Origin of the sequence: Brevibacterium sp. ZH18 (genome assembly GCF_022748595.1) — a bacterium.
Lineage (GTDB): Bacteria > Actinomycetota > Actinomycetes > Actinomycetales > Brevibacteriaceae > Brevibacterium.
The window spans coordinates 1-40,808 of the sequence record NZ_JALDSX010000031.1 but is presented as its reverse complement, the minus strand read 5'-3'; the positions used below and the strand labels follow the sequence as shown (position 1 = coordinate 40,808).

The following is a 40,808-nucleotide window of genomic DNA, read 5'->3' as shown; positions in this document are numbered from 1 at the left end:
GAGATACGACAAGCTCGCCATCACCTATCGAGCGGCCGTCGTGATCAGCGCGATCCTGACATGGCTCCGCCAATAAAGGAGACATGCCCTAGTTCCCGCGGCCTATTGTTCGTCAAAAGTGGAGCCAAATTATTCTAAAGACCTCGTCAGCCGGCGATGGCTAGGTCGGATCGGTCTTGGACAAATTCTCGAACTGATTATGGAAATCCCTGGATGAAGCCACGCCGCGGTTACTTGCGTTGGCTCGTGGCAATAGGCTCTGTCGCGCCTTATCGCGAGTAGGACCTCGCATCGCCGACTGTCGCGTGCAGTCATAGCTGGTTGTGCTTTTGTGCTCGGCACAATTGCGAGTGTAATAGCTCCTCGAAAAAAGGGTCAGTCAGCACTGCGAATGACGATAGGGATTCAGATCGGTGGTTCTCTACCCCTCACGATTGACAGGGATTCCGGCCGGCCATGAGATCGGGCAGGCTCGGGAATAAGGGCGACTACCTCGGCGGGTGAGCATCTACATAACGTGGCGACTGATCTTTCCCGCAGTTCCAGAGCCTCCCACGCAAATGTCGCGACCCAATGTGAGGCCTTGTACTCATCGGAGGCTGCCGCCTCGAGATCGGGAGCCATGGGCTCATCGACCCTGGTGAAGAGCCCCCTGGCCCGGTCCGCGAGGTCAAGATTGCCCGAACGGTCGGCGATCTGCATCTGACAAGGCGTTCGCGCTCTTGCCCATCGAGTGCTCACCGGCGTCGAAGTAGTTCTGCCAGAAGCGCACGGGGCTCGGGTCATCGCAAGGCACGACCATCTCGGCCACGGAGGCGCGATAGACGATGAGCCGCTGCTGACCCTTATCATCGAAGCCAATCTGGTGGCGATGGAGGACGCCTACGGCCTGCACTTCATGGGCGGAACGCTGCTCACTGCCGAGGGCATCTACCGGATGATCGCGGTTAATGCCGAGGTGATGGCGGGCGCCGGCTGGATGACTAGCGGCAATGTTGGTTGTGTGAATAGAGTGGGATGATCACCACTGCCGACACGGATATCGAGTTGGGAAGGGCCATGATGACTGAGCCGTCGGATGCAACGACGATCCAAAACTACATCGCGATTGACCCGAAGCCGAGCGGGCTGCTGAGACTCCTGTTTCTTCGGCACGCTTGGGCTCTGTCTGTGAGGCCAGACGTTCCGGCGCCTTCCCAAAGCTCCTGAGGTCGGCGAGACTGTTCGCCCGGAAAACGTGACTAAGTCGGAGCTGGGCAACGAGTGGTCTCTGCTGTGGGATGCGCGCATTGAGTGGTACTCACAGTACGGAGCAGAACAGCCACGTTCGCATGCTCCGATGCCTCAATGGGGACACATGACGCCGAGCGACGAAGGCATCGACCTGGCTGCATTCGATCAGTGGTCATGGCCACTGATCGAACACAGCGCGTCGGGCCGTCCAGAAAACGCGGTCACGGAATTGCTGTCGGAAGCGTATGCGAGTGGACTGAGAAGCATTACGGTTCTGCCAGTTGCAGGCGTTTATGTTCAGTGGCCAACGACTTCTGGGCTGATTGTCTTCGAATCTGTTCGCGCAGATCAGTCTCGATATGCGGCCGTATTGCGGACCCCAAGTGGGCGGTCGTGAATAACGTAGGGCTCAAAAGGGACGCACGCCGGGGGTGCGATGACTGGGCTGACAGTATCCATTCGGATGTCGTTTGCGAGAAGGCTTACTCAGGGAAGTTCCGCCTTCTCGGCTTCGAGCTCTGCGCAGGACTTACCCAATCATCGGCTATGCCCCGGCGGCGAAGTTGGCGAAGGAGGCTCTGGCCACCGGCGAGAAGGTCGCCGACCTCGTGATGAAGCAGGGACTGCTCGGCGCGGATGAGCTCGACGAGGTCCTCAAGCCCTCACGGTTGACCGGATTCCGGCCGATGCTGAGATCGGGCAGGTGCGGGAGTAGAGCCTCGGCGGGAGAGCATCTACGTAGTGTGGCGGATCAGCCTTCCCGTAACACCAAGGCCTCCCACGCAAACGTCGCGACCCAATGCGAGGCCATGTATTCGTCGGAGACCGCGGCTTCGAGACCCGGGGTCATGAGGTGGTCGACCGTTGTGAGGAATCCTCTCGCGTGGTCGGCCGCTTCGTGATTGCCTGAGTGCTCGACGGCTGTGAGCAACTTGGGCACCAGACGCATCAGCGACGCCGCGACCGACAACCCCAGACCGTAGAGGTGGCTCTGATATCCGTCCGTGGGATCGAGGACCTCGACAGGTTTGAGCGCGGGCGATTCCGGAGTCAGTTCTGACAGGAAGTTCGGCAGCCACACGGCGAGCTCATCCTCGGTCAGTACCTCTGCCATCAGATCGGCTTCGCAAAGCCCGGGAGAGAGGAAGTCCTGGCCGCTGCGCTCCTGATGGAAGTTCCACGCACGATCATCGGCGAAGCGGCACCTCGCAGAGGCGGCGATGGCCTCGACGACATCGTGGCGTCGCAGGTCACGGGCTCCAAGCAGAATCCGGCGCAGACCGAACGCCGTATTCGAGTGCAGCCCGTGGCGAACGGGTGCTGCCATCTTCGGCAGCCATGCCACGGTCAGGTCGAAGACCGTGTCAGCAAGCACCTCGGCGCCCGGAGCCAGATCCCGCAACCGCGGTTCGGAACTGGCATGCAGTGCCCGGACGAGCTCGACGGCCCATGCCCAACCATAGGGACGCTCCCACGTCGGATTCTCGCGCAGGAAAGCCGCCTCGGTGGTGAGCTTCGCCTGGCTGAGATGAGCAACCAGCGTATCGAGAGCCGCGTCGCGCCACGGTGCGGTCTGGGCGGTCTCGGTGCTCAGCAATGACACGAGAAGGAAGTGCATGTGGACGCTGGAATGCCAGTCGAAGGAGTTGGCAAACGCTGGGTTCTTCTCCCGCGGTTCGACGATGTCGGCGGACGACTGCGCGACGTGGTGGGCGGCGTACGGATAGTCACGAGTGATGTTGGCCAGGGCTACCTGGGCGAAGGGGCGGACGAACTCTTCGGGGGATGCCAAATCGGTTCCTTCGATGACGGGCCTGCGGTGGGTGTGCCGACAGGGCACCCGGCGGTGGGTGCGTAGAGTCGATTCTGTCACCTCGACAGGGATGAGTGCGGGGTCTGGGCCGGCGCAGGATCGATTTCCGTGCCAGGTCGTGTCAGTGGCGGGTGCCATCATCGGGTCATGTACGAGTATTCCCACGGAATTCGCTGGGCTCACCCTTTTCCGACCCGGTTGGAGGCGCCGGGCACCGAGTTCAGCCTTGTCGATGTGGCTCGTGGTCTGCCCGGTACCTCCCTGGGCATCTGGTGTGACGGGTCCGAGCGTCGCAGATATGCCACTGCGAGCGATGGGTCGTGGATCGAACTGCCCAGAACGAGCCTTCGGCAGGAAACCGTCATCATGCAGGACGAGAACTCCGTGCTTGCCCAGTGGGACCTCTACATCGATCTTCCGGCCGCGGAATATCGCGCATTTCCGAACGGAAACCTGCTGATCTACTCGGGGCCATCGAAGTTCGACGTTGACCATACGGATGATCGCGAAGCGGGTAGAACTGATGATGTGGCCGTGCTTCGCAGCGACGGCTCTGTGGTCTGTGCAGGCACATTCGACGGAGCCATCATCGATATCCAGATCACAGCCGAGAACAACATCTGGGTGGTCAGTGAAAAGGAGGACGTGCCTGGAGAGCACCCGTATTCACAACTCACAAAATACTCGCCGGCCTTAGACCTGCTGTGGCAGTCGAAGGAGCGCGACACCGAATTCTGGGACGTCAATGCGATCGGCGAATCCGCTCTCATCTTCGATCATGCATCGGGGGCTGCTCGCTTCTTCCCCGGACGGGCCATGTGTGTTCCCGTCTGTTGCCGCGCCCTTCGGCGTCATGCACGATCCTGAAACCAAACAGTGGGGTTTTGCTGAGATTCTGGTGGACGGGTGGCTTCGGCTGACTCTAGGGTGGACCGACTACCGCGGCGAGTGGAAACCCCACGCAAACGGGAGCGTCCTGCTCCCGCCGAGGTCGCGATTCGAGTTGACGATCATCGAATGCGGTGCCAGGGAGATGAACGTATGGACAGGCAACCGCTGGTACGTCGTCACTCTCGACGACCTCTTCGAATCCGTCTTTCGACAAATGCCACCGAGGCTGCCCGACCTTCAGCGTTTTGGCATCGCTTAGCCGTCGCCTAGACGCACCCTGCGAACCGCTCCGCAGTCGTAAGCTGGTGGCAGAAGGTCTACTGACCACTCGAACGAGAGGTACTGCCATGCTGACCATCCTCACCTGGAACCGCGCATGAGCGGGCAGGCGAACGACGACTCGGACGACTCGGGCGAGAAGAAGGACAGCGGCAGCGACAGCCTGCTCACCGTCATCATCGCCTTTTTCGCCAACCTCGCCGTGGCTATCGCTAAGACGGTCGCAGCCGTCATGACAGGCTCGGCATCCCTGGTCGCCGAGTCGGCTCACTCCTGGGCTGACACCGGTAACCAGGTCTTCCTGATCATCGCAGAACGCAAAGGGAAGAAGCCGCCGGATTCCAGCCATCCGACCGGATACGGACGCGACGCCTACGTGTGGTCCATGTTTGCCGCATTCGGACTCTTCTCGGTTGGCTCAGCGGTATCGATCTGGCACGGCATTTCATCACTCTTCGCCCCGGCGGAGGAAAGCAGCTACCTTGTCGGCTACATCGTGCTCGGGCTTTCGTTCCTCTTCGAAGGAACCTCATTCATCCAGTCGGTGCGCCAGGGCCGTGCCCGCGCTGCCAAACTCGACCGAAACACGGTCGAATACGTGATGAACGGTCCGAACCCCACCCTGCGCGCCGTCTTCGCAGAGGACGCCTCGGCTCTCATCGGCATCACCATCGCCGTCGTCGCCATGCTCGCCCACCAGCTCACCGGGATTGCTGCCTTCGACGCGATCGGTTCGATCCTCGTGGGCATCCTCCTCGGCATCGTCGCGATCATCCTCATCGACCGCAATCGCCGCTTCCTCGTGGGCGAGACCGTCACCCAGGCAATTCGCGATGACTTCCTCGAATCGATGCTCAAGGTCCCGGCCATCGACAGCGTCAGCTACCTCCACATCGAATATATCGGCCCAGGCAGCGTCTACCTGGTCGCGGCCGTCGACCTCACCGGAGATGATCCCGAGAGCCAATTGGCCGAACGCCTGCGCAGGACAGAGGTGGAGATCGAGAAGCTCGAGGCTGTGCAGGAAGTCATCCTCACTCCTTCCGCCCAGGGACAGGAGAAGCTGGAAATCGGGAAGGCTTGAACCCCGTGGCCACCTGCCCCGTGGTCATGTCCGGACAACGGGCAAACGAGCACTACCCCTCGAGCAGCCCCCGAATATCATCGGCCGTGACTGTCTGGCTAAACGCCTGCCCGCTGGGGCCGCGGCCCTCGAAGGCTCCGCCGTCGAGGCGGGCGCGAAGAACCTTCAGCGTTTTCGGTTGCTCGATTCGATGAGTTCGGCATAAGCCAAATGCTGATCAGCGGTATAACAGATGATCTTGCCCTTGTGATTCTTGGTGCGTTTGAGGATCCCCGCCTCGGTGAGTTCGACGAGGCCACGCTGCGCAGCAGCCGGAGTCACCCGGTGCGTCTCGGCGACTGAATCGATCGTGAGCACAGGCTGCTGAGCCAGGTTGTCGAGTATTTTGAGAATGACTGAATTGGCACGCGGGCGCGCGGGAGATTTACCCAGATTGCTGCGATGTCGGATGAGGTCATCGAATACCGTCTGGTCTAAAGCAGTGATGTCCTCGGCGAGAAGGACCGCGTTGTTGGCCGCATGTTCAATGGCGGCAGCGAATGCCAATACCCAATGATCCAGATCAGCAGGATCTCTACGAAACGATGTCAGGCCACCGATGTAGGCATTTGTGTCAGAAGCGAACACTGTGCTGATCGGCACCAGAACATTGCGAATGGCGTCGGATCGTTTGAGCACCGTGTGGACCAGGGCCCGCCCCGTTCTTCCGTTTCCGTCCGTGAATGGATGGATCGTTTCAAACTGTGCGTGCGCCAACGCAGCACGAGCAACGGGGTTGCCCGACGTTTCAGTGATGAAATCGGCGAGATTGGCCACCAGGCGAGGCACCTCGGACTCCGGGGGCGGTATGAATTCCGCGCGCAATGGGCTGTTGCCAGGGCCTCCGACCCAGTTCTGCTCCTGACGCAGTCCAAATTCGAGTCGAGGCTCAATGGAATGCTGTAGTTCTTCAATCTGGGCAGTGGTGATAGTTCGCTGTGGATTGGCGAGATCGTCGATTGCGGCTTCTGTCGCTCGAACATTGGCAATGACGTCGAGCGCCACCCGATCGCCCTGGTGGAGCAACTCGGCGATCGCGAGCTTCTTAGGGCTGAGTCGGTTCCCTTCTATCCAGGACGAGGAAATGCTCTCGGATCGAATGAGCAGGTGATTGAGATACCGGCCGCCGGTCTCGCCGATTCGCTCATCGAGTCGCGCGAGCACGACAACTGCGTCTTCGGCGGCCTGCTGAGCCTCACTGCTCAGCGGAGGAAGACCAGCAGCCAATTCGTCAGGTATGTGCGCGAAGTAGGTTCCGGACGCGCGATCCTTTCTGCTCAAGCCAGCAGGATTGGGTGGTGACCAATAGCGCTCAACTGTCTTCGGCATGGGATCGGTCTTTCCTGCGGGGTTGAGGAGTTCTAAGCTCTTGAGCAGTCTATCAATATTTACTTTAAACAATCTAAAGTAAATATTCTAGATCGGAAGGTGACTTTAGCTCTGTTCGTCACCGGAGCGACAGAGAGAGCCGCCCTTCTACCCCTCCAGCAGCCCCCGAATATCATCAGCCGTGACTGTCTGGCTAAACGCCTGCCCGCTGGGGCCGCGGCCCTCGAAGGCTCCGCCGTCGGTCATCAGCGAATCGAAGAGCTCGGCCTTCTTCCTCTGCAGGGCCAGAACCTTCTCTTCGATCGTGCCCTCGGCGACATAGCGGTAGACCATGACGCTCTTCGTCTGCCCGATCCGGTGGGCACGGTCGATTGCCTGATTCTCCGTCGCCGGATTCCACCACGGGTCCATGAGGAAAACGTAGTCCGCTTCGGTGAGGTTGAGGCCGAACCCGCCGGCCTTGAGGCTGATGAGGAACACCGGAGCCGCACCGGAGCGGAACTCCTCGACGACCTGGCCACGATTCCTCGTGGAACCGTCGAGGACGACGAAGGGGACACCTCGGTGGGTGAGCTCTTCGGCCACCTTGTCGAGGAACGACGTGAACTGACTGAACACGATCGACCGGTGCCCCTCGGCAACGACATCCTCGAGCCGCTCCATCAGCGCAGCCAGCTTGCTCGAGCGCACGCCCTCATGCTCGACATCGACGATGCGCGGATCGAGTGTGAGCATCCGCAGCAGCGTCAGCGACCGGAAGACGATGAACCGCTGCTTGTCGTACTCGCTGTCGATGAACCCGAGGATCTTCTTCCGCTCCTTCTGCAGCACCCGGTCATAGAGTTTCCGGTGCTCGGAATTGAGCTCGACGTTGATGACCTGCTCCTGCTTCTCCGGCAGATCGGCCGCAACAAGATCCTTCGACCGACGCAGCATGAACGGCCTGATCCGCTTCTGCAGACGCTGCATCCGCCCCGGGTTCTCACCCGACTCGATCGGTCGCACATATTCCTGATCGAAACGATGCGGACTGGGAAAGAGTCCCGGTGAGGTGATCGCGAACAGCGACCACACATCCCGCAGCGAATTCTCCAACGGTGTGCCCGTCAGCGCCAGGCGGAAGGGTGCTGTCACGGACTTTGCCGCAAGGTGGACCTGCGAGGTGCTGTTCTTGACGAACTGCGCCTCGTCGAGGATGAACCCGGCCCAGCTCAGACGCGAGATCGGCTCTTCGTCGAGGCGAAGCATCGCGTACGACATGATGACGACATCGGCGCCGTCGACCACCTCGGCGAGGTGCTTCTTCCGCTTCTTCGTCGACTCCGCGACGACGCGAACGTCGAGGTCAGGAGTGAACTTCGCGGCTTCCTTCGCCCAGTTGTCCACCACCGAGGTGGGGGCGACGACGAGGAACGGATCCTCGGCTTTCGCATGGGCGATGAGCGCCAAGGTCTGCAGGGTCTTGCCGAGGCCCATATCGTCGGCGAGAATCCCGCCGAGGTGGCACCGGTAGAGCAAAGCCAGCCACCGGAATCCCTGGACTTGGTACGGGCGCATGGTCGCGCCGCCCAGTGGGGGCACGTCGACGGCGGGCAGCTGATCGAGGTCCTGCAGGGCCTGCGCGGATTCGCGCCACGACTGGGCGGGCAGCGCCTCGTCGGCGAGGTCCTCGAACTCGGTCCACAGTCCCATGTGGAGACGGCTGATCTTCGGCGACTCCGGTTCCCATTCGGGGATCAGGTCCGCCTCGGCGAGGAGGGCCTTGATCTTGTCGAAGACAGGTTTCGACAGGGACAGGAACGTGTCGTCGGGGAGTTTGAGCTTCTTCTTGCCCTGGGCCAGGGCTGTGAAGAGCTTGACGAAGGGGACCGCTTTCCCGCCGACAGTGATCTGGAAGCCAAGGTCGAACCAGTCGTTCTTCTCCGACTCCACCGAGGTGATCTTGACGTTTGGCTCGCCCCCGAGCTCCCGGTACGGCTGCTTCTTCCCGCGGGTGATGACCTTGACGTGCTCGATCTCCTCGAGCCCGGGCAGGACGTTGACGACGAAGTCCGCGGTGTCAGCGTCGGTGAGTTCCATGTCGCGGATGCCGCTGGGGAATGAGGCGTCGACCAAATGCGATTCGACGTCGCGGATGACGCCGGCCTCATGCTCGAGGTCGCGGTTGTCGCGGTTAGAGGAATCAGGCACCGAGGTTGTGCTGCGCTTCGTCGCCTGCTGCACGGGCAGGGTCCGGCGGGGTCCCGAATACTCCCAGTACCATTCGAGGCTCGCCTGGTCACCAGCCCCGAACTTGAGGAAGAGCACGAGCCGCGGTTCGCTGAATTGGGGGAACTTCACGGATTCGTCGGTGCTGACGACCTCGGCGGTGGTGTGCAGGAGAGGGTAGACCTCTTCGAAGAATTCCTCGGCTTCGTCGTCGGGGATCGTGATCGGCCCGGGTGTCTCAAAGACAGGCAGCGTCGCTTGGCTGGTCGGCTCCGCGGCCGGGGCCAGGGTGACAGTGAAGCCTGAGTGCAGGTCGACGCCGAAGAAGCCGTGCGTCCAGATCGGTTTGATGAACCCGGGGGCGTACTCGCGTTCGTCGATCGTCGCTCGCGGCTGGACCTGCAGGTTGCCCGGGGCGCGTTTGACGTCGATGACGGCCTTCGACGTGCGGCCGATGCGGATGGTCATGCCCGGGTTGACGCCGACGAAGGCGATGCCGAGGTTATTGCCCTGTGCGAGAACCTCCCACAGCAGAGGAGTGTGGAAATCGCCGAGGTTGAACGGTGCGCCATCGGGTGTGAAGTCTGTGCGTTCCCGGGTTCGCAGGCCTGCGAACTGGGAGAACCATTCCTGCTGCTTCGGATCGATTCTGAACTGCGAGGCCATGCGGTCGATGTTGCGCCACGTCAGTGACTTCTTGACCCAGTTGCCGGACTCGCTGAGCAGGAGCGGACGTACGGCCAAGCTGGGGTTCGCGCCGGGGGAGACTTCCTGGGGTTTGAGCAGCACCGTGTGCTTGGGCTCGAACCAGGTGCGAGCGACGACCTCGACGAGTTCGAATCCCAGGGCCACGGGCGTGTACTCCTTGGGAGCCGCCTCGGTGAGCGAGGCGAAGGCATCCCGCCACCCGGCTGAGGAGGGCGCGCCGGACGCAGCTGAGGCCGGTCGGGGCGACGGGGATGTGGGTGAGCTGCCCTGAGGAGTCGGGGGAGTGGTCGGTCGGTTCTCGGGCACTGTGCCATCTTCTCATTGACCACAGACGTGGGTGGACTTCGGCGCCACCGGCTTCGGGAGCGGCTGCCTCTTCGTCGGCTGAAGCGTGAGCTGTTTCCACCTGCGAGACTAGGCCGCGTCAAGGACTGCAGTCGACGGACTTAGCCCGGCTCAGACCGTCTCATGCCGTCTCAGACTGTTGAGAATGCGAAGGCGATGACGGCGGCTGCTGCCACCACGATGGCGAGGCAGATGCCCAGCGAGATGATGCCGCGCAGCCACCAGTTGATTCGGAGGGACCGATTGATGAGCACCGTGGTGATCACCCCGACCACCCACCAGCCGAGGCTCAGCGGCAGGCCGTAGAACAGTCCCAGCAGGACGATCGTGTCCTTCGGCGATGGTGTGCAGCCGAAGCCGATCCCTGTGCAAGTGCCGTTCGCGTGATCATCCGGGGAGACTGACCACAAGATGATGACAGCGATCACGGCCAGCACCCACGCCCCGACGATGAAGAGGAAGGGTCCCCACCTCTCGCGTTTCGACCGGGACTCCGGCATCGCTGTCATATGGTGACTGTAGCAAGCTTGGGGCCTCTGCCTCGGCGGGATCTCGGGTCAGTCGGTGTCGCCGTTCACCGTTCACCGCTCGCCGCTAGCCGCTCGCCGCTCGCCGCGCGTCGCGCGTCGATCGCCAATACACTGGTGACTGTCCAGCAGTGACGCAAGGGCGGCGAGGGGAATGACCCGTGGGGTGGAGCACGAGCGAGTTGGCGCAGCTGACCGAGACAACGGTCAACACGATTCGGCATTATCACAAGCTCGATCTGCTGGCTCAGCCCGAGCGGATGAGCAATGGGTACAAACAGTACGGCCCCTCACATGTGCTCAGGCTCCTGCAGATCCGACGGCTGCGCGAACTCGGAGTGCCTCTGGCCGACATCAGCTCCGTCGAGGACGATCATGAGGCCCAGCAGCTCACACTCAAACGACTGGATGTCGAACTCGGGGAGACGATCGCCGAACTGGAGAAGGCTCGTGAGCAGATCGCCCAGCTGCTGCATCACGGCGCCCCGATCGACACCGCCTCCGAGTTCATCGACATCGCGGCCACGATGTCCGGTCCCGATCGCAGCCTGATGTCCCTCTACTCGCGTCTCTACGATGAGGCGACGATGGTGGAGATGAAGACGATCATGACCAAGTCGACGCCCTTTGATCGAGAGGTCGATGACCTCGCCGAGGATGCCGATGAAGCCACCCGGGCAAGGCTGGCCGAAGCGATTGCGCCGAGCATGAAGCAGCATCTCGAGGACAACCCCTGGCTGCTCGCTCCCAACGAAGGGATGCGCGGCGACGTCACTATGGGTCAGTCGGCAATCATCGGGTCGATCACCGAGCTCTACAACGAAGCCCAGATCGACGTCATCCAACGAGCCTTCATCCAGGTGTACCCGAACTTAGACGTGGCGGAAGAGCACCGTGAGCGTTTCATGACCTTCATCAAAGCCCGCATCGCCGAGGAATCCGGCTGAGCATTTCCTGGATTCGACGGTCAGGCCTTGACCCTGTTCCGAGAACACAGTCTGTACTGAACGAAGTCAGCGTCAGATCCGACTCGCCATGAGCCGGCATCTGCCGAACTTCGTGCAAAGGACGTCATGAACACCATCGTCGAATTCTTCCAGGGCCTGGCCTCACATGTGCCCGACCTCCTCCAGCCCTTCATCATCGCGGCGGCCGGTGCGATTCCCTTCATCGAGGGAGAGGTGTCCTCGGTCGTCGGAGTCTGGGCCGGTATGAACCCGGTCGTCGCCGGCATCGCGGGCGCCATCGGCAACTTCGTCTGCGTGACCGTGATCGTCCTCCTCGGGGCCAGGGCACGACGGGCCGTCGTGGCCAGGCGGGGTCAGAAGCGCGAGTCTGCGCGGACGGTCGTCACTCCAGCTGGCGCGGAAATCACCGAGGAGACGCCAAACGATACTCGAGGCCTCGACCCCCGCCTCGGCGATGCAGGTTCTGTGGGCAGCGTCCTTTACGACGCTCCTCCGGCGAGCAGCAAGAAGCCCGAATCAAAGGGGCGCATCAAGTTCAAGCGCTTCCTCACCCGCTTCGGGGTCCCGGGAGCGAGCCTGCTCGGCCCCCTGGCCATCCCCACCCAGATCACCTCCACGATCCTCGTCGGTGCGGGAGTGAAGACCTCCTGGATCCTGCTGTGGCAGGGAATCGCCATCGCAGCCTGGACGACCCTGACCACACTCATCGCCACCGGAGCACTCGGCCTGTTCACCGGCTGAGCAGGGAGGGAAGAACCATGACCACCACCGCATACCGGCACAGGAAAGCCCTCACCTATTCGGCACTGATCCTCGTGGCCGCCGGACTCCCATTCATCATGCCGTTCTCTGCCACGCTGCTCGGCTGGGCGCTTGAAGTGCCGATGCGCCTGGCCTTCTCCGAGTCGCTACTGGCCACCTTCGGCGTCTTCGTCGCCTGGTTCGTCATCTCCCGACTCATCGACGTCATCCTCGATGGCAGCGACATCGGCGGCACGCTGACGGGGCGCCTCGTCTCGGCCTGTGCCTCGATGGTGCTCCTGGGCAGCGGCTACTTCCTCATCGTCGACTCCGCGATCGTGTCACTGCTCATGGCCACCACCGTGTGCGCACTGCTGTTCGCGGTGAGTTTCGCCATCGACCGTGGCACCGGAGCATCCCACGTAAGATGAAGTCGATGAATGATTCCGCCACCGACAGATCCCACACGGCCGCCCCCGCGCTCATCGGGGCGCTGCTCCACCTCGCCGCCACGGAGGCAGGCATGCGCTCGACGTCTCCGTCCGCGCTCGGTCCCAAGGACCGCGAGATCCTCGCCGAGGTTGAGGTGGCCCTCCGCAATCAGATGTCCGACGAGGCCGGTGTGAAGAAGGCCCTCGCCGAGGTGTCCGACTCCATTTCACGCGTGCGGAGTCATGCCGACCCGGTGTCGCTGACCGCGGCGAAATACGAGAAGCAGCGCACTGCGGTTCTCGCTCACCTGGGCGTGGCCTCAATCAAGGGCGCGAGCGTGTGGCCACCGACCAGCCAGACCGCAGTCCAGCGCTTCGGTTCCTGGAACGACGCGCTCAAGGCCGCGGGCCTGGCAACCAGCTCGGGTGGCAGAGCGCGCGGTCAGCTGCGCTTCGACGAGGCCGCCTACGACAAAGCCATCGCCACATTAGTCGCTGACTGCGAGGACCGCGGAGTCGGTGCCACGTACAAGGCCTACGGCGAATACGCTGCCGAGCACAAGGGCGAGGTGCCCTCGGCCGCGGCGGTGCGGAAGTTCTACGGAAGCTGGAACGCGGCGCTCGCCTCGGCGGGGTGAGCCGGAGCTCAGACTCCCTGAGTGACCGCCTCGGCGATCGGGGTGTCACCGTCGTGGAAATTGAGCGTCTTTCCGAAGCTCGCCGGCTCGCCGAGGGCAGCGGCGATGACATGGGCGACGTTCTCCCGAGAGGTTGAGGGCACGTCCAGGTCGCGGGTCTCCCCTGAGCTGTCCACGGTGATCGTCTGTGTCGCGGGTTCCAGGGTCAGGACCGAAGGGCCGAGGACCGTCCAGTCGAGATCGGTCTTCGTGCGCAGATGCTCGTCTGCCTGCGACTTCGCGTTGTAGTAGGCATACATTCCATCGCCCTTCCCAACGCCGGGAACTTCACCGTCGACGAGGCGGGAATTGAAGTAGGACACCATCACGAAGCGGCGGATGCCCGATTTCTGGGCAGCGTCCATCACGCGCATGGCAGCGTCGCGGTCCATCGCCCAGGTGCGGTCCTCACCGCTTCCACCAGCGCCCGCGGACCAGACGACTGCGTCACTGCCAGCCAGCACCTCGGCGATGGCGTCAGTGTCGAGCTGTTCGACATCGGCGACGATCGGCGTCGCGTTCGCGGCTTCGATATCGGAGGACTGCTCCTCCTTGCGGATGACCGAACGAACCGTGTGGCCGGCCTGGCTGAGCAGCGGTGCCGCAAGGAGCGCTATTTTTCCGTGGCCGCCGATGATGGTGATTGTCGACATATCTGCCTCTCGAATGTTTGGGTGCGTTTATTGGACTCACTGGCATCAAGGCAGATGAGCGTCGGTGTATTCCACAGAGGCCTTGTGTTCACCTAGTCGCAGCGAACTTCTCCAGCCGGTCGCACGCCTCATTGATGGTCTCCGGAGACACGGAGAACGTCAGCCGCAGGTAACCCTCGCCTTGGGCGCCGAAGGCTGAGCCGGGAATGGTCGCCAGCCCGTGGTTCTCCAGCAGAGCGGTGGCCGCCTCCCACGAGGTCAGTCCCCAGTCTTTGATGTTGGCGAAGGCATAGAACGTGGCTTCGGGGCGCAGCATGCTGATCCCGTCGATGGCCGCAATGCGCTCGGTGATGAGGTCGCGGCGCTGCGCATACGACTGCACCATCATGTCGACGTCGGTCTGCGGACCTTCGATCGCTGCGAGTGCCGCTTCCTGCACGAATCCCGGCAGGCTTGAAGTGATTCCCTCCTGGAGGAAGGCCATCGGCGCGATGAGATCAGCGGAACCGATGACAAAACCGCACCGCCATCCCGTCATCGCATAGGTCTTCGAGAAGCTGTTGACGACGAGGAACCGATCGAAGCCCGGCCGCACCTCGGCGATGGAGGTGAACTGCGCATCGTCGAAGGTGATCTGGTCATAGACCTCGTCAGAGATGACCGTGAAGCCGAACTCCTCGGCCAGATCGGCGATCTTCTCCAACTCGGCCCGGTCCATGACCGAACCCAATGGATTGGACGGGCTGTTGATGATGATCGCCGCGGTCTTGTCGCTGACAGCCGATCGGACATCCTCGGCACGGAACTTGAAGTCGTTGTCTTCCTTGACCGGCACCGGAACCGCAACTCCGCCGAGGCGGTGGATCTGTCCCACGTAGTTCGGGAAGCTGGGATCGGGGATGATCACCTCCTCACCGGGGGAGACAGTGACGTCGAGGGCGAAGGTCAGGGCCTCCATCGCACCGAAGGAGACCATGACATTGTCCGAACTCAGTTCTCGACCCCAGCGACCTGAATACTTGCCGGCGATGGCGCTGCGTAGCGGTGGGATCCCGGCGTTGGCGACATAGCGTGTCTGGTTGTTCTCGATCCCGCGGATGCCGGCGGCCTTGATGTGTTCGGGGGTGTTGAAATCGGGCTCGCCGACCGTGAGCTTCACGGCGTCCGGGTAGTTGAGTGCCAGGTTGAACATCTTGCGGATGTTCGAAGCCGGGTAGTTCTGGGCCATCGGGGCGATGCGGCGGTATTCGTGTGTCATTGATTCCTCGTGCTTCTGTCCGTGATCTGCGGGGCTATTCGTGCGGGCTCTGATTCGTGCAGGCCAGCTCTATTCGTGCGGGCCAGCTCTATTCGTGCAGGCCGGCCAGGCGTGAGCCGAATTGGGCGAGCAGGCTCGTCTTCTTTGCGCCCGTGATGCGTTCCCAGTCGTCGGCGATATTGAAGATCTTGTACATCGAGCGGATACCCAACCAGCGGATCGGTTCGGGCTCCCACTGGCCGGAGAAGTGGTCGTTCCAGGGCAGTTTTGTCAGTGGAGTCGGGGCTCCTGACGCCCGGTCGAGCATTGTCTTCGCCGCCAGGTGCGTCGCCGTGACCCCGTGTCCGGCATAGCCGCGGGCGACGCCGATGCGCTGCTCCTCATCGAAGAAGATCCCCGCGCACCAGTCGCGGGTGACTCCCAGGGCACCACGCCAGGCATGGGCGACCTCGAGCTCGAGGTTGGGGAAGAGCGAGGACAGTCGCGTACTCAGCAGATCGACCACCTCGGCGGGGACCCGGCCGTCGCCCGGCAGTCCGGAACCGAACTCATAGGGTGCGCCGCGACCGCCCAGAGCGATCCGATCGTCGTCGGTGCGCTGGGCGTAGATGAAGGTGTGCGCAGTGTCGCCGAGGCATTCGCGGCCGTCCCAGCCGATGTCCTCCCACGCTTCAGCCGGCAGCGGTTCGGTCGCGATCATCGACGAGAACACGGGGATGACCTGGCGTCCTTCCAGCCCGGGGAGATCACCGGTGACGGTATCCGAGTAACCCTCGAGGCAGACGAAGATCGTGTTACCGGTGACCGGGCCGCGAGTCGTCGCGACGACGCCCTTGCTGATGTGAGCCGCCGAGGTGTCCTCACAGATCGTGACTCCCTGCTTCCTGAGGACGGCGGCCAACCCACGCGTCAGCAGGGCCGGATCGATGCGCGCCGTGCCGGGGAAGAAGACGCTACCCTGGGCGTTGTCGACGTTGATGTGAGACCGGGTTTCCTCGGCATCGAGAAACTGCATGTCCTCGGACCCGTACCCGTACTGTTCGTCACCGTCGAAGAGTTCGCGCAGTCGGGCCATTCCGGCCTCGGACTGGGCGATATCGATATGGCCGCCGCGGACCTGATGGGCATCGATGCCCTCCCGGTCGAGCACCTCGAGGACCTCATCGATGGAGTCGAAGAGCGCGGACTGGAATGACCGCACGGACTCCACTCCGGTCAGTCCCGCCGAGCCGACGGGGCCGGTGGGGTCGGTGGTGCGGGCACGGTCGACCGCCTCGGCGTACTTGGATCTGTTGCCCGGCAGCAATGTTGAGAGCCAGCCGCCGTTGCGGCCCGAGGCCCCATAGCCGATGTGCTTGGCTTCGAGAATCGTGATCTGCCAGTCGGGGTGGGCCTGCCTGGCGTAATAGGCCGACCACAGGCCGGTCATGCCACCGCCGACGATGACGAGATCCTGCTTCTCGGTGGGAAGTGGGGAAGGGGAGATGGTCGTGGGAGGGGACTGGGTCAGCCAATGGGAGGCCTCACCGTTGAGGTAGGACATGAAATCAGTTCTATCCCACGCCAAGAGCTAAGTAAATGGTTGCGGGGTTGCGTATTGCCATATGAAATCAGTGACGACCGGCTCTGATTCCATGGGTGCCATCGCCTGGAGGAGTGGGGTTCTGGATACACTCATTTCATGAGCGCAATGGAGCCAATTCGCACCCACGATTTCCCTCTCGACCACGAACCCATCGAGGACTGGCAGCGGGTCGGTGCCACGGCCTCGGCGACGGATGGCGCGGCTGCCGAGCCAGGTTCAGGCGCCTCGCCCGCCGACGCAACCACAGCCTTCGCGGACGCAACCACAGCCTTCACTGAACTCGGCTCGATCGCCGGAGCCGACTACGGACTGTGGGAGATGAGCGCCGGCGCCATGCGCGACGTCGAGGGCGACGAGGTATTCCTCGTCATCAGCGGCACCGGCCGCATCGAATTCGACGAACCGGATCTGCCGCCGATTGAGCTCTCGCCGGGCGCACTGGTCCGCCTCGAGGACGGAATGAAGACTCGCTGGTACGTCGACGAAGGGCCACTGAGGAAGCTGTTCATCGCTCCTGGTGAGGAGTGATCGCCTCCGGCGACAGTTGAACACGTCTGCCCAACGTTGACCACGTCCTCTATCGTGTGAAGTACGGTCGCTGATTCCGTCGCTGCTTCGCTTCGGATCAGGACGTCGATGCCGTCTCGGATGAGGACGTCGGACCGCAGACATCCCACCTGTTTGAAGGAGCCGACAATGAAGACTGCTCGCCGCTTGGATCACCTGGGCACCGAGACCTCGTTCCGGGTCGCCCAGGACGCCGCCGAATGGAAAGCCCCCGGCAACGAGGTCTATCCCTTCCACCTCGGCGATCTCAATTTCCCCATGGCGCCCCACATCGTCGAAGCGATGGACAAAGCGATCCGGGATGGCAAGACCGGCTACTGCCCGGGCCCCGGAATTCCGGAGCTGCGCGCGGCCCTGGCGGACGATGTCGGGAAACGACGTGGCATGTCGATCGACCCCGCCGAGGTGGTCGTCACGACCGGCGGCAAGCCGGTCATCACGAAATTCCTCCAAGCCGTCATGGACCCCGGCGCGGGCGTGCTCTACCCCAGCCCCGGGTTCCCGATCTACGAATCCCAGATCGAATACCTCGGCGGGACGGCCCTGCCGTACCGGTATGTGCCCACCGACGATGGGTTTGCCATCGACCTCGACCACCTGCGGGCGTCGATCGATGACAAGACCGTGGCCATCATCTACAACGACCTGCAGAACCCGATCTCGGCGGAATCGACCGAGGCCGAACGCGAAGCAATCGCGGCGATCGCACAGGAGTTCGACCTCTGGGTCCTCTCCGACGAAGCCTATTTTGAGATGCGCTACAAGGGACGTTCGAAGTCCATCGCCGCGCTGGACGGCATGCGCGAGCGCACCGTCATCCTCTACACGTTCAGCAAGAAATTCGCGATGACCGGGTCACGGTTGGGTTGTGCGGTGGCCCCGCGTGAGATCGCCGAGGTGATTTCGACGCTGAATACCAACGACGAATCGTGCACCACCCACTACGTCCAATGGGCTGGCATCGCCGCTCTGCAAGGACCGCAGGACGAAGTTGGTCGGATGCTCGAAGTGCTGCGCAAGCGTCGTGACGCCACGTGTTCGATCATCAACTCGATCCCAGGCATGAGCGTGGCGACTCCAGGGTCGACGTTCTACGTCTTCCCCGACGTCACCGAGGCGATGGCGACCAAGGGGATCGCGACGCTGTCCGAATTTTCCACCGAGGCGCTGCACAACACGGGAGTCTCCTTCTGCACGCGCGAGCACTTCGGCCGCAAACAGGAGTGGGAGGACCGCAGCTATATTCGGTTGGCCTATTCGGGCATCGGCGAGGACGACATCACCGAGGGGCTGGGTAAGCTGCGCGACTGGATCGGGTGAGGGGTCGAACGCGTGTCTACTATGACGAACGCGCGTCCACTATGACGGGGGTCTGCAGCCCGCAGCGATGGGGGAGTGGCCCGTCGTCGGCTGGGGTCTGCCGCCCGCAGTGATAGGTGAGAGGCCCGTCGTTGGCTGGGGTCTGCGAGATTTGCTCGGTCTGCGAGATTTGCTCGGTCAGCGAGCTCAGTCAGCAAGCTCCGGCTTGGGTTCACGGCCTGTGAGGAACGGCGATTCCTCAGGTCCGGGGTGCCGCAGCCTCTGAATGAGGATGATGAGCAGGCCCAGGGTCACGGCTCCGATCGCTGCCCACACGTTGGTGCGCAGACCGAGGACGACGAAGCTCGGGTCGAGGCGGATGGACTCCCACACGATGCGGCCGGCGCCGTACCAGACGAGGTACATGCCGAAGAGGCGTCCCCACTGGAAGAACAGGTGGCGACCCAGCCAGAGCAGGACCAGGCAGCCGAGGCTGTTCCAGATGACCTCATAGAGGAACGTCGGATGGAATAGTGTGTCAGCGGGCAGGCCCGCCGGGAAGTTCGGATTGCTCGGATCGATTTCCAATCCCCAGGGAAGCGTCGTCGGCATGCCGAAGAGCTCCTGGTTGAACCAGTTGCCGAACCGTCCGCAAGCCTGGGCGAGGATGACACCGGGCGCCAGTGCATCAAGGAGAGCCGTGAGTCTGATGCCGAACCTGCGGCACATGATCCACGCGCCCAGAACACCGCCGAGCAGTGCTCCGAAGATCGCGATTCCGCCCTCCCAGATCGCCCACACGGATCCGGGTTCGAAGATGTTCCACGGGTTGCGGCCGGGGCCGAAGTAGTCGGTGTAGTGCGTGATGACGTGATAGATCCGCGCGCAGACGATGGCCAGCGGCACTGCCAGTGTCGCGATGTCGAGAACCTGCCACTCGGGCACGCCGCGCCTGGTCAGCCGATGGTTTGTGAGCACGATGGCGATGACGATTCCGGCGAGGATGCACAGCGCGTAGAAGTGGATCGTCAGCGGCCCCAGATGGAAGCTGGAGACACTCGGACTGGGGATTGCCGCCGAGATGTCGTGGGGCATTGAGGCTGCATCGAAGGTCACAAGTGCTACTGGCATGGCTTCAGTCTATTTCGCACCCATGTGAATCGGTTATTCGGCAGCGTGCGGGTCGAGTTCATGGCGCACTCATACGGGCTGAGGTGCACTCATCCGAGCTGAGGCGTACTCATCCGGGCTGAGGCGTTCTCATCCTGTGCTGATGTTGATGCTGATGCTGATGCTGATGCTGATGCTGGCGCGACTATTCGTCGAAGAGAGTTTCGATGATGTCCTGGGCCAGGAATCTGGAATGCAGGATGGGCCTCCGCGCAGGATCGATGCTGGCAGGCGGCACCCATGCCGGACGACCGTCGACGAGCATCCTCATCTCCCAGCCAGAGCGATCCAAGAGGTGGTGGTGGGCCGAGCATGCCAGACTCATGTTGTTGATATCTGTCTTTCCGCCCTGACTGTGCGGGACCACATGGTTCACATCGCACCATCCGGGCGGAGAGTCACAGCCTGGAAAGGTACACCCTCGATCCCGTGCCGTGATGATGGCGACCTGCTTCTTGTTGGCGAAACGATTCTCAGTCTTCACGTCCACCGTTCTCGCCTTTTTGTCCATCAAGTGGAAGAACACTCTGCCGTTGAGGCCGCGATTCGTCAGTTCCTCGATCGGAATGCGATCACCGGCTCCGGTGGTACCTTCTCCGGTGTTGTTGGCGAGATCCTCGGCCTTAGCAGTGATGACCAGAGCATAGGGTGAGCCCTTTTCCGCTTCCTTCATGCTGATGCGAGAGATCAGGGTCGCGAAGCGCTCGTAGATCCAATTGCGAGCGGTGGGCTGTTCGCTGATGAGGTTCACTGTACTGCCGTCTTCTCGGATGCCGTGACCGGCGGCGATCTGCGTGTCGGTGATGGGGATCTTCGTTGCGTCGACGACTGCCCAGGACGGTGCGTCGAGGCGATCGCCGGTGAGCACGGAGTCGAAGATCTCGAACTGCTCCTGCCCAGGGGCATGTATCGGACCTGAGTTGGGGGTGAATGCAGCGTCTTTGTCATTTCTGCTGATCCCGGAGACTCCCGCGGTCAGTTCGTCGGCTGATTCAATTCGTGAGGTCAGCAGTCCGTGGAGTTCTGATCCTGCAGCAGGGTCGAGCAGACCTTCGATCTTCCAGTCGCCGTTCTGCTTGGGGCGAGCATTAACGAAGTACATTGTCCGGTCATTTGGGTCCTTGGGTGCAGCGCCATCGGGGTCGATGTGGGCAAGCGCACGGCGGAAGATGTCGCGCAGGTCATTGACCGCCACCGTCGGCGCGTAGCCGACAAGGTCAGATTCCACCTTGGTACGAACGTCGGGGTCGACCCACTCGGGCAGTTTGCTGAGGCACTCTTCGATGACAGCGACCTGGCCGGAGGACAGCGACCCGTCGTGAAGCTTGTCCGCCACAACAGGGCACAGCGGCGGGAGCGCCTGGCCCTCGGTAGTCACTCGTCCGCCGAGGTTCTTCGCCAGCGAGGCTCTCCGTTTCGCTTCGCGTCTGGTCAGGTTGAGCCGGCTCTGGATCAGTGACTGAGTGTCTTTGGCGCCGCTGTCGGTCGGGGTGCCGACTCGTTCGTAGACAGATAGCGCCAGCGTGGACAGTGCTTCACTGACTCGAGTGACGGCTTCGGCTCCGTCGATGAGATGCAGGGCTTGGGTCGGTCCCATGGGGCGATCAAAGGTGCGCAGCTCTTCGTCGAGTGACAAGAGAGCAGTGATGCTGTCGGTGACCTCGGGTGCGAACTTGGCGAGATCGTTCCAGATCTCATTGGTCAGCAGAGGGTGGGGTGAGGATCGATGGTCCGCAGCCTCGCTGTCTGCCTCGGGGCTGTCGGTGTCAGCGGGAGCGCCGTCGGAAGACGCCGTTGGCGCAGCTTCGAGCGCGGGCGGCGTCATACTGCTGTCGTTGTCGTTGTCGTTGTCGCTGCCGGTCGCTATATCGCTGCCGTGTGCAGTGTCGGTCGCGTTGTCGTCGTCGGTTTCGGGCACAGCACCGCTGGCGGGCACAGCACCAGAGGCGGCCTCAGTGCAATCAGCAGCCGGGGCATCATCGGCATCGTCTGTGTCGACCATCGGCACTGGGTCCAGGGCATTGAAGACCTCAGCCAGTTTGTGGCCGGTAAGGTCCAGCCCGGCCGACTTGAGCTGTTCGCTGAGGGTAGAGGGAATAGCGCCCGTGCTCACGCCGGTATCCGCGGGCGAGGCAGGATTCGCGCCGCTGGCGTGTGGTCCTGCCTTCTGCCGCTTGCGGTTCGGGGTGACAGTCATAGCTGTGAGTTCCGATCATCGTTGATGGATCCTTGTTCTAATTATACGTCTCTATTCGACTGTAATGCAATAGGAAAACCTATAAGTTTCGATTGCTGGCCGAATATTCGGTAATATTCGATTCGTTCAGGTGGGAGAGCTCGGTCAAGGGTCCTGACGCGGATCAGGGTGCGGGCACCCGTTGCCTTGGGGCGAATGAGATCGCCGCTCGCTGCTGTGCGGGTGCGGAAATGGCGCCCACCATGGAGTGAGATGATGGCACCTATGGCCCTCGATTTCACTCTCGTCCAGCTGCGGTACTTCCAAGAGGTCGCTCGCCGCGAGAGCATGACCGAAGCGTCCAAACGCCTCAACGTCACGCAGTCGGCGATCTCCACGGCGATGGCCCAGCTCGAGCGGACTCTGGGCATCGACCTGTTCATCCGGCAGAAGAACCGCTCCGTTGTGCTCTCGCCTGCCGGTCGACGCTTCCTCTCCGAGGTCGGTCCGTTCCTCGAATCTTCCGACGCTCTGGGCGAAACCGCCCATGGACTGGCGAGCTCGCTCAGCGGTGAACTCACCGTCGGGGTGTTCTCCCCGATCGCGCCGACCCGCCTGCCGCTCATCCATGCCGAATTCGAGAAGCGCTACCCCGGGGTGCGGGTCAACTATCTCGAAGCCGACCTCTTCGACCTGCAACGAGCCGTGATCGCCGGCGAATGCGACATCGCCCTGACCTACACGCTGGGACTGACCGATCGCTTCGATTCGTTTCTCATCGACGTCGTGGAACCGCACGTTCTCGTCTCTCTTGACCACCGCCTCGGCGGGGGTGGAGCGAAACCGCAGCCGATCCATCTGCGTGAACTCGCCGAGGAGAACTACATTCAGCTCGACCTGCCCTTCTCTTGGCAGTATTACGATGAGCTCTTCCGCATCGCGGGCATCGTGCCGAAGGTGCGGCACCGCTTCTCCGGCTACGAAACTGTGCGGTCGTTCGTGGCGATGGGGCATGGATACTCGCTGCTGAGCCAGAGCGTGTCGTCGGGAACGTACATCGGATCGATGACGGTCGACGTGCCGTTGCTCGATGAGTTCCCGACCATCGACCTGTCCATGGTCTGGCCCAAGGAGCTGCGTCTGAGCCGACGAGCCCGAGCGTTCAGCGAACTGGCCAGGGAGATTCTGCGCTCCGTCGACTAACTGCCGGTGCGGTGTCCGCGCCGACTGCGCCGACTGCGCCGACTGCAGTGTCTGCAGCGTCTGCGGTGTCGCCGCCTCATAGATTAAATGAATGCCGGGACTAAAGATTATCTGTTGGACTGATGTGACGCAGGACGCAACAATGGTTCCCACACGATGACGCAGCGAGGGAGCATTGATGTCAGCGACACAGATGAAGCAGACCGGCAAAACCACGAGCATGCAGAAGAAAGTGCTGGTCGGCGGCAGCATCGGCCAATTCGTCGAGTTCTACGACTTCACGCTCTACGGGCTCTCGGCGGTCATCCTCTCCGAGTACTTCTTCCCCGACGGCGACAAAGTCACCGGACTGCTCATCATCTTCGCCACCTTCGGCGTCGCCTTCGTCATGCGGCCCCTGGGCGGACTGTTCTTCGGCGCCCTCGGCGACAAGGTCGGCAGGCGCAAGACCCTGACGATCACGATCTTCCTCGTCGGCTGCTGCACGGCGCTCATCGGCATTCTGCCTGGCTTCGACCAGATCGGCTGGTTCGCACCCATCCTGCTCATCATCGCCCGACTGGGCCAGGGTTTCTCCGCAGGCGGCGAATCGGTCGGCGGGCCCTCCTTCGTCTACGAACATGCTCCGGTGGAGAAGCGCGGCCTGTGGATCAACATCACCCTCGCGGCAACTGCACTGCCCTCGGTCTTCGCTGGCGGCCTTATCCTTCTGCTTTCGACCGTGATGAGCGATGCGTCCTTCGACTCCTGGGGTTGGCGCCTTCCCTTCCTCCTCGCCCTGCCGCTCTCAGCTGTGGGTCTGTGGATCAGGTCGCGGACCGATGAGTCCGAGCTGTTCAAGAAGACCGCCGCGGAACGCCCGAAGGAATTCAGCCCCATCCGCGAATCGTTCCGCGAGAACTGGGCGGGCATGCTCCAGGTCTTCTTCGTTCTGGGGCTGACCGCGCTGGGCTTCTACATGCTCTCCGCGTACTTCGTCACCTACATTCAGACCGCCGGCGACCTCAGCCGCGAGCAGTCGCTGCTGACCAACGCGATCGCCATGGCCAGCTACACGATCTTCCTGCCCATCGCCGGAGCTATCAGCGACAGGGTCGGGCGTAAGCCGATGCTCGTCGCCGGCTCCATCCTCCTGGCCGTCACCTCTATTCCCGCGTTCGGGTTGGTGACCAGCGGGAACATGGGTCTGGCATTCCTCGGGCAGACGATCTTCGTCATCTCCCTGTGCTGCTACGGCGGTGGCTGCTACACCTTCTTCTGTGAACGCTTCTCCACGAAGACCCGCTTCACCTCGGCGGCGATCAGCTACAACATCTCCTACGCGCTCCTGGGTGGAACTGCACCGTTCGTCGGCACCTGGCTCGTCGACGTCACCGGCGTCAACACCGCACCCGGTTACTACATGACCATCTGCGCCGTGATCGTTCTCGTCCTCATCTTCATCACCCGCCTGCCCGAGACCTGGGGCCGACTGGGCTGAGACTCGGCGCCTGAGCTGAGCCCGTGCTCCTGAAGCCCGCATCCCTGACCACCAGCAACAGAAAGAGACGCCCCATGACCGCACCATCCGCAGCCTCCTCGACCTCGGCCCCCTCGACCTCGGCCACTTCGAACCCAGCCCCCTCGACCTCAGCCACTTCGAACCCAGCCCCCTCGAGTGACGCCGCCTTCCTCACCGACTTCCATCACGTGGCCACGATCGGGGCCACCGACAACGATGGTGTCGACCGACAGGCACTGACCCCTGAGGACAAGCAGACCCGTGATTGGATGCGCGCCTGGGCCGAAGACAAGGGCTTCGAGGTCCGCGTCGATGCGATCGGGAACATGTTCGCCTGCCTCGAATTCGTCCCTGATGCTCCCTTCGTCCTCATCGGCTCCCACCTCGACTCCCAGCCTCTGGGCGGTCGTTTCGACGGTGCTTACGGCGTCATCTCCGCGTTGTTCGCGGCTCTGCGCGTCAAGGAGAGCATCGCCGAATCCGGACAGGTCCCGCGCTTCAACCTCGCCGTCGTCAACTGGTTCAACGAAGAGGGCGGCCGTTTCGCCCCCTCGATCATGGGCAGCTCCGTCTACGCCGGACTCTTCGGCCTGAGAGAGATGCTCGCGGTGGAAGACCTCGAAGGAACCTCCGTCGCCGAGGCGCTGAACGCCATCGGCTACAACGGCACCGACACCCCACCCGAGGCGATCTCCTACGCCGAAATCCACATCGAACAGGGCCGCATCCTCGAACGCGAGGCCACGAACATCGGCGTCGTCGAATCCAGCTGGTACACGCAGAAGCTCGACATCGACGTCCTCGGCGAACAGTCCCACACCGGCGCCACTGCCATGGCCGACCGCCACGACGCCCTCGTCGCCGGATCCAAAGTGGTCCTTGCCGTCGCCGACGTCGTCAAAGAATTCGAGGACGAAGCACTGGTGTCCTCCGTGGGCCAGCACGTCGTCGAACCCAATTCGCCGATCGTCGTGCCCCGCCGCGTGCACATGGTTGCCGATCTTCGCTCTTCCGACCCAGCTGTCGTCATCGCGGCCAGGGATTCCCTGCGCAAACAGATTGCCGACATCGCCCGCGACCACGACATCACCATCAACGTCGAGGACTTCGACGTCCGTGACAAGCGCTACTTCCCGGAGGCCGGGGTCGAGCTGGCCGAGAAAGCCGTAGCCAACGAGGGGCTGTCCATCCGACGCCTCGAGACGATGGCCGGCCACGACTCGGTGGCGATGAACCACCGAGTGCCCGCCGTCATGATGTTCGTGCCCAGCGTCGACGGCGTCTCCCACTGCGAACGCGAATTCACCACCGACGAGGACATGGTCCGCGGCCTCGGCGTGCTCACCAACGTCGCCACCGAACTCGTCGCCGGCGAACTCAGCGACGTCCGCGACGGTGAGATCTGGGTCGGCAAGTCCGTCGCCGAGGCACGGGCATGACCGGCACTGAGACCTGGGCACTGTCGGCCACCGAGGCACTGGCGAAGTTCCGCACGAAGGACCTCTCCCCGGTCGATTACCTGACCGCCCTGATCGGGCGCATCACCTCTGAAGACGAACGCATCAATGCGGTCACGGAGGTCGTTGAGGAAGCGGTCACCTCGGCGAAGGACGCGGAATCGTTCTACGCCAACGCCACATCCGCTGACCTCGCCGAGGCGAGCGCCTCCCGACCGCTGCTCGGGCTGCCCGTGATCGCCAAGGAGAAGCACGCGATCGCCGGGCGCTCGCTCACGCAGGGCCTCATGCATGAGGTCGACACCGTGGCGAGTGCCGACGCCGCGATCATCCGCCGCATCCGCGGTGCCGGAGGATTCGTCCACGCCAGGGCGACGTCACCGGAGTTCAGCTGCGCGACGATCACGCATTCGCCGATGTGGGGAGTCACCCGCAACCCCTGGAACACCGAGCTCTCACCCGGCGGGTCCTCTGGCGGATCCGGTGCGGCCCTGGCCTCGGGCTTCGGGCCCCTGGCGACAGCCTCGGACATCGCCGGATCGACGAGGCTGCCCGCCGCGTTCACCGGCACCGTCGGGTACAAAGCTCCCTACGGTCGGATCCCGGGCGCCCAGCCCTTGGCCGCCGACTGGTACCGCGGCGACGGGCCGATGGCGCGCACCGTGGCCGACACCGCACTGTTGGCTCGGGTCATGGTCGGTGTTGATCCCAGCGATCACGCGACGATCGATTCGTCCGGGTTCCTATCCGGTTTCGATGCCACTTCCGCCGAGGTGGTCGATGGTCTGCGCGGCAAGCGCGTGGCGCTGTGCCTGCGGCTGGGGGACTTCCCTGTCGGGGAGGACACCATTCGCAATACCCGCGCGGTCGCCTCGGTGCTCGAGGCTGCTGGTGCCATCGTCGAGGAGATCGAACTGCCATGGACGGCCGAACGGATCTTCGATGCTGCGTTCACGCACTTCGGGAACATCCTGGCCCCGGCGATGCGGGCCGCGACCCGTGGCCACGAGGACACATTGGCCGACTACACGCTGCGCTTCATGGCCGACGCCGAGGCGGTGGCTGCCCGACGTACGCAGTACGACGGGTTGGTGATGGAAGCCCAGATCCAGGCCGAGTTGGCGAATGCGATGGACGGGTTCGACGTTCTCCTGGCGCCCACCTCGGCGGTGGCGGGACTTGAGGCCGGTGGCAGCTACCTCGACGGGATTACGATCGGCGCCGATGGGGTCGGTCGGGAGAGCTCGGGGCCTGGTTCCGGTTCGGGCAATGGTTCCAGCTCGGGGACTGGTTCTGACGCTGGGGGAGTCCGGCTCGAGCACTACTGGCAGTCGCATATGACGATGCCGTTCAACATCTGCAACCGCGTGCCGATCGTCAACGTGCCCTCGGGCATGGCCGATTGCGGGATCCCGACCGGGCTGCAGGTCGTGGGGCACCCCTTCGACGACCGCGGCGCCTTCGATGTTGCGGCCGCGGTGGAGCAGCTGGTGCCGTGGACGGGACTCGCGCCGGGGTGATTACTTGTCGCCGGCGGGACGTGGCATGTCCGAGGCCGCACGCCGCGGTCTTCTGACACGATGAGGATCGTGGACGAGAACCGTGGAACACATCAGGAAGAGGACTCAACGGTGAGCCTTGAACAGACACTTGCCGCCGTCGAAGGAATCGGGCGAGACCTCAACGCTGTCACCTCGGTGATGGCTGACCGGGCACGCGCCCTGGAACGGAAGTCAGCGGAGCGCACTGCCGCGGGGGAGCCAGCACGCAGCCTCGAGGGTGTGCCTTTCGCGATCAAAGACGTCATCGACGTGGTGGGATTCCCCACGACGATGGGGTCGAAGGTCAGCAGCGGACCTGATCCGAGTGGGAGCGCTCCGGTCGTGAACCTCCTGGAGAAGGCGGGAGCGCTGCCGGTCGTCAAGACCAACTGTCAGGAGTACTCCTACGGCATCCTCGGCGATGAGAGCGCCTTCGGCCGAGTCATCAATCCGATCGATCCTGAACTGTGCACTGCCGGATCGAGCTCCGGATCTGCGGCCCTGGTTGCCGCGGGTGTGGTGCCGCTGGCATTGGGCACCGACACCGCAGGTTCCGTGAGGGTGCCTGCCGTGTGCCAGGGAGTCATCGGATTCAAACCGAGCTTCGGGGTGGTGTCGACCGAGGGCGTATTTCCACTGTCGCCATCCTTCGACACGGTCGGACTGTTCGCACGCGACCTGCCGCTGCTCACCACGGCGTTCGCAGCCATTTCCGGACATGGCCGGGACCTCGGCAGCGGAGGACTGGCATCGCCGGAGGCACTGACGGTCGACGTGAGTCTCCTGAGATCTGCCGACGACTCTGCGGAGGGGGCGCGCAGGTGGACCGAGCACCACCTCGGTGACGTCAGGACAACCTCGGCGAAGTCTGAAGAACTGGGCGAGACCATCGAACGGCTCTTCGGGATCTATGACATCGTGCGCCGCTATGAGGCCTACACGCTGCACCGGCGGTTCGCAGACGACCAGGGCGAGCTGTATCAGCCGGGGGTGTGGGCGAAGATCATGTCCGGGCAGACCATCACAGTCCCCGAGTATCAGGAACAGGTTGTTGCTCTGGAAGAGCTGCGTGCCTCGGCGATGGAGATCTTCGACGATGTCGACTTCATCATCACCCCGGGCATCGAAGGCGAGGTGATCCGCTGGGACGAGATCGGCCCGGAGTCCGCTGCACGATTCATGCGCTACTCGATGCCGTTCAACGTGTTGGGTTGGCCGGCGCTCACCTTGCCTGTCGGGGCTGTGGTCGGTGACGGTGGAACGGCGAGACCGGAGTCGGTGCAGATCGTCGGTCCGCCGAACAGCGACGAGAGGCTGCTCGCGTTCGCCGCGCGCTATCTCACCGGAGGAGGCGACGCCTAAGTGGTCGAATTGGACCGAAAGTTGACTGATTCTTCGGACCAAAACGACCACTTAAGCAGGCGGGCCGGCAGCATCTATGGGTGCAGCGCCTATGGGTGCCGCACCGTGTGTCTGCTCGAGACAGCTCCGGTCAGAGCCTCCAGCAGCTGTCGAGGGGATGCTTGCCTGCGAACGTGCGGGTCGTGAACGTCTCGATGCGAGGAATCGAAGCGATGTATCCGCCGATGTGCGTCGGGCCGAGATTGTCCTCGAGCGCCACTCGATTGCCCGCATCGCACCAGGTCGACGCCAGTTCCTTACCCTGCTCGAACGGTACGACGTCATCGAGGTAGCTGTGGTTGACGAGCACCGGAATGTTCGGAATCGACGCCTCGCCCAATCGCTGTTTGTCGGCGACAGGCATGAACTTCTCCTCGACCAGATCCTGGAAGGAGCTGCCGTCCTTCGTCAGCGTGGTCGTATCGAGGAAGGCATTGGAGACCGTTGCCTCGATGGTGCATTGGTCCGCGGCCTTGGCGACGGCGTCCAGTCCCTTCTGATTGAGGAAATCGGACAGTTCGACGTCGGCCTGTTCGGCAAATGACTGGACTCCGTAGAGGAGGAACGCCGTGTACGTGCTGGAGAGACCGGAGACTGTCTTGTACAGGTCTGTCGGTACGGCACCTGCCGATGCTGACGTGATGTTGAGTTCGGGTGCCCAGTCCTCGGCGAGTTCCAAGGCTGCTGTCGTGGCGTGACCGCCCTGCGAATAGCCGCGCAGCTGGAGCTTGGTTGAGTCATCGATCTCGCTGCCGTCGACCTGCTGGACCGCGCGGGCCGCATCGAGAACCGAGCGTCCCTCCTCGGTGCGGTCGAGGTACCGATGAGCACCCTCGGTGCCGAGGCCGATGTAGTCGACGATGACGACGGGATGCTTCGCGGCCAGCGCCGAGGCGACAGAGATGCCCTCGTATTCGGTGCCCATCCCCATCTGCCGGCTTGGGGCGCACTTGTCAGCGATGCCCTGGGTTCCCGGCGAGATGACGACAGCGTCCTTCGCCGGTCCGTTGGCGCCTTTCGGAGTGAGCAGCGTGGCAGTCGCGGCTCTCGCACGTCCTTCTTCATCGGTGGTCTTGTACATGAATGCCGTCGTCTTCGCGTCTTGTTTGATGAGTTTGATCGGATCGACGTAGAAATCCGACGGTGCCTGCTTGACGACTGCTCCATTGTCCTCTGGGAGCTGGTCCGGCGTTTGGTAGAAGTCTTCGGGGACTCCCGAGGAGGGAAGATCCTCAAGCGCGGCCCCATACTCAACGTCGGCGGTGGTGATCTCGTCCGATGTGTCGACGACCTTGCGTGCCTGTTCGACGCTCACCCCGTCGGGAACGTTGCTCTTGTTCAGGGAGCCGGAATCCTCGGCTTCCCTGTCTTTGATCATGCTTTTGGCTTCTTCGTCCGACTGTGGGACACGCTCCTGCGCATGGACGGGGGCCGCGGTCGAACCCACGGTGAGGGCCAGGCCGACGATGGCCGCGGCGCTCAAGGCGGCGATTCGCCGCAGGGGTGGAAGTGGTGAATGGCGGGACGTACTCATGTGTTCGGGTTCCTGCTCTGTCGTGTGTCTCAGCGGTGAGCGTGTGCGGACAGCGGTGGTGTCGCAGATCGGTCGGACGACGGTGGTGTCGTTTCGATCTTCTCCAGTGCGGAGCCTGCGTGGTGACAGACATCACAACCCTACTCCATAGTAGAACTCATGAGTAACATCGTTTCGCGGGTGTGTGGGTGCGCACGGATTCCCGGCCTTGGTGTCGAGTGTCTGAATACGACACCAGGGCCGACAGGTGTGAAAACCTGTCGGCCCTGGCTCGAACTGTGGTGCTGTGAAACTATGCGGGATTCACGACGCTCACGCCCGTTGCGCGCTTATGCCCGCTGCGCGCTCACGCCCGCTGCGCGTCGAGTTCTTCGATGTCCGGATAGATCGTCTCCGGCGGGGCAACACTGCGGTTGCGGAGCATGAAGAAGTAGAGCAGGAACGTGACGGCGATGCCGACGATCCACGAGACGTCGGCTCCGCCGAGCTTCGCGACCATGGGTCCGGTGTAGAAGGACTGAGCGAGGAACGGGATCTGCACAACGACGCCGACGCCGTAGGCCAGCAGTGCTCGCCAGTTCCACTTCCCGTAACGGCCCTTGTGGTCATAGAAGGCCGGAATGTCGAAGCGGTCCTTCGAGATCAGGTAGTAGTCGGTGAGGTTGATGATGCTCCACGGCGTGAAGACCATGAGCAGTGCGAGCACGAAGTTCTTGAAGTTCGCAAGGAAGTCCGCCGAGGCCATGAGCGCCACGAGCACGGTCAGCGTCACGATGCCGATGACGAAGACCGCGCGGGTCCAGCGACGGATATTCGTCTTCTCGCCGAACGAGGTGAGGATCGTCAGCGTGCACATGAACGCACCGTAGGCGTTGAGCGTGTTCACGGTGAGCTTGCCCAACAGGATGACGATGAAGATGAGGAGCGCGTAGACGCCTCCACCGACGATGTCGCCGACGAAGCTGACCTGGTTCTCGATGAAGGAGTTGCCGGTCTCGGTCATGGCGGCCGCGCCGATGAGGGCGCCCAGGGTCATCGACCACTGTGAGCCGATGACGGAGCCGCCGAAGGTGAACCAGAAGGTCTTCGATGCCGGGGTCGACCGGGGCAGGTAGCGCGAGTAGTCGGCAACATAGGGGCCGTAGGTCAGCTGCCAGCCGACGGAGAGTGCGATCGCGGACAGGAACGCCGGGAACGCGAAGCTCGATCCCGAGATGAGTCCGGGAACGTCGACCTTGGTGAACACGCAGTAGGTGATGAAGAGAAACCCGAGCAGACCGGTCACCGAGGAGATGCGACCGAGAACGTGGATGTATTTGTATCCCAGCAGAGCGACCGCAGCGGTCAGCGCACCGAAGATGACGATGCCCACCGCCGGAGTATTGGACCCGATGATGAGGTTGACGGCCTGACCCGAGAGCACAGCACCGGTCGAAGCGAACCCGATGTACATGAGCACAACGAGCACCAGCGGGATGATCGCGCCGATGATGCCGAACTGCGCTCGCGAGGAGATCATCTGCGGCAGACCCAGCTGCGGACCCTGCGCCGAGTGCAGCGCCATGACGATGCCGCCGATGATGTTGCCGATGAGCAGGCCGACGATGGCCCAGAGGGCATCGGCGCCGAAGACAACGGCAAGTGCTCCGTCGACGATGGCGGTGATCTGGGTGTTGGCGCCGAACCACAGCGTGAACTGGGACCGTGCGGTGCCGTGACGTTCATTGTCAGGCACCATCTCGATAGATCGTTTCTCGATCCCCGAATTGGACGTACTGGCCATTGGTTTCTCCTTCGAATGGTGAATCAGACCCAGTCAACACCCGAAATCAGGGTGAAACGAGACCCGAGTCACACAATCTGTCCGAAATATCGGAACCTTGGTGGGCGTGGAGCGGAAAACGGGGTTCAAGGGCGAATCGATCACCCTTGAACCCCGACCTGATCGTATTCCGATGCAGATTTCGGCTCTGTTTCGACTGGTTCAGGCAGACAGGCTCCGGGCGATGATCGTGCGCTGGATCTCCGAGGAACCCTCGTAGATGCGGTAGATCCTGGCATCGCGGACATAGCGTTCAAGCGGGAAGTCGCGCGTGAATCCGTACCCGCCGTGGATCTGCAGGGCCTCGTCGGCGATGAACGCGGCAGCCTCGGAGGCGGCGAGCTTTGCCGTCGCCGAGGAGCGGGTGAAGTCCACCTCGGCGTCCCTCTGCTCTGCGGCATCCATGGTCAGCAGCCACGCCGAGCGGTACTTCGTGTACATGTCCGCGAGCTTGAAGGCGATGCCCTGCAGGCGGTTGAGTGGTTTGCCGTTGATCTTGCGCTCGCCGGCCCAAGCCACAGCCGCATCGAGTGCGGCCTTGCCGATGCCCAGACTCATCGCCGCGACCTCGATGCGCCCACGGTCGAGGACGCGCATGGCCGTCGTGAAGCCCTCACCCTCGACGCCGAGGAGGGCGTCATCAGGCACGATGGTGTCGATGACGAATTCGTAGACCGGGCTGCCGCGCAGGCCCATGGTCTTCTCCGGAGGATTGAAATTCAGTCCGTCACCGGCTGCCTTGGTATCGACGATGAAGGCACTGATCCCCTTGTGCCCAGCCTCGACGTCGGTCTTCGCGTAGACGACGATGAAGTCGGCGAATCCGGCATTGGTGATGAAGCACTTCGTGCCCTTGAGGTGCCAGCCGTCGTCGACCCGTGTGGCCCGCGTCGACATTTCGGCAGGGTTCGAACCCGCGCCTGGCTCGGTCAGCCCGAACGCGCCGATGACCTCGCCGGAGGCAGCACGCGGCAGCCACGATTCGCGTTGGGCATCGGTGCCGCCGAGGAGGATCGAGTCGGTGGCGAGGAACTGCGCGGTGATGATCGACGCCGTCGAGGCGCACGCCTCGGTGACGGCGGCGACCATCTGGCTCATCGCCACCGATCCCACACCCGGCCCACCGAATTCCTCGGGCAGGTTGAGGCCGAGGACCCCCACCTCGGCGAGGGTCTTCAGGGTCTCATCCGAGACGCGCTCGTTCGCGTCCGCGGCCGCTGCCTGCGGGACCAGTACGTCCTTGCTGATCCGGGCGACCGCGTCGACGAGTTCCTTCTCGTCGGTGCTGATGTCGAAAGCCATGGTCCTACTCCTTCGTGGATGCTGTCGTGAGCTCGGCATTGTGCTCGCCGAGGTGGGGCACCGGCATTGCGGACGCGGGCCTGGCGCCGTCGACGAGGATCGGGTGGGCCAGGAACGTGTGCCCGGTCCGCTCGTCCGTGGCACTGAGTCCGCGACCGTCGGTGATGGGACCGTCGAGCGCCTCGGCGAAGTTGAGGACGGGTGAGTTCGGGACGCCTGCGTCATCGAAGATCGCGCACAGTTCAGCCACCGTGTGACCGGTCGTGAACTCCTCGATCTCGGTGCGCAGGGCCTGATCGTTGTCCGAACGGTCGGAATCGGTGGCGAAACGTGGGTCGCGGACGAGCCCGGGCTTGCCGAGCGTGGCTGCGAGGACGCCGAAGAGTTTGTCGTTGGCCACGGCGATGACGACGAGGCCGTCGCTAGCTGAGTAGGTGTCGAAGGGTGCGGAGATCGGGTGCCGGTTGCCCACACGGTTCGGTGTCGATCCGGCGGCATGGATGGCCGTGTTCGTCGGCTGCATGGCAAGCATGACGTCGAGCATCGGGATGTCGATGTGGGCGCCCTCGCCGGTGGTCTGGCGGTGGAAGAGCGCGCTCGAGATGCCGAAGGCGGCGAAGACTCCGGCGGAGACGTCGGCGATGGATTCGCCCACGCGGGTGGGGGAGCCCTCAGGGAAGCCGGTCGACGACATGAGTCCGCTCAGGGCCTGGATGACGGTGTCGTAGGCGGGTCGCTTCGCCTGCGCGCCGGTCTGGCCGAAGCCGGAGATTGAGGCGTAGACGATGTCCGGTTTGATCGCTTTGAGGTCGTTGTAGGCCAGCCCGAGTTTGGCTGCCACGCCCGGCCGGAAGTTCTCGACGACCACATCGCAGGTGCGGATGAAGTCAAGCAACTGCGCATGCTGCTCGGGATCCTTGAGATCGGCCTCGATGGAGCGTTTGCCCCGGTTGAGCGACGTGAAATAGGTCGAGCCTGTGTCAGTGAAGGGGCCCAGGTGGCGTGAGTCATCACCGTGGCCGGGCATCTCGATCTTGAAGACCTCGGCGCCCTGATCGGCGAGCATGGCGGTGGCATAAGGGCCGGCCAGCACGCGTGAGAAGTCCGCGACCCTGACCCCGTGGAGAAGTTGCTTCGTTGCGTCCATGAGGACAATCCTCGGCGCGGGGGTGTGTGAAGACAACGGGCAATGCGGACTATTCGTCCGACATGTCGGATGGGTCACGTGGTTGGCGTTGGCAAAGCATGCACCAGGCCGTGGTCAGTGATTGACGGTCAGCGATGGACGTTCAGCGAACGGTGGGCAGGATCGTCGCGGCGATGCCGAGGACCGAGTCGAGCGCAGCGTCCTCATGGTCGAGGCGATAGGCGAGGTAGAGCTTCGTGGTCTCGTTCTCTGCGTTGAGGGGGACGGCGGTGACGTCCGCGCCATAGCCGACCGCCACGGAGTCGAAGGTGATCGTGATCCCCATGCCGGCCGCGACGAGCGCGGCGATCGACTGCGAGTCGGGGGCCTCCTGAACGACCTTCGGAGCGAACCCCGCGTCAAGGCACAGACGCATTCCGGTCTCACGCAGATTCGAATTGGGGCGCGGAGGAAGGAACACGAAACGTTCTTCGCTGAGCTCGGCGACGTCGACCGAGGAGCGCTTCGCAAGGCGGTGGCCAGGAGGAACGGCGACGCATGGGCGTTCGATCTGGACCGGCCGTCCAGCGATGAGCGGCGGGCGTCGCTGCCATCGGACGAGTGCGAGATCGAGCGTGCCGTCCATGATCCGCTCGAGACCTTCATCGGCATAGACGCTCGACTCAAGTTGGAACGAGATGCCCGGGTTCTTCACCTCAGAGGCGGCGACCAAGGCCGCGGCGAGCTTGCGGGACGACGGGTGGGAGTAGCCGAATCTGATTCGTCCGATCTGACCACTCGACGAGCGATGGACCGATTCGACGGCGGCCTGCTGCGTGGCGAGCATGTGCTTGGCAGGTTCGTAGAGCGCATGGCCGGCGGAGGAGAGGCTGACGGATCGGGTGGTGCGCTGGAACAGGGGCGTGCCGAGTTCCGCCTCGAGTGCGCGGATCGTCCGGCTCAGCGGCGGCTGGGCCATGCCGAGTCGCTCGGCGGCGCGGCCGAAATGGAGCTCTTCGGCAACCGCGACGAATGCGCGGATCTGACTCAGTTCCATCTTTGGTGTCTCCGTCTGTTCACTGGTGGACTGCTCACTGGTGGACTGTTTGCTGGTGGTCCGCGCGACGCCCATCATTATTGCACAATTGAGTATTAATTATGTCAATCTTTTGCAGAACAAGGTCTTTAATATAGTCTGCGAATTATGGACAGTGACACAGTCGTCAGTTTGCCGCACGCGGTGAAGAAGCTCGTCAGCCCTGGAGACACGGTTGCCCTGGAGGGATTCTCTCACCTTATCCCGTTCGCCGCGGGCCACGAGATCATCCGACAGGGGATCACCGGACTCACGTTCTGTCGGATGACGCCCGATCTGCTCAGTGACATGATGATCGCTGCCGGATGCGTCGATCGTCTCGTGTGCTCGTTCTTCGCCTCGGGATCGGCTGGCAGTCTCTATGAGATCCGTCGGCGCATCGAGTCCCAGGACCCCGCGCCGCTGCCGGTCGAGGAGTACTCCCACCACGCCATGACCCTGCGCTATCACGCGGGTGCCGCCCGGCTGCCGTTCGCGCCGATCAGTTCCTTCGTCGGATCCGATATGCCAGGCATCAATCCGGACATCCGCGCCGTCGTCGATCCGTACACGGGCAAGAAGATCCACGTGGTGCCCCCGCTGAACCCGGACGTCACGATCATCCACGCTCAGCGTGCTGACCGGAAGGGCAATGCCCAGATCTGGGGAATCGCCGGGGTCCAGCAGGAGGCCGTCTACGCGGCCGACAAGGTCATCGTCACGGTCGAGGAGATCGTCGACGATGAGGTGATCCGCGCCGATCCGAATCGCACGCTCATCCCCGCACACGCCGTGGACGCGGTCTGCGTGGTCCCGACGGGCGCCCACCCCTCTTATGTGCAGGGATCCTATGACCGCGACAACACCTTCTACCGCGACTGGACGCCGATCTCAAAGGACCCCGAAGCGCTGCGCGAATGGATCGATACCCATGTCCGCGCGACGAAGGACCACGAGGAGTACCTCGACACGATCGGCCGCGACCGGATCGCAGCCCTGCGGATGGCTCCCCGCCCGTCAGGAAGCGTCGACTACGGACGGCGACCGGACGCGTCGACAGAACGGAGCTCACGATGACAACAGCAGCTGACTTCACGGAGACCGAGCTGGTCGTGTGCGCCGCGGCGAAGATGCTCGCCCGCAGCAACACGGTCTTCGCCGGCATCGGCCTGCCCACACTGGCCGTCGACCTCGCGCACCGCACGCTTAACCCCGATATCCAGCTGGTCTACGAATCCGGTGTGGCCGGTGCCCATCCGGAATCGATGGCTGAGGGCATCGCCGATTCGGTCGTCGTCTCCGGCGCCGAGGCGGTCGTGAACATGCATGCCCTGTTCGGCTACGTACTTCAGGGTGGCAACGTCGACGTCGGGTTCCTCGGTGCTGCTCAGATCGATCGCTTCGGCTCCCTTAACACCACAGTCATCGGTGATTGGGATTCGCCGAAGGTGCGCTTGCCTGGATCCGGTGGTGCCGCCGACATCATGGCCAATGCCGGCGAGGTGTTCGTCATTCTCCGCCGTCACGACCCGGCGGCGCTGCCGCGTGAACTCGACTTCGTCACCTCGGCATCGCCGGTCAGGGCGGCTGAGCATCCCGACTTCATTCAGCCGCGCGGATTCGGGGTCAGCACCGTGATCACCCCGCTGGGGATCCTCGAACGCAAGGACCGCCTCGGCGAGCTCGAGCTCACCCATGTCCATCCCGGCGTCACGAGTGACCAGGTGCAGGAGCAGACCGGGTGGGACCTGGCGATCTCGAACGATCTGACCGTCACGCAGGAGCCCACCGCCGAGGAGGTCCGACTTCTCCGCGACGAGATCGATACGGTCCGGCTCTACCTCCGCTAGGCTCTGCCGGCGCTGAGTCCTCCCGGCGCCGGCCATAACCGGCGTCCCCGCGGGGACGTCGTGACGTCGTGACGCGGCGACGCGGTGGCGTGGTGCCGGGCTGACCCAACGAAACAGCGCCCCGTGCACAATGTGCACGGGGCGCTGTCGTGATCTGAGAACGTCACCGCGGGGACGCTTTCGCGCTCCGCGGTGACGTTTCGCGAGGTCAGGAGCACATGGCCTCAGGTTCGGGGTGGCCTCAGGCGCGGGGAGCGGTTTCGCGTTCCAGAGCGGCGAGGCGCTCGTCCTCAGCGGTCTCCTCGGCGAGTTCGATCTTCTCAGCTTTCTCGGCGGTCGAGTCCTCGGAAGCCACCCAGCCGGTCTTCTGCAGGAGGGTGAGCGTGCAGACGAGCGAGACCACGGCATAGGATCCGCCGAGGATCGCCACCGGCAAGATCGTGTGTGTGCTGGTGTACATCCACTGGGCCAGCGCCGGGGTGGCTCCCGCCACGGTCATCGAGCACAGCTGGTAGGACAGTGAGATGCCCGTGTAGCGCACCTTTGCAGGGAAGGCGCGGGCCAGAATGCCGCCGATTCCTGCGTAGAACATCGAGTGCGGGACGGTGGCTGCTGCCATGCCGAGGATGGCGAGCCAGGTATTGCCGGTTTGGATGGCGAAGAACATCAGCGGCATCAGGACGAACTCTGGGACCACGATCCAGAAGATTGCCTTGCGCATGTCCTTGACCCGGCTGAGGATGACGGCGCCGAAGGGTTGGACGATGAACTGCACAACGAGTGCGATGGCCACGATGCCGAGGAAGCTCGACGTGCCGTAAGCCCAATCGTGGGACTTGTCCGTGGCCCACGCCGTGGCGAAGGTGGTCTTCAGGTAGGTGACCTGCACGAGCGGCAGGGCGCCGGCTCCGATGAGGATGATAGCCCAGTGCTTCTTGAACGCCTCGACCACCGGCACCTTGACCACAGCGTCCTTCTTGCGGGCCTGCTGCATGACCTGTGGCTCTTCGAGCTTGAGCCTGATGACGAGCCCGACGATGATGAGCAGGATGGATGCGAGGAATGCGATCCTCCAGCCGTAGAGGATGAACTCCGGTGTGGGCATCATCGCGAGAAAGAAGAAGACTCCGGTGGCCAGCAGGTTGCCTGTTGGCGATCCCTGTTGAGCGAAGGCCGAATACAGGATGCTCTTGCCCTTCGGCGCGCTCTCGCTGGCGATGAGCACGGATCCGCCCCATTCGCCGCCGACGGCGATGCCCTGCAGGACACGCAGGAGTGTGAGGAGGATGGGCGCGGCGAGGCCGATTGTCGAGTAGCCGGGCAGCAGGCCGACGAGGAACGACGCAGCGCCCATGAGGACCAGCGTGACCACGAGCGACTTCTTGCGCCCATATTTGTCACCGAAGTGTCCGAAGATGATTCCGCCCAGCGGGCGTGCGATGAAGCCCGCCCACATGGTCACGAACGAGAGCAGAGTGCCGACTCCTGCCGGCAGATTCTCCGGGAAGAAGACATGCCCGAACACCAGCGCCGAGGCGGCGCCGTAGATGTAGAAGTCGTACCACTCGATGGTGGTTCCGACGTAGGAGGCGATCCCTGCTTTGCGGGCGCTCTTGGCTGTATTGGCCGTAACTGACATGCGAGTCCTCTCAGGTGGAGCATCTTTGCACCAGCCGACGGCGAGAACAGCGCCGTCGATGATGGATTCACAGTAAGCGGGTGGACGGTCGGCGGCAAATAACCCTGAGCTATATCGCTATAACCAAAGATGATGTATGTGAGTGAAGCCCAGGTCACGACTGGTCTTACCTGTGAGTTGGAATCCCGACGCTATCTTCGCAGGCTTCAGCATCTGAGACGGAACCAGTGGCCAGGGACTTTTGCTCAGGGGGTATCAATTGACGCAGCGGTCGTCACAGACGCAGGAGCCGAAGCAGCCGTCGTCACGGACGCAAGCGCCGTCACGCAGGCGCCGTCAGACAGAGGTCGTCAAGCAGCCGTCACGCAGTCGTCGGCGCTGCTTCTGTCGACTCTTCGGAGGCGACCACGATGTCCATGCTCAGATCGCCCACCGGACCGGTCTGATCCTCTCGGCGAATCGTCACCCAAGACTGCGGCGCATTCGGGTCCGAGTCGATCCTGCTGAACGACAGACGCTCGTCACGGCGGGAACTGCGAGCCAGGGGAGTGGGCACGAGGGTGATCCCCAGCCCGTGCGCGACCATCTCCACAGCCGTCGCCCAACTGGTGGTCTCGTGCTGGATGCGCGGCTCGAAGCCATGCGAGCGGCAGATGCCGACGACGGTGTCGTGGTAGATCGGGGAGGCGCTCCTGCGGAAGATGACGAACGGTCGATCGGCCGCCTCGGCGAGGGAGAGGTCGCCTAACTCCGATGGCACGCACAGCCAGAAGTTCTCCCGAGCTGCCGGAGTGCAGATGACGCCGGGGTGCTGCAGCGGCATGTGCCCGCACGAGATGTCGATCTCGTGGCCCAGCAGCATGTCGCTCTGACTCGCCGAGGTGGCCTCCCGGGTGGTCACGGAGATGTGCGGGCGGGCGGTGGTGAAGTCCTTCACCGCTTCCGGCAGACCGCGGTGGAGGAACGTGGCGACCGTGCCGATGGTAATCGTCGCAGGTTCCCCGGAGCCGACCTCGGCGGCGACTCCGTTGAAGCGATTCGCCGCGCCGACCGCGGCCTTGGCGTGGGGGAGCAGTGCGAGTCCGGCGGGGGTGAGTCGGGTGGACGGGCTGCGCAGGAACAGCGGCTTGCCGACGAAGTCCTCGAGGCGTCTGAGCTCGGCACTCAGCGCCGGCTGGGAGATGCTCACGGCATCGGCCGCGGTCTGGAACTTCCCGTGCTCGGCCAAGGCGATGAAGTAGCGGAGACGCCGAAGGCTCGGTTCGCTCATGGTTCCTCTGCCCTCCGGTGGTCGACGTGGCGTGCACCCATCACTTTACGGGCAGAGACCCATCGCTTTGCGGACGAGAGCACTGTCTGCAAACAGGCGCCTCGTC

General features: G+C 63.1%; 33 protein-coding genes and 1 pseudogene. 17 read left to right on the top strand and 17 right to left on the bottom strand.

Annotated features, from left to right (window positions below; all coding sequences use genetic code 11):
• Window positions 1-670: 670 nt before the first annotated feature.
• A complete protein-coding gene (locus MPN20_RS11785) occupies window positions 671-811 on the bottom strand; it encodes a hypothetical protein (protein ID WP_242782432.1) in 141 nt (46 codons plus the stop codon).
• A 60-nt stretch (window positions 812-871) separates the two neighbouring features.
• Here MPN20_RS11785 and MPN20_RS11780 point away from each other — a divergent pair, with 60 nt between their 5' ends.
• Entirely contained in the window at window positions 872-1,021 is a 150-nt protein-coding gene (locus tag MPN20_RS11780) for a hypothetical protein (protein WP_242782430.1), read from the top strand.
• Window positions 1,022-1,703: 682 nt separating this feature from the next.
• Window positions 1,704-1,895: pseudogene (locus MPN20_RS17370) on the top strand (aspartate ammonia-lyase); the annotation flags it as partial.
• 89 nt (window positions 1,896-1,984) lie between these two features.
• Here MPN20_RS17370 and MPN20_RS11770 read toward each other — a convergent pair.
• Window positions 1,985-3,025 carry a DUF2891 family protein gene (locus MPN20_RS11770; RefSeq protein ID WP_242782428.1) on the bottom strand — a complete coding sequence of 347 codons (1,041 nt, stop codon included), beginning with the start codon at window positions 3,023-3,025 and terminating at the stop codon, window positions 1,985-1,987.
• A gap of 168 nt (window positions 3,026-3,193) precedes the next feature.
• Between MPN20_RS11770 and MPN20_RS11765 the strand changes: the two genes are divergently transcribed.
• Together MPN20_RS11765 and MPN20_RS11760 are read left to right on the top strand one after the other, a co-directional pair.
• The gene (locus MPN20_RS11765; protein WP_242782426.1) at window positions 3,194-3,913 is read left to right on the top strand and encodes a hypothetical protein; all 720 of its coding nucleotides are present in this window, start codon (window positions 3,194-3,196) and stop codon (window positions 3,911-3,913) included.
• 400 nt (window positions 3,914-4,313) lie between these two features.
• A complete protein-coding gene (locus MPN20_RS11760; protein WP_242782424.1) occupies window positions 4,314-5,300 on the top strand; it encodes a cation diffusion facilitator family transporter in 987 nt (328 codons plus the stop codon).
• A gap of 165 nt (window positions 5,301-5,465) precedes the next feature.
• Here the strand turns inward: MPN20_RS11760 and MPN20_RS11755 are convergent, their stop codons facing one another.
• The 3 genes from MPN20_RS11755 to MPN20_RS11745 all read right to left on the bottom strand — a co-directional run bounded on the left by MPN20_RS11755 (window position 5,466) and on the right by MPN20_RS11745 (window position 10,438).
• Window positions 5,466-6,668: a Fic family protein gene (locus MPN20_RS11755; RefSeq protein ID WP_242782422.1), complete on the bottom strand. Its 1,203-nt coding sequence runs from the start codon at window positions 6,666-6,668 to the stop codon at window positions 5,466-5,468.
• 147 nt (window positions 6,669-6,815) lie between these two features.
• Entirely contained in the window at window positions 6,816-9,890 is a 3,075-nt protein-coding gene (locus tag MPN20_RS11750; protein ID WP_242782420.1) for a DEAD/DEAH box helicase, read from the bottom strand.
• A gap of 170 nt (window positions 9,891-10,060) precedes the next feature.
• On the bottom strand, window positions 10,061-10,438 hold the full coding sequence (locus MPN20_RS11745) for a DUF2854 domain-containing protein (protein ID WP_242782418.1): 378 nt from the start codon (window positions 10,436-10,438) through the stop codon (window positions 10,061-10,063).
• Between the two features lie 200 nt (window positions 10,439-10,638).
• On the opposite strand from MPN20_RS11745, the gene MPN20_RS11740 reads away from it, so the two are divergent.
• The 4 genes from MPN20_RS11740 (at window position 10,639) to MPN20_RS11725 (ending at window position 13,234) form a co-directional block, all read left to right on the top strand.
• Entirely contained in the window at window positions 10,639-11,403 is a 765-nt protein-coding gene (locus tag MPN20_RS11740; protein WP_242782416.1) for a MerR family transcriptional regulator, read from the top strand.
• A 126-nt stretch (window positions 11,404-11,529) separates the two neighbouring features.
• Window positions 11,530-12,165 carry a small multidrug efflux protein gene (locus MPN20_RS11735; RefSeq protein ID WP_242782414.1) on the top strand — a complete coding sequence of 212 codons (636 nt, stop codon included), beginning with the start codon at window positions 11,530-11,532 and terminating at the stop codon, window positions 12,163-12,165.
• A gap of 17 nt (window positions 12,166-12,182) precedes the next feature.
• A complete protein-coding gene (locus MPN20_RS11730; protein WP_242782412.1) occupies window positions 12,183-12,596 on the top strand; it encodes a hypothetical protein in 414 nt (137 codons plus the stop codon).
• Window positions 12,597-12,601: 5 nt separating this feature from the next.
• Window positions 12,602-13,234, top strand: a complete 633-nt coding sequence (locus tag MPN20_RS11725; protein WP_242782410.1) for a multidrug transporter — start codon at window positions 12,602-12,604, stop codon at window positions 13,232-13,234.
• 8 nt (window positions 13,235-13,242) lie between these two features.
• On the opposite strand, the gene MPN20_RS11720 is transcribed toward MPN20_RS11725, so the two are convergent.
• The 3 genes from MPN20_RS11720 to MPN20_RS11710 all read right to left on the bottom strand — a co-directional run bounded on the left by MPN20_RS11720 (window position 13,243) and on the right by MPN20_RS11710 (window position 16,727).
• Window positions 13,243-13,926: an SDR family oxidoreductase gene (locus tag MPN20_RS11720; RefSeq protein WP_242782408.1), complete on the bottom strand. Its 684-nt coding sequence runs from the start codon at window positions 13,924-13,926 to the stop codon at window positions 13,243-13,245.
• 88 nt (window positions 13,927-14,014) lie between these two features.
• On the bottom strand, window positions 14,015-15,184 hold the full coding sequence (locus tag MPN20_RS11715; RefSeq protein ID WP_242782406.1) for a pyridoxal phosphate-dependent aminotransferase: 1,170 nt from the start codon (window positions 15,182-15,184) through the stop codon (window positions 14,015-14,017).
• A gap of 88 nt (window positions 15,185-15,272) precedes the next feature.
• Window positions 15,273-16,727, bottom strand: coding sequence for an FAD-binding oxidoreductase (locus MPN20_RS11710; protein WP_242782404.1), 1,455 nt, complete (start codon window positions 16,725-16,727; stop codon window positions 15,273-15,275).
• Between the two features lie 138 nt (window positions 16,728-16,865).
• Here MPN20_RS11710 and MPN20_RS11705 point away from each other — a divergent pair, with 138 nt between their 5' ends.
• Window positions 16,866-17,297 (top strand): cupin domain-containing protein, encoded by a 432-nt coding sequence (locus MPN20_RS11705; protein WP_242782402.1) that lies wholly within the window; start codon window positions 16,866-16,868, stop codon window positions 17,295-17,297.
• 168 nt (window positions 17,298-17,465) lie between these two features.
• Entirely contained in the window at window positions 17,466-18,656 is a 1,191-nt protein-coding gene (locus tag MPN20_RS11700) for an aminotransferase class I/II-fold pyridoxal phosphate-dependent enzyme (protein WP_242782400.1), read from the top strand.
• A gap of 186 nt (window positions 18,657-18,842) precedes the next feature.
• Here the strand turns inward: MPN20_RS11700 and lgt are convergent, their stop codons facing one another.
• Window positions 18,843-19,766, bottom strand: coding sequence for a prolipoprotein diacylglyceryl transferase (gene lgt / locus MPN20_RS11695; protein ID WP_242782398.1), 924 nt, complete (start codon window positions 19,764-19,766; stop codon window positions 18,843-18,845).
• A gap of 184 nt (window positions 19,767-19,950) precedes the next feature.
• Window positions 19,951-22,002: an HNH endonuclease signature motif containing protein gene (locus MPN20_RS11690; RefSeq protein ID WP_242782396.1), complete on the bottom strand. Its 2,052-nt coding sequence runs from the start codon at window positions 22,000-22,002 to the stop codon at window positions 19,951-19,953.
• Window positions 22,003-22,266: 264 nt separating this feature from the next.
• Between MPN20_RS11690 and MPN20_RS11685 the strand changes: the two genes are divergently transcribed.
• The 5 genes from MPN20_RS11685 (at window position 22,267) to MPN20_RS11665 (ending at window position 29,045) form a co-directional block, all read left to right on the top strand.
• Window positions 22,267-23,184 (top strand): LysR family transcriptional regulator, encoded by a 918-nt coding sequence (locus tag MPN20_RS11685; protein WP_242782394.1) that lies wholly within the window; start codon window positions 22,267-22,269, stop codon window positions 23,182-23,184.
• Window positions 23,185-23,362: 178 nt separating this feature from the next.
• Window positions 23,363-24,664 (top strand): MFS transporter, encoded by a 1,302-nt coding sequence (locus tag MPN20_RS11680; RefSeq protein WP_242782392.1) that lies wholly within the window; start codon window positions 23,363-23,365, stop codon window positions 24,662-24,664.
• A 74-nt stretch (window positions 24,665-24,738) separates the two neighbouring features.
• Complete coding sequence (locus MPN20_RS11675; protein ID WP_242782390.1) at window positions 24,739-26,124, top strand: M20 family metallo-hydrolase; 1,386 nt, start codon at window positions 24,739-24,741, stop codon at window positions 26,122-26,124.
• On the top strand, window positions 26,121-27,662 hold the full coding sequence (locus MPN20_RS11670) for an amidase (protein ID WP_242782388.1): 1,542 nt from the start codon (window positions 26,121-26,123) through the stop codon (window positions 27,660-27,662). The genes MPN20_RS11675 and MPN20_RS11670 overlap by 4 nt, the downstream gene beginning before the upstream one ends.
• Before the next feature lie 111 nt (window positions 27,663-27,773).
• On the top strand, window positions 27,774-29,045 hold the full coding sequence (locus MPN20_RS11665) for an amidase (protein WP_242782386.1): 1,272 nt from the start codon (window positions 27,774-27,776) through the stop codon (window positions 29,043-29,045).
• A gap of 130 nt (window positions 29,046-29,175) precedes the next feature.
• On the opposite strand, the gene MPN20_RS11660 is transcribed toward MPN20_RS11665, so the two are convergent.
• From MPN20_RS11660 to MPN20_RS11640, 5 genes are all read right to left on the bottom strand, one after another.
• Window positions 29,176-30,618 (bottom strand): lipase family protein, encoded by a 1,443-nt coding sequence (locus MPN20_RS11660; protein ID WP_242782384.1) that lies wholly within the window; start codon window positions 30,616-30,618, stop codon window positions 29,176-29,178.
• A gap of 346 nt (window positions 30,619-30,964) precedes the next feature.
• Complete coding sequence (locus MPN20_RS11655; RefSeq protein ID WP_242782375.1) at window positions 30,965-32,401, bottom strand: cytosine permease; 1,437 nt, start codon at window positions 32,399-32,401, stop codon at window positions 30,965-30,967.
• 201 nt (window positions 32,402-32,602) lie between these two features.
• Complete coding sequence (locus tag MPN20_RS11650) at window positions 32,603-33,742, bottom strand: acyl-CoA dehydrogenase family protein (protein ID WP_242782373.1); 1,140 nt, start codon at window positions 33,740-33,742, stop codon at window positions 32,603-32,605.
• Between the two features lie 4 nt (window positions 33,743-33,746).
• Entirely contained in the window at window positions 33,747-34,889 is a 1,143-nt protein-coding gene (locus tag MPN20_RS11645; protein ID WP_242782371.1) for a CoA transferase, read from the bottom strand.
• 142 nt (window positions 34,890-35,031) lie between these two features.
• A complete protein-coding gene (locus tag MPN20_RS11640) occupies window positions 35,032-35,925 on the bottom strand; it encodes a LysR substrate-binding domain-containing protein (RefSeq protein ID WP_242782369.1) in 894 nt (297 codons plus the stop codon).
• Between the two features lie 147 nt (window positions 35,926-36,072).
• Between MPN20_RS11640 and MPN20_RS11635 the strand changes: the two genes are divergently transcribed.
• Together MPN20_RS11635 and MPN20_RS11630 are read left to right on the top strand one after the other, a co-directional pair.
• Complete coding sequence (locus MPN20_RS11635; protein ID WP_242782361.1) at window positions 36,073-37,020, top strand: CoA-transferase; 948 nt, start codon at window positions 36,073-36,075, stop codon at window positions 37,018-37,020.
• Window positions 37,017-37,793, top strand: coding sequence for a CoA-transferase (locus tag MPN20_RS11630; RefSeq protein ID WP_242782360.1), 777 nt, complete (start codon window positions 37,017-37,019; stop codon window positions 37,791-37,793). The genes MPN20_RS11635 and MPN20_RS11630 overlap by 4 nt, the downstream gene beginning before the upstream one ends.
• Window positions 37,794-38,034: 241 nt before the next feature.
• On the opposite strand, the gene MPN20_RS11625 is transcribed toward MPN20_RS11630, so the two are convergent.
• A complete protein-coding gene (locus MPN20_RS11625; protein WP_242782355.1) occupies window positions 38,035-39,432 on the bottom strand; it encodes an MFS transporter in 1,398 nt (465 codons plus the stop codon).
• Window positions 39,433-39,793: 361 nt separating this feature from the next.
• Complete coding sequence (locus MPN20_RS11620) at window positions 39,794-40,702, bottom strand: LysR family transcriptional regulator (protein ID WP_242782353.1); 909 nt, start codon at window positions 40,700-40,702, stop codon at window positions 39,794-39,796.
• Window positions 40,703-40,808 lie beyond the last annotated feature (106 nt).

Coding starts and splice junctions, on each gene's coding strand:
- MPN20_RS11650 (WP_242782373.1), bottom strand. CDS start 33,742: ATGGCTTTCGACATCAGCACCGACGAGAAGGAACTCGTCGACGCGGTC.
- MPN20_RS11645 (WP_242782371.1), bottom strand. CDS start 34,889: ATGGACGCAACGAAGCAACTTCTCCACGGGGTCAGGGTCGCGGACTTC.
- MPN20_RS11700 (WP_242782400.1), top strand. CDS start 17,466: ATGAAGACTGCTCGCCGCTTGGATCACCTGGGCACCGAGACCTCGTTC.
- MPN20_RS11635 (WP_242782361.1), top strand. CDS start 36,073: ATGGACAGTGACACAGTCGTCAGTTTGCCGCACGCGGTGAAGAAGCTC.
- MPN20_RS11625 (WP_242782355.1), bottom strand. CDS start 39,432: ATGTCAGTTACGGCCAATACAGCCAAGAGCGCCCGCAAAGCAGGGATC.
- MPN20_RS11725 (WP_242782410.1), top strand. CDS start 12,602: ATGAATGATTCCGCCACCGACAGATCCCACACGGCCGCCCCCGCGCTC.
- MPN20_RS11720 (WP_242782408.1), bottom strand. CDS start 13,926: ATGTCGACAATCACCATCATCGGCGGCCACGGAAAAATAGCGCTCCTT.
- MPN20_RS11630 (WP_242782360.1), top strand. CDS start 37,017: ATGACAACAGCAGCTGACTTCACGGAGACCGAGCTGGTCGTGTGCGCC.
- MPN20_RS11715 (WP_242782406.1), bottom strand. CDS start 15,184: ATGACACACGAATACCGCCGCATCGCCCCGATGGCCCAGAACTACCCG.
- MPN20_RS11620 (WP_242782353.1), bottom strand. CDS start 40,702: ATGAGCGAACCGAGCCTTCGGCGTCTCCGCTACTTCATCGCCTTGGCC.
- MPN20_RS11755 (WP_242782422.1), bottom strand. CDS start 6,668: ATGCCGAAGACAGTTGAGCGCTATTGGTCACCACCCAATCCTGCTGGC.
- MPN20_RS11735 (WP_242782414.1), top strand. CDS start 11,530: ATGAACACCATCGTCGAATTCTTCCAGGGCCTGGCCTCACATGTGCCC.
- MPN20_RS11655 (WP_242782375.1), bottom strand. CDS start 32,401: ATGGCCAGTACGTCCAATTCGGGGATCGAGAAACGATCTATCGAGATG.
- MPN20_RS11670 (WP_242782388.1), top strand. CDS start 26,121: ATGACCGGCACTGAGACCTGGGCACTGTCGGCCACCGAGGCACTGGCG.
- MPN20_RS11660 (WP_242782384.1), bottom strand. CDS start 30,618: ATGAGTACGTCCCGCCATTCACCACTTCCACCCCTGCGGCGAATCGCC.
- MPN20_RS11745 (WP_242782418.1), bottom strand. CDS start 10,438: ATGACAGCGATGCCGGAGTCCCGGTCGAAACGCGAGAGGTGGGGACCC.
- MPN20_RS11690 (WP_242782396.1), bottom strand. CDS start 22,002: ATGACTGTCACCCCGAACCGCAAGCGGCAGAAGGCAGGACCACACGCC.
- MPN20_RS11780 (WP_242782430.1), top strand. CDS start 872: ATGGAGGACGCCTACGGCCTGCACTTCATGGGCGGAACGCTGCTCACT.
- MPN20_RS11760 (WP_242782424.1), top strand. CDS start 4,314: ATGAGCGGGCAGGCGAACGACGACTCGGACGACTCGGGCGAGAAGAAG.
- MPN20_RS11640 (WP_242782369.1), bottom strand. CDS start 35,925: ATGGAACTGAGTCAGATCCGCGCATTCGTCGCGGTTGCCGAAGAGCTC.
- MPN20_RS11765 (WP_242782426.1), top strand. CDS start 3,194: ATGTACGAGTATTCCCACGGAATTCGCTGGGCTCACCCTTTTCCGACC.
- MPN20_RS11680 (WP_242782392.1), top strand. CDS start 23,363: ATGTCAGCGACACAGATGAAGCAGACCGGCAAAACCACGAGCATGCAG.
- MPN20_RS11710 (WP_242782404.1), bottom strand. CDS start 16,727: ATGTCCTACCTCAACGGTGAGGCCTCCCATTGGCTGACCCAGTCCCCT.
- MPN20_RS11705 (WP_242782402.1), top strand. CDS start 16,866: ATGAGCGCAATGGAGCCAATTCGCACCCACGATTTCCCTCTCGACCAC.
- MPN20_RS11730 (WP_242782412.1), top strand. CDS start 12,183: ATGACCACCACCGCATACCGGCACAGGAAAGCCCTCACCTATTCGGCA.
- MPN20_RS11675 (WP_242782390.1), top strand. CDS start 24,739: ATGACCGCACCATCCGCAGCCTCCTCGACCTCGGCCCCCTCGACCTCG.
- lgt (WP_242782398.1), bottom strand. CDS start 19,766: ATGCCAGTAGCACTTGTGACCTTCGATGCAGCCTCAATGCCCCACGAC.
- MPN20_RS11685 (WP_242782394.1), top strand. CDS start 22,267: ATGGCCCTCGATTTCACTCTCGTCCAGCTGCGGTACTTCCAAGAGGTC.